Here is a 57671-nt window from a genome sequence, read left to right as displayed (position 1 = left end):
CCCGGCAATGCGTTTGACGCGCTTGAGCAGGTCGTCTTTGTTCGCGGCCATATGCCCCATGAAGTACCCTCCTGTCGATCGTCCGGCATCATAGGCATACCCCCTACCCCTATACAAGCATGGGCAGACGAAGGGATTGTCCTGCCGGCTCCCCTGGTTTCATGAATTTGCCAGCGCGACTGACTTCCTCGCACCGCGGGTTGTCATAGATAACTTGTGCAAGAGGCGTTCAATCGGCTGGAAGTATCGAGCGGCCCGCCTGGCTCGCGGGCCATCGCGCCGCGAGCGCCTCAAAGCGAATGTAACGTGGGAGAATCTCTCCCGACTTGATCCTTTCGGAGGCCACCATGCTTCGTGTGTTCGAACGAAGACTCGATCCTTTCCCACCCGATGAAGTGCCCCCGCCGCCGGTTGGCCTGGTTCGTTTCCTGTGGGCCTGCACCCGGGGCGCCCGCGGCTACATCCTCGTGTTTGCGTTGCTGAGCGCCAGCGTATCGATCTATGAAGCCTGGTTGTTCTCGTTTCTCGGGCAGGTGGTGGACCTGTTGTCGACCTGGCAGGCTGGCGGCGCCGCGCGGGGCCAGGAAAGCCGCGTGCTGTGGGGGATCGGCATCGTGCTGGTCACCAGCATCGGGCTGGTGGCGTTGCGGACGATGGTGCAGCACCAGGTGCTGGCGATCAATCTACCGCTGCGGCTGCGCTGGGACTTCCACCGCCTGATGCTGCGGCAAAGCCTTTCGTTCTTTTCCGATGAATTCTCCGGCCGGGTCACGACCAAGGTCATGCAAACGGCGCTGGCGGTGCGCGAGGTGCTGTTCACCGTCATCGAGATCGCGCCCGGGATAGGCGTGTACTTCATTGCGATCATTGCCCTGGCCGGTGGTTTCGCCTTGAAGCTGATGCTGCCGTTCATTGCCTGGATCGTGTTGTTCGGGCTGGCCATGCTGTATTTCGTACCGCGCCTGGGGCAAGTCGGCCAGGAGCAGGCCCATGCGCGCTCGTCGATGACCGGGCGCATCTCGGACGCCTACACCAACATCACCACCGTGAAACTGTTCTCCCACTCCAAGCGCGAGGCGCATTTCGCGCGGGCGGCGATGGAGGACTTCAAGCAGACCGGCTTTCGCCAGATGCGTCTGGTCAGCCAGTTCGAGATCGTCAACCAGGCCCTGGTGGTAGGGCTGATCCTTGGCGCCGGCGGCTACGCCCTGTGGCTGTGGCACCAGGGTGAAGTCGGTACCGGCGCGGTGGCGGCGATCACGGCCATGGCGCTGCGGATCAACGGCATGTCGCACTGGATCATGTGGCAGATGACCTCGCTGTTCGAAAGCATCGGCACCGTGCAGGACGGCATGGAAACCCTGACCCGGGGCCCGAAGGTCCAGGACGCGCCGGATGCCGGCGTGCTGGTGCCCGCGGGCGGCGCGGTGACGTTCGACAACGTGAGCTTCAACTACAGCGGCGAGCGCCAGGTGCTCGATGGCTTGAGCCTGAGTATCCGCCCGGGCGAAAAGATCGGTCTGGTGGGACGCTCCGGCGCCGGCAAGTCGACGCTGATCAACCTGCTGTTGCGTTTCTACGACGTGGACAGCGGCGAAATCCGCATCGACGGGCAGAACATCGCCAAGGTCACCCAGGACAGCCTGCGCAGTGCCATCGGCATGGTCACCCAGGACACGTCCCTGCTGCACCGTTCCATTCGCGACAACATCGCCTACGGCCGCCCGGACGCCACCGACGCGCAGATCCAGGAAGCCGCGGCGAACGCCCAGGCCGATGGTTTCATCCGCCAGTTGAGCGATCGGCAAGGCCATACTGGCTATGACACCCTGGTGGGCGAGCGCGGCATCAAGCTTTCCGGGGGGCAGCGCCAACGCATCGCCATCGCCCGGGTGATGCTCAAGAATGCCCCGATCCTGTTGCTGGACGAAGCCACCAGCGCTCTGGACTCGGAAGTCGAAGTCGCCATCCAGGAGAGCCTCGACGAAATGATGCAGGGCAAGACCGTCATCGCCATCGCCCATCGGCTCTCGACGATCGCGGCCATGGACCGGCTCATCGTCATGGACGACGGACGCATCATCGAACAAGGCACCCACGCCGAATTGCTCGCCAGGAACGGCACCTATGCCCGGCTGTGGCAACACCAGAGTGGCGGCTTCCTGGGTGAGGACCAGGGGGTGGAGGAAGCGATGGCGTAGGCTTGGGTGTGGACGGATGGAGTGATGACCTGACAAGTTCGCGGCACCTGCAACGCAAAGCGCCGCTCAACGAGCGGCGCCTTGTTGTTCGACAAGTTCGGGAACCCGTATCAAGCGATCAGATCGTTGGCGCTCAAGCTGGTAACACCTACCAGTTGGATTTCGAAATCCGCCCCCAGATCACCGTTGACGTTGCCGTAGAGCACTTGGTCGACGAAGCGCAACTGCCCTGCCCCGGTGAAATCATTCGAATCGATGAAGCTGAACGTATCGATTAATGCGTTCTGGAGATTGGCAACGACGTTCGACAGGTCAAGTTTGTCTCCCTGGAGGCTGCTGAAGTCGAGAATTGTATCGCTGGCGCTGCCCAGCCCCATTTCGTTCAAGGCGCTGAAAACAAATCGATCGCCCCCCGTGCCTCCCGTAAGCGTATCGGTGCCGGTGCCGCCCACCAGAATATCATTGCCGGCACCGCCATCGATCCTGTCGTTGCCACCCCCACCGGCCAGCACGTTATTGCCCGCGTTGCCAGTCATCACGTTATTCATGAAATTACCGCCACCGGAGACGTTGCCTGCGCCGATCAGCGTGAGGTTCTCCAGGTTGGCCCCCAGGCTCCAATCCACCGAGGACAGCACAGTGTCCACTTCGCTGGCCTGGGTGCTGGTTTCACTGATGACGTCCTTGAGGTTGTCGACCACGTAAATGTCATTACCGGCACCACCGATCAGTGTGTCGATACCGCTGCCACCATCCAGTACGTTGTTGCCGGCATTGCCCGTCATCACGTTATTCAGGAAGTTGCCACCGCCGGAGAGGTTGCTGGCGCCAGTCAGCGTGAGGTTCTCCAGGTTGGCACCCAGGCTCCAGCTCACCGATGACAGCACGGTGTCGATTTCGCCGGCTATGCTGCTGGTTTCGCTGATGACGTCCTTGAGGTTGTCGACCACATAGATGTCGTTGCCGGCACCACCGATCAGCGTGTCGATACCGCTGCCACCGTCCAGCACGTTGTTGCCCGCGTTGCCGGTCATCACGTTGTCCAGGAAATTGCCGCCGCCGCTGAGATTGGCTGTGCCGATCAGCGTGAGATTCTCCAGGTTGGCACCCAGGCTCCAGTTCACCGAAGCCAACACGGTGTCGATTTCACTGGCCAGCGCACTGCTTTCGCTGACGACGTCCTTGAGGTTGTCAACCACGTAGATGTCGTTACCGTTGCCGCCGATCAGCGTGTCGATACCGCTGCCACCGTCCAGTACGTTGTTGCCAGCATTTCCGATCATCACGTTGTTCAGGTAGTTGCCACCCCCGCTAAGATGCGCAGTACCGATCAGCGTGAGATTTTCCAGGTTCGCCCCCAAGCTCCAGCTCACCGAAGACTGCACAGTATCGATTTCGCCGGCCAAGGTGCTGGTCTCGCTGACCACGTCCCCAAGATCGTCGACTGCGTAGGTGTCATTGCCCGCGCCGCCAATCATGATGTCCTTGCCGCCAAGGCCATTGAGGATGTTGCCCAGGGCGTTGCCTATCAGAGTGTCGTCATTGACTGAGCCGATCGCATTTTCGATCTTGGCGCCATATGCGATTGCCAGCCCTTCATTGAAGGCCGCCTGGGTGCTCAGGTTCGTGAATGCCTGGCCAATCTTGCTGAACTGTCCTTCATTGAGGTCGATGCGAACGGCAGCAGCCTGGTTGCTCGCATCGATCGTGTCATTGCCACCAGCATCCCAAATGGTCTCGAAGACAGATTGGTCAGCGGCCCAACTGTAGGTGTTATTGCCGGTCTGCCATTGGGTATTGGCGCCATAGAGACTCTGGATCGCGGCGATGTCCAGCAACATCGGGGACGTCGGTTCGAAGGAATAACCGCTGTTGTAGCTCATGACCGTGTAACGAACATCATCGAACTGGGTCGCAAGCACCATGGTGTTGGACGGGCTCTGCGAAAAAGGATGCTTCAGGCCCAGCGCATGACCGATCTCGTGCACAAAGACCAAGTAATCATAGGTGCCATTGACGGGCGCCGGGTCATTTGTCACCGGCCCCAGCCAGACGTCGCCGGCGCTGGGAGCATTATCAGGGAAATAGCCCCAGGCAGCAGTGTCGCTGTCCATGTTCAGAAAACCACCGAATCGCAAATCACCGACTTCGGTGGAGGACTCGCTGACTTGGGTGAACTTGATGTTGGCGACCGAACTCCATTTGAACAGCGCACTGCTAATGCCGGCCTGTTGGGCTGCCGTAAGGACGTAGCCAGCCTCGTACTCGTTATCGCTGCTGTAGTTGAGCGCGAAACGAGAGGTCTCGGTTATGAAGCTATACGTCAGCGGCGTAGTGTATGTACCAGTGCTCCAGGAGTTACCCAGCCAATAGGTACCGAACAGCAAGCTGTCAACTTGCGCATTGCCGGTCAGCGTTGCGGGTGAAGCGAATGAATAACCAATTGGACTAGGCATGTGGAGCTTCCTGTTAGCAACTGCGGCCGTCCCGAAAATGTGACCGCTACAAAAAAAGGATATTTTGCATGAAGACCGTTCAGATTGATATCAAATGGCCACTTATTTAATGTTCCGTACCGTTACTAAGGCCCTACCAGCCACTTATCGGCCCGGCGAATATCCCCCCTAACCTGCCACCCCAACGATGCAAGACGAGCAAATTGGTCACGAAGCGGTATTGGGGCTGATAGAAATCACGCCGTGCGCGGAATTCATCCTTGATACTGCCCAGGACATGATCAACGTCAGCATCAGCAATGTGGGCAGGCTGGCACTTCCAACTGCGCGGTCATAGACCTGCAGCATGTAGAACGACGGGACCAGCATCAGCAGGTTGACGAAGAAACTGAAAAAACCGACGGCAACGAAGCTGCCCTTGCATACGGCAAGAGCGCGCTCCAACTCGGTCCCGGTAAAGGCTGGCATGATTTATTACCTGAGGCTTGATGGCGTTCAAGCCTGAAAACGTAAGGGGGGCGGCGCGAGACCATCTCGACATCCCTGGCTGCACACCTTTAGTGCGTCTGGCAACCGATTCCACCGAGGTGTATCGGCAGACGTACACGCTTCTAAAGAAAAAACTGATTAAAAGCGCCCCTTTAGCCTTCTAACCCTCCCCCGAACTTCGTCAACGCAGCGCGCAAAGCCCGCTGCCCCTCGCCGGTGAGCGAGCTAGCCGCCTCAATTCGCTCGCCGACCGCCAGGAGTTCTTCGCGCAAGGCCTCGCCGGCAGCGGTCAGCGCAACGAGCACCCGCCGTTCATCGTCCTTGTCGCGGGTGCGGGTCACCCTGCCGGACGCCTCCAGGCGCTTGAGCAACGGGGTGATCGTCCCGGTGTCCATGCCCAGCGTGGCTCCCAGCTCGCCCACCGATCGGGGGGCTTGATTGAACAGTTCCAGCATCGCCAGGTACTGCGGGAACGTCAGGCCCAGCGGATCCAGCAATGGCTTGTGGAGCCGCATCATTCGATTGGAAGCGCTGTACAAGGCGAAAGACAGCGGGGAGTCGATACCTGCCTTTAAGTCCTGCAGCTCGCTATTATCTAGCTCGCTAGATAACTGCGATTCAGGATCTTCGGCGACCGCGTCCGCCCCTGTCGGCGCTTGCGATGCTGCCTGTCCGGCGCGCCGGTCGTCATCCAGCAACTCATCACGAGTCGCCCGCAGGATTCGATCGGAGAAGTCCCTGTCGTCGACCGCCCGGGCGAGCACCATCGCCCCCACTATCGAGGCGACGAAACGGATGGCCTGATCCTCCCTGGATCGCCCCGGTCGCCACGCCAGGCCGGACCTCAACGACTCGATCATCCGGGCCACCCCCTGGGTAAACGAACGTCGCAACCCTGGCTCGCGCGCGACGTCGATCGCCAGCGCAGGCACGGGACAGCTGGCTTGCGGGCAATCGCGATGCTGCTCGCCGAGGTACATGGCCAGGAACGCCTCCTTGGGTACTTCACTGCCTGAGAGGGTCTGCCGCAGTTTCAGCGCCGACTGCTCCAGCCCGTATTCCAGGCTGGCGCAAGCCAGGGCTTCCTTGGAATCGAAATGCGCATAGAACGCGCCATGGGTCAGGCCTGATGCCTTCATCACTTCGGCGATGCTCGCCCCACCAATGCCCTTTGCGCGAAACAACCGGGATGCTTCTTCGACAATGCTCTCGTAGCGCTCTGCCGTCTGGCCTGAGGAATACCTCATGGGAGCCTCCATTTATTTGCTTGACGGATTGCATGATGATCATCATGCTTGCCGATAAATATGATAACCATCATACATGACGACACTGCCGCCGGCTGACTTTTTGTCTGCCAGGCCGCCCACGCAACCGCATCACTCAACAGGCTTATAAAGGCATGAAGACTTCCGCAAGCGATTCCGCCCACGCACTTCAACCCTTGACCGGCCGGACCGTGGCGTTGCTGGCCGGACTGGCCGCCATCGGCATGCTTTCCACCAACATCATCCTCCCGGCATTCCCGGTCATTGGCGACGAACTCGGAGTGACCACCCGCGAGCTGGGCTTGACGCTGTCGAGCTTCTTCATCACGTTCGCCCTCGGCCAACTGATCGTCGGGCCGCTGGCCGACCGCTATGGCCGCCAGAAGCTGGTGCTGGGCGGGCTTGGCATCTTCGTCGTCGGCACTGTCGTCGCGGGCCTTGCGCCCAACCTGGAGGTGATGATCGCCGGACGCGTCGTCCAGGCGCTGGGTGTGTGCGCGACGTCGGTGCTGTCCCGGGCGATTGCGCGGGACCTGTTCGAGGGCGAGACCCTGGCCCGCGCCTTGTCGCTGACCATGATCGCCACCGCCGCCGCGCCGGGGTTTTCGCCGCTGGCGGGCAGTGTCCTGACCGACACGCTCGGATGGCGCGCCATCTTCATCCTGGTGGGGCTGGCAGGGGTCGCCCTCGCCCTCTTCTACGTGCGCGGCCTGGGCGAAACCCATCCCGCCGACCGCCGCGCCCCGCATTCGGCCCAGAGCGTGGCGCTCGCCTATCGACGCCTGGCCTTGGACAAGCGATTCATCCTGCCGGCCGTTTCGATGAGCCTGCTGATGAGCGGACTGTTCGCATCGTTCGCCGCGGCCCCGGCCATCCTGATGAAAGGCCTCGGCCTGACGTCGTTGCAGACCGGGCTTTACTTCGCCGCCACGGTGTTCGTGGTGTTCGCCGCGGGCATGGCGGCGCCGCGCCTGGCCCACCGCCACGGCGCCCCGCTCATCGCGCTGCTGGGAATCACCTGTGCCATGGCGGGCGGTGCATTGCTGCTCGTGGGCCCCGCCCAACCCAGCCTGGGTGGCTACGCCCTTTCGATGGTGACCTTCCTCTGGGGCATGGGGCTGGCCAACCCGCTGGGCACGGCCATCGCCATGGGGCCTTTCGGCAAGGAGGCCGGAATGGCTTCCGCGCTGCTGGGTTTTGTTTCCATGGGGGCCGCCGCGCTGACCACCTGGCTGGCCTCGGTCCTGCCTTTCGCGCCAGTCACGGCCTTGGGCGGCATCCAGTTCACGGCCTGCCTGATTGCCCTGGTCCTGTTCGCCCTGAGGGGCAACTTCGCCAGACAACCCCTGCGGGGCTGAAGCCTCGCTTTTTTCTTCCTCGACACCTGGAGATTCAACATGCAAATCAAAGGCAGCGTGGCCCTGGTAACCGGCGCCAATCGTGGCTTGGGCAAGGCGTTCGTGCAGGCCCTTCTCGCGGCGGGCGCCGCCAAGGTCTATGCGGCGGCTCGCGATCCGGCCACCGTCCAAGCCCAACCGAACGTGGTGCCGCTCAAGCTCGACGTCACCCGCCCTGAAGACATCGCCGCAGCGGTCGAGGGTGTGCAGGACCTGACGCTGCTGATCAACAACGCCGGCATCCACGGCGACCGGCCCGGCCCCGGCATCAGCCTGGAGAACCTGCGCCAGGAGTTCGAGACCAATGCCGTTGCGCCGTTGGCCACCAGCCTGGCCTTCGCCCCGGTCCTGGCCGCAAACGGTGGCGGCGCGATCGTCAACATGCATTCGGCCTTGAGCTGGGTCAACCTGCCCAACACGGTCACCTATTCGGCCAGCAAGGCCGCCGCGTGGTCATTGACCAACGGCCTGCGCTTGCAGCTGGCCAGCCAGGGCACCCTGGTGGTCGGCGTGCACGTGGCCTTCGTGGACACGGACATGACACGGGGCCTCGAAGGCGTGCCAAAGGCCTCGCCCCACGATGTGGTCCAACGTGTGCTGGAAGGAGTCGCCAACGATCAGCCGGAGGTGCTGGCCGATGAGACCAGCCACCAACTCAAGCAGAACTTGAGCAACGGCGTCTACCTGCGACCGATTGCGTAGGCGGCGAATGCAAGCAGCCTGGGGCAGCCGAATGCCCCAGGCGGGAGCAAGCTCCCTCGCCACGGCTCCGGGGGTGACCCTGGAGTTTTTGATGAAAGCCGGCCGCCTTCGCGAGCAGGCTCGCTCCCACAGGGGCCAGGGGGGGGCAAAATCACTTGCACACCCCTGGCCCCTGTGGGAGCGAGCCTGCTCGCGAAAGCGGCCTATCTACAACATCAGGGCATCAAGCCTCCCAGCGACGTAACAGCAGGCTGGCATTGACCCCGCCAAAGCCGAACCCATTGGACAGTGCATGGGTGATCGGCATTTTTCGCGACCTCAGGCCGACCAGGTCCAGGCCTTCGGCCGCTTCGTCGGGTTGATGCAGGTTCAACGTGGGTGGTACGACCTGGTCGCGCAGCGCCAGCACGGTAAACACCGCCTCGACCCCGCCTGCCGCCCCCAGCAAATGCCCGGTGGCGGATTTGGTGGAGGTGATCGCCACGCCCGAATCACGCCCGAACACCGAGCGAATCGCCGCCAGTTCGCCGCTGTCGCCCACCTGGGTGGACGTGGCATGGGCATTGATGTGCTGCACATCCGCAGGGCTGACAGCGGCTTGGCGCAGCGCCTGTTCCATGGCGCGCCGCGCGCCGTTGCCGTCTTCCGGGCCGGCGGTCAGGTGGTAGGCATCGGCACTGGTGCCATAGCCGATCAGTTCCGCCAATGGCCTGGCCCCGCGCGCCAAGGCATGCTCCAGGGATTCGATCACCAGCACCCCGGCCCCTTCGGCCATGACAAACCCATCACGATCACGGTCAAAAGGCCGCGAGACTTCCTGCGCACGCTCGGCCGATCCGGTGGACAGCGCCCGGGCCGCCGCGAAGCAGCCCAGGGTCACGCGGTCGATCGCCGCCTCGGTACCGCCGCACAGGGCGATATCCGCCTCCCCGCTGCGGATCAGCCGCGCCGCATCACCGATCGCCTGCACCCCGGCGGCACACGCCGTGATGGGCGCGCCGAGCGGGCCTTTGAAACCATGCTGGATGGACACGTGCCCGGCAGCCATATTGGCCAGGAACGCCGGCGCAGAGAACGGCGACAGGCGACGCGGACCACGGGTGTCCGTGGTGCGGATGGCGTCGGCAATGGCGCCGAAGCCGCCCACGCCCGAGGAGATGATCGTCGCGGTGCGTTCCTGCTCCGCGCTGCTGGTCGGGTGCCAGCCTGCTTGCGCCAACGCTTCGTCGGCGGCCACCAGGGCGAACTCGATGAAGCGATCCATCTTCTTGCGATCCTTGGCCGCAATGACCCGCTCCGGGGCGTAACCGGCGACCGCATCGTCCTCCAGCGACGGCACCTGGCCGCCGACCGCCACCCCCGTGCCTTCGGTGATGTCGTCGGCCAACCGGCGAATACCGGACTGCCCGGCCAACAACCGCCGCCAGACCTCCTCCACCCCGCAACCCAAGGGGCTGACGAGGCCGGTACCGGTGACGACGATTCGCTTCTGACCTGCGTGATTCAACATAAGCACCTCTTCATTTCTCAATCGATGCGCCATTCGCCCACCCGACGCCCGCTGGCCACGGCCTGCGTCATTGCGCCGGGTGGACGGGGCGGATCTTGAACCAGATGGAATACATCGCTGGCAGGAACACCAGCGTCATGATGGTGCCGACTAACGTACCGCCGATCAGCGTGTAGGCCAGCGTTCCCCAGAAAACCGAATGGGTCAGCGGGATAAACGCCAGGATCGCCGCCAGGGCCGTCAACAGGACTGGACGCGCGCGCTGGACCGTGGCCTCGATGACGGCGTGGAACGGGTCCAGCCCTTCCTGTGCGTTATGGTGGATCTGCCCGATCAGGATCAGGGTATTGCGCATCAGGATGCCCGACAGCGCGATCAACCCGACCAACGCGTTGATGCCGAACGGCTGCTGGAAAACCAGCAGGGTCGGCACCACGCCGATCAGCCCCAGCGGCGCAGTGAGAAACACCATGATCATCGCCGAGATCGAACGCACCTGGACGATGATGATCAGCAGTGTCAGGGCAATCATGATCGGCACCAGCGGCACGATCGCCTTGCCGGCCTTGCCCGACTCCTCGATAGCCCCGGCCTGTTCGATCCGGTAGCCGTCGGGAAGCGTGTCGATGATCGGCTGCAATTGCTGGATGATCGCGCTCGACACGTCCGGCGGCTGCAAGCCTTCGGCGATGTCGCCGCGCACGGTAATCGTGGGCGTGCGGTCGCGCCGGCGCAGGATCGGGTCCTCCATGTGCACATCGACCTCGCCGACCTGGGACAGGGGAACCCGCTGCCCTGTAGCGCCTACCAGGGTGAAGCCCTCGATCCTGGCCGGGTCGAGGCGAATCTCCCCCGCCGCGCGGCCGACCACCTGCACCGAACGAATGTCCTCGCGTACCGCCGTGATCGGCACGCCCGCCAGGAGGAATTGCAGCTGCTGGGCAACCGCACTGGACGTCAGGCCCACGGCCTGCAGGCGGTCCTGGTCGAGGTTGAAATGCAGGGCCGGCGCCAGCGGGCCCCAATCCGTGTTGACGGTCCGCATCAATGGGCTCGCCTGCATCACGCCGCGCACCCGGCCGGCGATTTCGCGCAAGGTCGTCGGGTCCGGCCCCATCACTCGATAGGCCACCGGGAATGGCGAATAGGGGCCGAACACCAACTGCGTGACGCGGACCCGCGCCTCCGGGGCCAAGCCATCGGCGACCGCCTCGCGCAGGCGGAACTTGAGGGTTTCCCGGGCCTCCTGATCGGTGGTCAGGACCACGATCTTGGCAAACGACGGGTCGGGGAGTTCCGGCGCCATCGCCAGGTAGAAGCGCGGCGCGCCCTGGCCGATGTAGGCGGTGACGATCTTCGCCTCCTCTTGCTTTTGCAACCAGGCCTCGACCTTGGCCGTGGCGGCGCTGGTCTGCTCGATGGAGGTGCCATACGGCATTTGCACTTCGACCAGCACCTCCGGCCGGTCCGAGGTCGGGAAGAATTGCTTCTTGACCAGGCCCATTGCCACGATCGCCACGATAAACGTCGTGACGACCGTCCCCGCCACCCACCACTTGCGCGCGATGACGCGCGTCAGCAGCCGGCGGAAACGGTTGTAGTGGCGGGTGTCGTAGATGGCCGCGTGACCGCCTTCGACCTGCTTGATCTGCGGCAACATCTTCACCCCCAGGTACGGGGTAAAGGCCACCGCGACCACCCAGGAAGCGATCAGGGCGATGCCGACGATCCAGAACATGTTGCTGGTGTACTCGCCGGCGGTGGATTGTGCGAAGCCGTTGGGCATGAAGCCGATGGCCGTGACCAGCGTACCGGACAACATCGGTGCGGCCGTATGGCTCCAGGCATACGCCGACGCCTTGATCCGGTCGTAGCCCTCTTCCATCTTCACGACCATCATCTCGATGGCGATGATGGCGTCGTCCACCAGCAAGCCGAGGGCGAGGATCAGCGAGCCCAGGGTGATTCGATCGAAGTTCTTGCCAGTGGCCGCCATGACCACGAACACCACGGCCAGCGTCAACGGCACGGCGGCCGCGACCACCACGCCGACGTGCCAGCCCATGCTGATGAAACAGACCACCATCACCACCAACAGGGCGACGAAGAACTTGATCATGAACTCATCGACAGCCGAGCTGATGTTCACCGATTGATCGGTCACCTTGGCCAGTGTCATCCCCAGCGGCATGCCTGCATTGATCCGGGTCGTCTCCGCGTCCAGCGCCTTGCCCAGGTCCAGGCCGTTCCAGCCCTCGCGCATCACCACGCCCAACAGCAGGGCCGGCTCGCCGTTATTGCGCACGAGAAAGGTGGCCGGGTCCTCGTAGCCACGCTCGACAGTGGCCACGTCCGAGAGCTTCAACGTGCGCCCCTGGATCGCCAGCGGCGTCTCGCGGATCTTCTCCAGCTTGTCGAAGGCGCCGTCCACCCGAACGAAGACCTGCGGCCCGCGGGTCTCGATCGAACCGGCAGGCGTGAGCACGTTCTGGCTGTTCAGTGCGGCAAAGATGTCCTGCGGGGAAACGCCCAGGGTGGCGAGCCGGTCATGGGAGAAGGACACAAAGATCCGCTCGGGCTGCTCACCGATGATGTTGACCTTTTTCACCCCGGCCACATGCAACAGGCGCTGGCGCAACGCTTCGGCATCGCGCACCAGCACGCGCTGCGGTTCGCCACGGGCCTTGAGGGCGAACAAGGCGAAGGTCACGTCCGAATATTCATCGTTGACCAGCGGCCCGATGACGCCCGCCGGCAGCCTGGCAGCCTCGTCGTCGAGCTTCTTGCGCGCCTGGTAGAACTCCTCCTGCACTTGCGACGGCGGCGTGCGATCCAGCAGCGAGACCATGGTGAAAGCCAGGCCGGGACGGGTGTAGGTTTCCGTGCGGTCGTACCATTTCAGCTCCTGCAAGCGTTTTTCCAGCGGCTCGGCGACCTGGTCCTGCATCTCCTGGGCCGTGGCGCCCGGCCAGGCTGTGATGACAGTCAGTTGCTTGACCGTGAACGGAGGGTCCTCCGCCCGTCCGAGCTTGAAGAACGCCAGCGTGCCGGCAACGGCGATCAGGACAATCAGGAAGACGGTGATGGCGCGCTCGCGCACGGCGATGGCCGACAGGTTCAGGCTCATGGCTGGCTCCCGGCAACCTTCACCTCAGCCTGTGGGGTCAGCCGGACAGCCTCGCCCTCGTGCAACAGGTGCGCACCCAGCCCGACGATCCGCTCGCCCACCTTGAGATCGCCGGCGACCCGCGCGGTGTCGTCGCTCAAGCCCAGGACCTGGAGGGGCCGCCAGGTGACCTTGGCCGGCTCCCCGTCGATGCGCCACACGCCGGTGCCGTTGCCTGCGTCGTAGAGCGCGGCGATCGGCACTTGCAACGCCTGGCCCTGGGCGGCCCCCGCGGCGATCCGAAGCGTGACGGTCGAACCCAGCGGTGCATTGGCCAGCGTTCCTTCAAGGACATACCGCGCCTCGAAGGTACGGGTGACCCGATCGGCCGAATCCGACAGCAATCTCAGCCGCGCCGTGACGGCGCCGCCGGTGCCGCCATACAGCGTCGCCTGGGCGGTAGACCCGGCGGCGGGCCGCAGGGTCTCGGGCAGTTGCACGACGGCTTCGCGCTGTCCCGCCCGGGCCAGTCGGACCACAGGCTGGCCCGGACTGACGACCTGTCCCGGTTCGGCGAGGGTTTCCATCACCACGCCGTCGGCGTCGGCGAGCAACACGGCGTAGCCCGATGCATTGCGGGCCACATCGGCCTGGGCCTCGGCGGCGCTGAGTTGCGCTTTCGCGGTGTCGGCAGCGGCTTTGATCTGGTCGTAGCCGGAAGCGGAAATCGCCCCGGCGGCGACGAGCTCACGGTAGCGCGCCTCGTCGTCCGCGGTCTGCTTGGCCCGGGCCCGTGCCGCACTGACGGCCTCTTGCTGCGCACGTGCCTGCAAACCCAGGTCGACGGGGTCCAGACGCATCAGCGGCTGGCCTTTCTTGACGGCCTGGCCGGCGTCCACCAGCCGCTCAAGCACCTTGCCCGAGACCCGGAACCCGAGGTCGCTCTGGACACGTGCAGCCACGACACCGGTGAAGGAACGGACGGTATCGGTGGAACCCTGGACTTCAGCGACCCTGACCAGCGGGGCCAATGTGCGCGGATCAGCCGCGGTGGATGAGTCGCCACACGCCGACAACACGAGCGGCATCAGGCAAACGGCAAGGGTGACAGGTCGGAGCCGAAGCATAGGTTCCCTAACTTGAGGAGTAGGACAGGAGCCTCATTCTCAGTCGAGTGACTATTACTGTCAATCGTCACAGGCTCGTCACTCAGCCAGTTCACTCTCACCTCATAAAAACGTCACATTCCTGTGAAAGGCCGCTAGGAAGTCTGATTGACAGCAAGTGACCACAATATAATATGGTCACAAACCAACCCTACACCAGGATCCCCATGCCCCCTCTCCGCCCCATCGCCCTATGGTTCAGCGCCAGCTTGTTGGCAGGTTGCGCGGTCGGCCCGGACTACCAGCGTCCGGATGCCGCGTTTTCCGATCGTTTCCTGGGCCAGGCGGCTGTCGAACGACGCCCCACCACCGCGCCGGCCAGCCTCGCCACCTGGTGGGAGGGCTTCGGTGATCCATTGTTGACCGACTTCGTTTCCAAGGCACTGGAGCAGAACCTCGACCTGGCGCAAGCCGCCGCCCGCGTCACCCAGGCCAGGGCGGGCCTGGGGGCGGCGAATGCGGCCTTGCTGCCTTCGGCGAACGTCAGCGGGCAGGCCGCGCGCGCCTACCAGTCCATCGAGACGCCCCTCGGCCAGGTGCTCGATTCGACACCTGGCTACGATCGATACGGCAACGCCTACGAGATCGACCTCAATGCCGGTTGGGAGCTCGACCTCTTCGGCGGCCTGCGACGCGGACGCGAGGCGGCGCTGGCCGAGTACCAGGCCAGCACAGCGGGCGTCGCCGCCACGCGGTTGTTCGTGGCGGCACAAACGGCCGATATCTACCTCACTGTTCGCGGCTTGCAGGCCCGGCTGGACATCGCCAACCGCCAGGTCGCCACGCAGCGGGACCTGCTGGAGAAGGTCCGGCTGCTCTACAGCAAAGGGCTCGCCGCCAGTTACCAGGTCCACCAGACCGAGGGCTCACTGGCCCAGGTCCAGGCCAGCGTGCCAGTGCTGCAAACCGGCCTGGATGCCGCCATGAACGCGCTGGATGTGATGCTCGGTACCCCGCCTGGCACCCACCGCACGCAACTGGCCGGTGCCGCCAGCCTGCCGCAGGCCCCGCAGATCTCAGCGATGGGCACCCCGGCCGACCTGCTCCGCCGACGGCCTGACCTGATCGTGGCAGAGCGTCGCCTGGCCGCTTCCAACGCGCGCATCGGCGAGGCCGTTGCCGAGTATTACCCCAAGTTCTCCCTCAGTGCATTGCTCGGCAGCGCCACGTCGGTATCGGGCGGCAACTTGTTCACTGGCGGTGCCAACCAGTCGGCGATCGCCCTGGGCCTGCGCTGGCGGCTGTTCGATTTTGGCCGCATCGATGCCCAGATCGATCAAGCCAAGGGTCGTGAAGCCGAAGCCCTGGCCGCTTACCGCCAGTCGGTGCTGCGTGCCAGCGAGGATGTCGAGAACGCCCTCTCCGCTCTGGTGAACCGCGAAGCCCAGGCCACTACCCTCACCGCCGGCGAAGCGTCCCTGGCCCAGGCTCGCCAATCGTCGTTCGTTGCGTACCAGAAAGGCACGGCCAGCCTGATCGACGTGCTGCAAGCGGACCAGACCTTGTTGCAGGCTTCCGATGCCCGGGCGCAGGCGCGAACGGAGTCGGCACGGGCCGCGGTCGCCGCGTTCCGGGCGCTCGGCGGTGGTTGGCAATCCTCCCTGGTGCAACCCGTGGCTGAAGACACCGCAACTATGTCCATCAATGTGACCAACATTAATAATGGTCACAATCCAGTCAGGCAGACGCCCAAATCCTTTGGGATTCGACGTCGAAGTTTCGTCGCGGTTGAATGACTGACCGCCGGGATGCGGTCAGGCGCTGGGCATCAAGGCATCAGGCTGCGCAGGATGAGGTTGGCGGTGAGGGTCGGGGCGTCGTCGACATAGTCGAGGTTGTACTGCAGCAACAAGGGATTGACGAAAGGCCGCAGGGCGAGGTGGATCGCATCCACGGTTTCATCCAGCGGTGTCTTGCGTTCGAACTCGCCGAGTTCGCGCCCTTCCCGGACGATCTGCACCACGAACTCGCGGATCCGCGCGTTATAGACCTGCGAGCTCGGCCAGCGCTCCGAGGCGGAAAACGCCGCGATGTCATAGAGCTTGCGATCATTGAAGAACAAGTTGACCCCAGTGGCGATCACGGTCTTGACCAGGCGCCGGAAACGCTCCGTGGCCGACAGCCCTTCTTCGGCGATGGCTTGCTCCACGGCCGCGACGATTTCTGACAGGCAGCGACCGCAGATGGCTTCGCCGATCGCCTGCTTGGAATCGAAGAACTTATAGATGTAGGCCTTGGAAAAGCCGATGGCCTTGGCCAGGTCGGACACCGTGGTCTTGCCATAGCCGTATTGACTGAAATGCTCGTTGGCCGCCGCGACGATCTGGTCGCGAATTTCGTGATCGGCCGGGCCGCGCGTACTGGGGGAAGATGACTGGTTCATGGGGGCAGCTTACGCATCCCCCGGGCGGTTGACAACGCATGACTACTTTGTAATTCGGTCACAATCTGCGGGCTTCCAGGCGACACTGGCGCACCATGACACGCCGCTCCCTCCACTGCCGACCAGGGGGCAAGGCCTTGATCGGCGCTTTGATCTAACCTTCAGAAACACGCGTCCGGGCCGACAGCCAGGCATGGCACGTCCGATAAAAACAAAGGGTGCATCCAATTTCAATGCCTGAAGCAATGATCATGAGCTCCACCGCAGGCGCCCCAAGGGTCTTCATCCAGGTGCTCTACGGGCTTTGCGTAATGTTCGCGCTGCTGACAGGGCCTGCCGCACACGGTGAGCCCGCGCCCATCGAACTGCACATCCTCGACGCGCCACCGCTGACGTTCGTCGACGATCCCCGGGGCTACGGGATCGTCGGCGATGTCGCCGTGGCGGCGATGAACAGGGCCGGCTACCCGGTGAAGATCCACGTGCTCCCCTGGGCCAGGGCCCAGAAACACGTGAGCGAGGAACACGACCACCTGATCACGCCGCTGTCGCGCATCCCGGGCCGGGAAACCCGCTTTACCTGGATTGCGGCGATCATGCCCATGGAACGAGCGTTCTTCAGCCTCGAACAACGGGTGGGCAGCTTCGCTCAGGCGCGGGGGACCTTCCACAAGATCGGCGTCGGCCTGGGCAGCGCGCAAGAGGAGATCCTGCGCACCGAAGGCTTCAGGGATGACCAGATCTACCCCGTGGCCATCGGCGAAAACCCCGCACAACTGCTGCTGATGGGGCGCATCGATGCCTGGTTCAATGGCGTGCCCGAGAGCCGCTACATCTGGCCCAGGGTGTCCAAGCGCAAACTGCTGATGAGCCTGGTCGGCAGCAAGGCCGATCTGTACCTGGCCTGCTCGAAGCAATGCGATCCGAAGATGGTCGAAGACCTGCGCGACGCCGTTGAAAGCCTGCGCGCGGAAGGCGCATTCAAGCGGATCCATGACACCTATCTACCGAAGTAGACGCCTGTGGAAGACACTGCCTGCCATCATCCAAATTGATAGCAGCCTAACGAAAGGCCCGAATTAGAGGCGTCGTTGATGGCTTATATCATTCCGAATGATAGTTACCTTTATTTCATTCGATTCGTTCCGTTGACGCACGCCACGCATCATCCGCCCATTCTCAATACATTGGCGGATGCTATCCATGGACCATTCACTTCAACAGCCCCTCTCGAAATTGCGTTTCCCCCTTGCCTTGCTGGCGGTGCTGGTGATGAGCGCTTGCGGCAAGACCCCCGACACGGCGGCCTCCATGCCTCCGGCCAAAGTCAGTGTGGCCAAGGTCCTGGAGCAACCGGTCAACGAATGGGACGAGTTCACCGGGCGTCTCGAAGCGCCGGAAACCGTCGAGATCCGTCCTCGGGTCTCGGGACAGATCGACGAAGTCGCCTTCACCGAAGGCGCGCTGGTCAAGAAAGGCGATTTGCTGTTCCAGATCGACCCACGCCCCTTCCAGGCTGAAGTGCGTCGCCTCGAAGCGCAACTGGCCCAGGCCCGCGCCACGGCGACCCGCAGCGAGAACGAAGCCCAGCGCGGTGAACGCCTGCGCCAGAGCAATGCCATTTCCGCCGAGCTGGCGGACTCGCGTACCACCGCCGCCCAGGAGGCCCGCGCCGCCGTTGCAGCCATCCAGGCGCAACTGGACCTGGCCAAGCTGAACCTGAGCTTCACCCGCGTCACCTCGCCCATCAGCGGACGCGTCAGCCGCGCGCAAATCACCGCCGGCAACCTGGTGACCGCCGACGTCACGCCACTCACCAGCGTGGTGTCCACCGACAAGGTCTACGCTTACTTCGACGCCGACGAACGGGTCTTCCTCAAGTACACCCAACTCGCCCGCCAGGGCCAGCGCGGCCAAGCCACGCCGGTCTACATGGGCCTGTCCAACGAGGACGGCAACCCGCACCTGGGCCAGATGAACTTCGTCGACAACCAGGTCAACCCGCAGACCGGCACCATTCGCGGTCGCGCCGTGTTCGACAACAAGGACGGCGACTACACCCCCGGGCTGTATGCCCGTCTCAAGCTGGTGGGCAGCGGCACCTACTCCGCCGTGCTGATCAACGACGAAGCCGTCGGCACCGACCTGGGCAAGAAATTCGTACTGGTGATGGACGCGGACAACAAGCCGGCCTACCGCGCCGTCGAACTGGGGCCGAAGATCGAAGGCCTGCGCATCGTGCGCAGTGGCCTGAACAAGAACGACACCATCATCGTCAAGGGGCTGCAACGGGCACGTCCGGGTTCGCCGGTCACGCCTGAAACGGTACCGATGGCCAGCGAGGAAACCCTCGCGGCCCTGGCACAACAACGTAAAGCGCTCGAAGCCAGCAACCTGCCTCAAGTCGCGCCTTCCAAGGCAGCGTCTGGAGCGGCAGGCAAACTGGCCGCGACGACCCCACGCGGTTAAGGGACTGAATCCAGATGAAATTTTCCCAGTTCTTCATTTCGCGGCCGATCTTCGCAGCGGTGCTTTCGCTGCTGATCCTGATCGCCGGCGCCATCTCGCTGTTCCAATTGCCGATCAGCGAATACCCGGAAGTCGTGCCGCCGACCGTCGTGGTCCGCGCCAACTTCCCCGGCGCCAACCCCAAGGTCATCGGCGAAACCGTGGCCGCGCCCCTGGAACAAGCCATCACCGGCGTCGAGAACATGTTGTACATGTCCTCGCAATCCACCGCTGACGGCAAGATCACCCTGACCATCACCTTTGCCCTGGGCACCGACCTGGACAACGCCCAGGTGCAGGTGCAGAACCGCGTCACCCGCACCGAGCCCAAGCTGCCGGAAGAAGTGACCCGGATCGGCATCACGGTGGACAAGGCCTCGCCCGACCTGACCATGGTCGTGCACTTGACCTCGCCAGACAAACGCTACGACATGCTCTACCTGTCCAACTACGCCCTGCTCAACATCAAGGATGAGCTGGCGCGCCTGGGCGGCGTGGGTGATGTGCAGCTGTTCGGCATGGGCGATTACTCCTTGCGGGTGTGGCTGGATCCGAACAAGACCGCCTCGCGCAACCTGACCGCCACCGACGTGGTCACCGCGATTCGTGAACAGAACCGCCAGGTGGCCGCGGGTGCCCTGGGTGCGCCACCGGCGCCGAATGCCCAGGCGTTCCAGCTGTCGATCAACACCCAGGGTCGCCTGGTGAGCGAGGAAGAGTTCGAGAACATCATCATTCGCTCCGGCGCCAATGGCGAGATCACGCGCCTGAAGGACATCGCCCGGGTCGAACTGGGCTCCAGCCAGTACGCCCTGCGATCGCTGCTGGACAACCAGCCGGCGGTGGCGATCCCGATCTTCCAGCGCCCTGGCTCCAACGCGATCCAGATCTCCAACGACGTGCGCAACAAGATGGAGGAACTGAAGAAAGGCTTCCCGGCCGGCATGGACTACAGCATCGTCTATGACCCGACGATCTTCGTCCGTGGCTCCATCGAAGCGGTGGTCCACACCCTGTTCGAAGCCCTGATCCTGGTGGTCCTGGTGGTGATCCTGTTCCTGCAGACCTGGCGCGCCTCGATCATCCCGTTGGTGGCTGTGCCGGTGTCGCTGATCGGTACGTTCGCCGTGATGCACCTGTTCGGGTTCTCGCTGAACGCCCTCTCGCTGTTCGGCCTGGTATTGGCCATCGGCATCGTGGTGGACGACGCCATCGTGGTGGTGGAGAACGTCGAGCGGAACATCGAGCTGGGGCTGACTCCCGTGGAGGCGACCAAGCGCGCCATGGGCGAAGTGACCGGCCCGATCATCGCCACCGCCCTGGTGCTGTGCGCGGTGTTCGTACCCGCGGCGTTCATCAGCGGCCTGACCGGGCAGTTCTACAAGCAGTTCGCCCTGACCATCGCCATTTCGACAGTGATCTCGGCGCTCAACTCGCTGACCTTGTCGCCAGCCCTGGCCGCCGTATTGCTCAAGAGCCATGACGCGCCCAAGGACCGCTTCTCCAAGTTCCTGGACAAGCTCTTCGGTGGCTGGTTGTTCCGTCCGTTCAACCGCTTCTTCGAGCGTGCCAGCCATGGCTACGTGGGCACGGTCGCCCGCGTGATCCGCAGCAGCGGCATCGCCCTGCTGCTCTATGCGGGCCTGATGGTGCTGACCTTCTTCGGTTTCTCCAACACGCCGACCGGCTTCGTACCCGGCCAGGACAAGCAGTACCTGGTGGCCTTCGCCCAATTGCCGGATGCCGCCAGCCTGGACCGCACCGAAGACGTGATCAAGCGCATGTCCGACCTGGCCCTCAAGCAGCCAGGCGTGGAAAGCGCGGTGGCCTTCCCCGGCCTGTCGATCAACGGGTTCACCAACAGCCCGAACGCCGGCATCGTGTTCGTGACCCTCAAGCCCTTCGACGAGCGCAAGGACCCGAGCCAATCGGCCGGCGCCATCGCCGGCGCCTTGAACGGCCAGTTCGCCGGGATCCAGGAAGCCTACATGGCGATCTTCCCGCCGCCGCCGGTACAGGGGCTGGGGACGATCGGTGGTTTCCGCCTGCAAATCGAGGACCGGGGCAACCTGGGCTACGACGAGCTGTACAAAGAAACCATGAACATCATCACCAAGAGCCGCAGCGTGCCGGAACTGGCCGGCCTGTTCACCAGCTACACGGTGAACGTGCCTCAGGTCGATGCCGCCATCGACCGTGAGAAAGCCAAGACCCACGGCGTGGCCGTCAGCGACATCTTCGACACCCTGCAGATCTACCTGGGCTCGCTGTATGCCAACGACTTCAACCGCTTCGGCCGCACTTACCAGGTCAACGTCCAGGCCGAGCAACAGTTCCGCCTCGAGGCCGACCAGATCGGCCAGCTCAAGGTGCGCAACAACCGTGGCGAGATGATCCCGCTGGCGACCTTCATCAAGGTCAGCGACACCTCGGGCCCTGACCGCGTGATGCACTACAACGGCTTCATCACCGCTGAAATCAACGGTGCCGCCGCCCCGGGCTACAGCTCCGGCCAGGCCGAGAAAGCCATCGAGAAGCTGCTCAAGGACGAATTGCCCAACGGCATGACCTACGAGTGGACCGACCTGACGTACCAGCAGATCCTCTCGGGCAACACCGCGCTGTTCGTGTTCCCGCTCTGCGTACTGCTGGCGTTCCTGGTGCTCGCGGCGCAATACGAAAGCTGGAGCCTGCCACTGGCGGTGATCCTGATCGTACCGATGACGCTGCTGTCGGCCATCACCGGGGTGATCATCTCCGGCGGCGACAACAACATCTTTACCCAGATCGGCTTGATCGTACTGGTGGGGCTTGCCTGCAAGAACGCGATCCTGATCGTCGAGTTCGCCAAGGACAAACAGCTCGAAGGCATGAACCCGCTGGCGGCGGTCCTGGAAGCATGCCGCTTGCGTCTGCGGCCGATCCTGATGACCTCCTTCGCCTTCGTCATGGGCGTGGTGCCCCTGGTGTTCTCCAGCGGCGCCGGTGCGGAAATGCGCCACGCCATGGGTGTCGCGGTGTTCTCGGGGATGCTCGGCGTGACCTTCTTCGGCCTGCTGCTGACCCCGGTGTTCTATGTATTGATCCGTAACTTCGTCGAGCGCAGCGAGGCCCGCAAGGCCGCCCGGGCCTTGAAACTGGAGGCGCAACAATGAGTTTGAAAGCGTTCATGCCGAGCTTGCTGGCCCTGGCGCTCAGCGCCTGCGCCGTGGGCCCGGACTATCAGGCACCACAGACCGAGGCGGCGAACATCACCACCGCCACCGACGGTGCCGCCGGCCAGAAGAACTTCGACCGCGCCCGTTTCGAAGGCGTCTGGTGGCAGCAGTTCGAAGACCCGACGCTCAATGCGTTGGTGGCTCGCTCCCTGGACGGCAACCGCGAGTTGCGCGTGGCCTTCGCCCGTCTGCGGGCCGCCCGGGCGATTCGTGACGACGCCAGCAACGACGTGATGCCGACCATCACCAGCCGCGCCAGCAGCAACCTGGGCAAAGGCCAGATTCCCGGGCAGACCACCGACCGGGTCAACACCGAGCGCTACGACCTGGGCCTGGACATGGCCTGGGAACTGGACCTGTTCGGCCGCATCCAGCGCAACCTGGAAGCCACCGACGCCGACCAGCAGGCGGCCGAGGCCGATCTCTACCAGTTGCAGGTGACGATGATCGCCGAACTGGTGGACGCCTACGGTCAACTGCGCGGTGCGCAACTGCGGGAAAAAATCGCCCTGGCGAACCTGAAGAACCAGCAGGACTCACGCAAGATCACCGAGAGCCTGCGTGATGCCGGGGTCGGCGACCAACTCGACGTCGTGCGTGCCGATGCGCGCCTGGCCTCGGTGGAAGCCAGCGTGCCGCAACTGCAGGCGGAACAGGTGCGCCAGCGCAACCGCATCGCCACCCTGCTCGGCGAACGCCCGGACAAGCTGAGCGTGGACCTCAGTCCCAAGCAGTTGCCGGCGATTGCCAAGGCCCTGCCGATCGGTAATCCGGGCGAACTGCTGCAACGGCGCCCGGACATCCTCAGCGCCGAACGCCAGCTGGCCGCCGCCACGGCGCGCATCGGCGTGGCCAAGGCCGACCTGTTCCCACGGGTCAGCCTGAGCGGCTTCCTCGGCTTTACCGCCGGGCGTGGCTCGCAAATCGGCTCCTCGGCCGCCAACGCCTGGGCACTGGGCCCGAGCATCACCTGGGCGGCGTTCGACCTGGGCAGCGTGCGGGCCCGCCTGCGCGGTGCCAACGCCGAGGCGGACGGCGCCCTGGCGACCTACGAGCAACGCGTGCTGCTGGCCCTGGAAGAATCGGAAAACGCCTTCAGCGACTACGGCAAGCGCCAGCAACGCCTGATCTCGCTGATCCGCCAGAGCGAATCGAGCCGCGCCGCCGCCGACCTGGCCGAAATTCGCTACCGCGAAGGCACCGTGGACTTCCTCGTGCTGCTCGATGCCCAACGTGAACGCCTGGCCGCCGAAGACACCCAGGCCCAGGCCGAAGTCGACCTGTACCGCGGCATCGTCGCGATCTACAAGGCCCTGGGCGGTGGCTGGCAGCCGGAGACCGTCGCCAGCAACTGAGCCCTTCTGCAACCGAGCTCCTTTGGTTGGCCGCAACCAACCAATTGCCTTGCCCCGCCCCTCATTCGGACGCGGGGCTTTTTTTGTCTATCGCTCTCAGACCGGTGTGGAAGCGCCTGCTGGAAGCCTTTTTGTGGGAGCGAGCCTGCTCGCGATAGCGCTGTGTCAGTCCACACCGATGTCACTGATCCGATGCCATCGCGAGCAGGCTCGCTCCCACAGGTTGGTGGATATCGTGTGGAACATCCCACAGGCCCACCGCAACCGTTACAAGGTTTGACTCAAAGCCTCGGCTGACCGAAGCTTGCGACATTTCACGCTTCTGGTAATGGATTCCCTGCATGCCCTCGCCTCGCCGCCGCTACCTGCTCCTCAGCCTTTGTGCCCTATTAGTGATCGGCCTTGGCTCGGTATGGCTGCGCAGCACCACGCCGCAGATCCCGGAAGCGGTCAAGCGCGGCTACAGCGAGGCCCTGGAACAGGCGCGCAATGGGCAGCCGGGCGCGGCGCGGATGCTCTACCAGCAACTGGGCCGCCCTGATCTTTCGCCCAAGCGCCGGGCCTGGCTGCACGCCGAGTTGCCCAACTACCCCAGCCCCCAGGCCCTGAAACTGGCGGATGCGGACCTGCACAGCGAATCGCCGCTGGTGCGTCGGGCGGCCATCGGCAGCATCGTCGGGCTGGTGCCGACCGGCCAGCGCGCCCTGCTGCTCGGCCCCCTGCTCGATGACAACGACCAGGAAGTACGCTTCGCCGCCGTGAACGCCTTGCTCGGCTTGTCGCCCGATGACCTGGGCTTGTATTTCGGCGCCATGCAACTGGCGATCGACACCTGGGAACAGGTGCTCGAAGACGGCCCGCCCAGCACCGAATCCCATTACCAGCTCGCCCGCCTGCACCTGCACAACGCCGAGCTGAAAAAGGCCCAGCAAGCCCTGGAACAGGCGTTGCGCCTGCAACCGGACAACCTGCCGGCGCTGGTCATGCAGATCGAGGTACTGGACAAACAAGGCCAGGGCGAAGCGGCGCGGCAGCTGCTGGCGCGGCAGTTGCAAACCCAGCCAAACTCGGCTTACCTGCAACATGCCCTGGGTATGTGGTTGCTGCAACATGGACAAAGCGAGTACGCGGTGCTCGGCCTGTCGAAAGCCGTCGAGCTGGAGCCGGACAACAGCACCTACCGCTACGACCTGGCGACCACCTTGCACGCCGAGCAGGAGCTAGAAGCCGCGCAGAAACAGCTCCAGGAGATCGTCCAGCGCCACCCCGCCAACCGCAAGGCGCGGGTGTTGCTGATCAACTACTGGAAGGAGAGCGGCCAACTGCAGAACGTGCAGATCCTGTTGGCGAAGCTTGAACAGCTCAACCCGGACGACCCGGCCTTGCAGCAAGGGCTCTAGGCGTGGCGCCAATATCGCGGTCGAGGCACCTCGGAGTTGTGCAGCAGTGCTCGTTTTGTCAAAGGAAGCGGAACCGCCATCACCCCCCAAGGTCAAGTATTCAGGCAGATCATTTTTCAGGCGCACACAGGCCTGCTGCCACATCCCTAGTCATGAGAGGGCATTTTTTGTCTACATCCAACGAGTTGATCAGTGCCAAAGCCGCCACCGGTATCGAAGGGCTGGACGACATCCTTTCCGGTGGCTTGTCCCGCAGTCACGTGTTCCTGCTGGAGGGGGAACCGGGAACCGGCAAGACCACGGTCGCGTTGCAATTCCTGCTGGCCGGCGCCAAGGCCGGCGAGCGTTCGCTGTACATCACGCTGTCGGAAACCGAGCGTGAATTGCGCCAGGGCGCGGCGTCCCACGGCTGGACGATCGATGAGAACGTACACATCTTCGAGCTGACGCCCCCTGAAAGCCTGCTCAATGCCGAGCACCAGCAAAGCCTGCTGTACTCGTCGGACCTCGAACTGGGGGAAGCGACCCGGCAGATCTTCGAAGTGGTCGAGCGGGTCAAGCCAAGCCGCGTGGTGCTCGACAGCCTGTCGGAAATCCGCCTGCTGGCCCAGAGTTCCCTGCGTTATCGCCGCCAGATCCTGGCGATCAAGCATTATTTCGTGCGCTACGACGCCACGGTGTTGTTGCTGGATGACCTGACCACCGAATCCCTGGACAAGACCGTGCACAGCGTGGCCCACGGGGTAATTCGCCTGGAGGAACTGACGCCTACCTATGGCGCCGAACGCCGGCGCATCCGCATCGTGAAATATCGCGGACAGAAGTACCGCGGCGGTTTCCACGACTTCACCATCATGGGCGACGGCATCCATGTCTTTCCGCGCCTGGTGGCTGCCGAGCACCGCGGCGCTTACCAGCGCCTGCAATTGTCCAGTGGCATCGCCGAAATGGATGCGCTGCTGGGGGGCGGCATCGAGACCGGTTCCAGCACGTTGATCCTGGGCCCTGCCGGTACGGGCAAGTCAATGATCTCGATGATCTTCGCCGCCGCCGCCGTGCAGCGGGGGGAAAAAGCCGCGCTGTTCATCTTCGACGAAGAACTCGGCCTGCTGTTCGAGCGCATGAGACACCTGGGTATCGACCTCAAGGCCCTTCAGGACACCGGCAACTTGCTGATCGAGCAGGTCGACGCCGCCGAACTCTCCCCCGGCGAGTTTTCCCACCGGGTGCGCCGTTGTGTCGATGCCGGCGACATCAAGACCGTGGTGATCGACAGCATCAACGGCTACCAGGCCGCGATGCCGGAAGAAAACGCCCTGGTGCTGCACATGCATGAGCTGCTGCTCTACCTCAACCGCAAGGGCGCCGCCACCTTCATGACCGTGGCCCAACACGGCCTGGTCGGTGACATGCAGGCGCCCGTGGACATCACTTACCTGGCCGACACGGTGATCCTGTTGCGTTACTTCGAAGCCCTGGGCAAGGTCCGCCGGGCCATTTCCATCATCAAGAAACGCACCGGCACCCACGAATCGACCATTCGCGAATACCGCATCAGCGGCAAGGGCATGACCATCGGCGAACCGCTGGAGGCGTTCCAGGGCGTATTGCGTGGCGTGCCGACCTACATGGGAGCGGGTAAACCGTTGCTCAAGGAAGATCTACAGTGACGTCAGTGGAGCCCCTGTCGGAGCGGGCATTGATCCTCGCTCCGCTGGGACGGGACAGCCAGATCGCCCTGATGATCCTCAACGAAGCCGGCTTTGCCGGCCTCATCTGTCGTCACCTGGGCCATCTCTGCGAGGAACTGGAGCATGGCGCCGGCTTGTTGGTGATTTCATCGGAAGCCCTGGTGGGGCCGGACCTGGAAGCGTTGTTCCTGCACATCGAGCAGCAACCGGCCTGGTCCGACCTGCCCATTGTCCTGCTGACCCACCATGGGGGGCCCGAACAGAACCCGGCGGCGCGCATCGGGGCGCAACTGGGCAACGTGACGTTCCTCGAACGGCCCTTCCACCCGGTGACCCTGGTCAGCCTGGTGACCACCGCCTTGCGCGGCCGCCGAAGGCAATATGAAGCGCGCGACCGCCTGATCGACCTCAGCAACAGCGAACTGCGGCTGCAGACCACCCTCGAGACCCTCGAACAGCAAGTCGAAGAGCGCACCGCGCAACTGCGCCACAACGAAGAAGCCTTGCGCCAGTCACAGAAGATGGAGGCGGTCGGCCAACTAACGGGCGGCATCGCCCACGACTTCAACAACATGTTGACCGGCATCATCGGCAGCCTCGAACTGCTGCGCCGCCGCCTGGCCCGGGGCCGGACCGAGGACCTGGACAGCCTGATCGACCTGGGGGTGACGTCGGCCAACCGCGCTGCCGGCCTGACCCACCGCCTGCTGGCCTTCTCCCGGCGCCAATCGCTGGACTCCAAGGCCGTGCAGATGAACACCCTGGTGCTGTCCATGGGCGAGCTGCTGCAACGCAGTCTCAACGAGAGTATCCGCCTGGACATGCAACTGGACGACCGGCTCTGGGTCGCCGAAGCCGACCCCAACCAGCTGGAAAGCGCCCTGCTCAACCTGGTGCTCAACGCCCGGGACGCGATGCCGGACGGCGGCAGCCTGGTGGTGCGCACCTCCAACCAGCACCTGGACGCCACGTTCACCGATGCCTACAGCAACCTCGAACCCGGCGATTATGTGGTGTTGAGCGTGCAGGACACCGGCTGCGGCATGCCCGAGGCGGTGATGAACCGTGCCTTCGACCCGTTCTTCACCACCAAGCCGATTGGCCAGGGCACCGGGCTCGGGCTGTCGATGATCTATGGGTTCAGCAAGCAGTCGCGCGGCCACGTGGCCATCGACAGCAAGGTCGGCGAAGGCACCACGGTGACCCTGTACCTGCCCCGCTTCGTCGGCGAAGAGGTCCACGAGCCCCAGGTCGCGCCCCAGCATCCACCGTACGCGCAGGATGGCGAAACCGTGTTGATCGTCGAGGACGATGCCGCGGTGCGGGTGCTGGTCAGTACCGTGTTGAGTGAACTGGGCTATGCCTTCGTCGAAGCGGCCGATGCCGACCAGGCGTTGCCGATCCTGCAGTCAGGCCAGCGCATCGACCTGTTGATCAGCGACGTCGGCCTGCCCGGCATGAATGGCCGGCAACTGGCGGAAATCGGCCGGCAGATCCGCCCGGACCTGCGGGTGCTGTTCATCACCGGTTATGCCGAACACGCGGCGGTACGGGGCGGTTTCCTCGACCCCGGCATGCAGATGATCACCAAGCCGTTCACCTTCGACCTGTTGACGGCCAAGGTGCAGGAGATGATCGGGGGTTGAGGCAGCCGCTGCTATTTGGCTGACGAAAGCGTCGTGGCGAGGACGTCGAACTCGCCACGAGGGCCGGTCCAGCTCGACCAGCCCGAGGCCAACCGTTCTTGGGTTTTCAGGACAACATCGACTGCATGATGCCCTGCAGTACAGACAGCTTGAACGGTTTTTCCAGGATCGGCGCCTTGTGGGTGATGGGGCTGTCGGTGTCGCGCACTTCCTGGGCGTAGCCGCTGATGAAAATGACCTTCAGGTCCGGACGCAGCCTGACCGCCGGTTCGGCGATCTGCACCCCGGAAATCCCGCCCGGCAGGCGGAAATCGGTGATCATCATGTCCAGGTGCGGCTTGCTCGCCAGGATCTCGAACGCCCGCTCACCGTTTTCGGCCTCCAGCACCCGATAGCCTTCGCCCGACAGGTGGGCCGACAGCACCATCAGGATCGACGGGTCGTCTTCAACGATCAGTACAACATCTTGCGCATCTTCACTCATGGGAAGCCTTTGTTCGATCAATAGCTGCTGATACGACCCTGGGGTCACTCAGAGGTTGCGTTTGTCCGACAACTTTCTGAAAGGGCAGGCAAACACGAAACAACGCCCCTTCGTTGATGCGGCTATCGACGGTAATGGTACCCCCATGGGCTGTCACGATCTGCTCGGAGATGAACAGACCCAGCCCCAGGCCGGCCGTGACGGCCTTGGAGGAGACTCGCTCGAATTGCTGGAAGATGCGCTTCTGGTTTTCCTCGCTGATGCCGATACCATGGTCCTGGACCTCGACGCAGGCATGTTCCGGCGTCTGGTACACACGCACTTCGATCGGGCCCTTGCCGCCGTAGCGCAGCGCATTGGTCAGCAGGTTCGACACCACCTGTTCGATACGAAACTCATCCCAGACCCCTTCCACCGCCGGGTCGGCCGTGCAGATCAGCGAGCACTCGGCGATGGCGATCTGGGGTTGAAAGTTGCGCACCAGGTTTTCCACCAGCGCCGCCAGGTTCATGCGCGTGGGCCGGATCGACAGCTTGCCGGTACGGATCCGCGACACATCCAGCATGTCCTCGATCAAGCGGATCAGGCTCTTGATCTGGCGCTCATCGCGCTCGACCATGGCCCGCACCTTGTCCATGCTGAAGGCCGCGGCATTGTCCCGGGCCAGGTGCATCTTGCGCAGTTGGGTCTCCAGAATCAGGCCATTGAGCGGCGTGCGGACCTCGTGGGCAACGATGGACATGAAATCGTCACGCATGCGCACCGCCTGCTCCAGCTCGCCGCGGGCGGTTTGCAACTGTTGCAGCAACGCCTCCTGCTCCCGGCGGCTCTGTTCGAGGGCGATCACCTGCTCCTTCATTGCCTTGCGCTGGCGATAGAGCTCGACGAACACGCTGACCTTGCTTTTGACGGCATGGGTGTCCAGCGGCTTGTGCAGGAAGTCGACGGCGCCATTCTCATAGCCGGTGAACGCGTAGTTGCGCTCGCGACCGGCGGCACTGACGAAGATGATCGGGATGCTGCGGGTCTTCTCCGTGCCGCGCATCAGTTCGGCCAGTTCGAAACCGTTCATGTCGGGCATTTGCACGTCGATGATGGCCAGGGCGAAGTCATGTTGCAGCAGCAAGGACAATGCGCCATCCGCCGAAAGGGCCTTGAAGACCTCGCGGTCGTCCCCCTTGATCAACGCTTCCAGGGCCAACAGATTCTCCGGCAGATCATCGACGATCAGCAGTTTGGCTTGAATATCTCTTGGCATGTGGTTCATTCCAGCCCGGCCAGCAACTGGCCGATGGCTTGCAAAGTAAGGATGTGATCGGGCTCGTGCAGGGCCAGGGCCGCTTCGGGCATGGTCGCCACCTGGGCTTCGCGGGGGTCTTGCACCACCGTGAAGCCGCCCCGCTCGCGGACTTTCGCCAGGCCCTTGGCACCGTCGCTGTTGGCACCGGTCAAAACCACCGCCAGCAGGTGCCGGCCGTAGACATCGGCGGCGGACTCGAACAGCACGTCAATGGACGGTCGCGAATGGTGCACCGGCGCCTCCAGGCTCAACGACAGGCTGCGATCGGCCTCCACCGACAAGTGATAGCCGGGCGTGGCGACGTAGAGGGTGCCGGGCACGATGTCCTGCTTGTCCCGGGCCTCTTCGACCGGCACCGCGAGGCGGTGGCCAAACACCTGGGCCAACTGGCTGTCACGCTCATCGGGCAAATGCAGCACCACGAGAATGGGCAAGCGGAAGCCCTTGCGCAGGTGACCGAACACCTTGAGCAATGCTTCGACGCCACCGGCCGACGCGCCAACGACAATGGCCTCGATGGGAAACTTGGGTCTGTCCATCGTCTCGTTCATAACTTGCGATAGATCCGTTCCTGTTTGACCAACGGCTCGAATGCGTTGCCATAGGTCGAGAAATCCAGCGTTTCCTTACTGCCCAGGACCAGGAAACCACGGTGGCAAAGGGACTCGTGAAACAATCCGAATGCGCGATCTTGCAACTTTTTATTGAAATATATCAATACGTTACGACAAGAAATTAATTGAGTTTCTGAAAAAACGCTGTCGGTTGCCAGGCTGTGGTCGGCGAAGGTCACGTTCTGGCACAGGGTCTTGTCGAACATCGCGTAATCGTAGGCCGCCGTGTAGTAATCGGCAAACGACCGGCGTCCCCCGGCGCGCTGGTAATTCTGGGTATAGCCGCGCACGTTTTCCAAGGAAAAGATCCCTTGCTTGGCTTTTTCCAGCGAACGCGGGTTGATGTCGGTGGCATAGATGAGCGTACGGTCCAGCAGGCCTTCCTCGCGCAGCAGGATCGCCATGGAATAGACCTCCTCCCCCGTGCTGCACCCGGCGATCCAGATCTTGATCGAGGGATAGGTCCTGAGCAGCGGCACCACTTCCTCGCGGATCGCCAGGAAATGCGTGGGGTCGCGAAACATCTCGCTGACGGGAATGGTCAGCAGTTGCAGCAACTGCATGAACGCCCCGGGGTCGTGCAGCACGCGCTCCTGCAACGCCGAAATGGTCTTGCATTCGAACTGGCTGAGCGCATGGTGGACCCGGCGCTTGATGGAAGCGCCGGAATAATCGCGAAAATCGTAGCTGTACTTGAAGTAGATCGCGTCGATCAACAACCGCAGTTCAATGTCGGAGTCTCGTTCCACTAAATTCTTTCCATATTCGGCAACCACACGCGAATCAGCGAGAACAGACGATCCAGATCGATCGGCTTGGCCAGGTAATCGTTGGACCCCGCCGCCAGGCAGCGCTCCTGATCGTCCTTCATGGCCTTGGCCGTCACGGCAATGATCGGCAACTTGCGCCAGCGTGGGTCCTTGCGGATCAGCGCGGTGGCTTCGAATCCGTCCATTTCCGGCATCATCACGTCCATCAACACCAGGTCGATGTCGTCGACCTCATTCAGTCGCTCGATCGCCTCAAGACCGTTGCGGCCAATGACCACGATCGCTCCCTTGGCCTCCAGGGCGCTGGTCAGGGCGAAGATGTTGCGCACATCGTCGTCCACCAGCAACACCTTGCGGCCCTCGAAGACCTTGTCACGGCTGCGGGCGGTCTGGAGCATCCGCTGCCTCTCATGGGACAACCGCGATTCGACTTTGTGCAGAAAAAGTGTGACCTCATCCAGCAGGCGCTCCGGCGAACGAGCGCCCTTGATGATGATGGAGCGCGAATACTTGCGCAGCTCGGCTTCTTCGTCGCGGGTCAGGTTGCGGCCGGTGTAGACGATCACCGGCGGGAACGAACAGATGTCCTCGGTGGACATGCGCTTGAGCAGATCGTTGCCGAGCATGTCCGGCAGCTTGAGGTCGATGATCATGCAGTCGTAGACGTTGCTGCGCAGCAGGTCGAGGGCTTGCTGGGCCAGGCCGACGGCGGTGATCTCGATGTCATCGTCGCCGATCAGGCGGGTAATGCTGTCGCGTTGCAGGTCGTCGTCTTCCACCAGCAGGACCCGCTTGACCTTTTGCGTCAGCTTGGCTTCCAGGCGGGCGAACACGTCCTTGAGCTCTTCGCGGGTGGTCGGCTTGACCGCGTAGCCGATGGCGCCCATGTGCATCGCCGCTTCGACGCGGTCTTCGACGGAAATCACATGCACCGGGATGTGCCGGGTGGCGGCCTGTTCCTTGAGGCGCTGCAACACCGTCAGGCCGGAATGGTCCGGCAGGCGCATGTCCAGGAGGATCGCGTCGGGGCTGAGCTGCGATGCCAGGTCGAAGCCTTCGTCGGCACCATGGGCCACCAGGCACTGGTAGCCGAGCTCGTGGGCCAGGTCGAAGAGGATCCGGGCGAACTTGGGCTCGTCCTCGATCACCAGGATGCAACGGCTGTCGAAGGGCGCCTTGTCCCGATCGTCGGCGAACTGGGCGATGGGCGCTTCCACGTCGGCAATCAGCGTGGCCGGCACGGGCTTGGGGGTGACGGGCGTCGGTGCCGTGGCCGTTGGGGTGAACGTGCGCGGCTGGACCGGCTGCTCCCCAGGCTCGACATACCGCTGCGGCAGGACCAGGGTGAACACGCTGCCCTGCCCCGGTTCGCTGGAAACGGAAATCGAGCCCCCCAACATGGCCGCCAGGTCCCGGGAAATCGACAGGCCCAGGCCGGTGCCGCCATAACGCCGGTTGGTGGTGCCGTCCGCTTGGCGGAAGGCCTCGAAGATGATCTGCTGCTGGTCCGCCGCGATGCCGATGCCCGAATCGCGGACGATGAAGGCAATGCCAGCCCCCGGTTGACCGGCCACGGAAAGCGACACCATGCCCTGTTCGGTGAACTTCACCGCGTTGGACAACAGGTTCTTGATCACCTGCTCCAGGCGCTGGCGGTCGGTGTACAGCATCGGCGGTGCGTCCGGCAGCACCTGCACCTCGAACGCCAGGCCCTTGTCCGCCGCCAGCGGCTTGAACATCTCCCGCAACCCTTCGACCAGGCGCGGCACGCTGGTATTTTCCGGGCGCACTTCGAGTTTGCCGGCCTCGACCTTGGAGATGTCGAGAATGTCGTTGATCAGGTTCAGCAGGTCGTTGCCGGCGGAGTAGATCGACTCGGCGAACTTGACCTGTTCTTCCGTCAGGTTGTGCTGCGGGTTCTCCGCCAGCAGCTTGGACAGGATCAACGAGCTGTTGAGCGGCGTGCGCAGCTCGTGGGACATATTGGCGAGGAACTCGGACTTGTACTTGCTCGACCGCTGCAACTCTTCGGCGCGCTCGCGCAACTGGACCTGGGCCTTGTTCAGTTCGTTGTTCTTCTGGTCCATGGCGTCGCGCTGCTCGGCCAATTGCTCGTTGGTCTGCTCCAGCTCCTGTTGCTGGGCCTCCAGGTGCGCCTGGGACTCCTTGAGGATGCGCGATTGCTCCTCCAGTTCTTCGTTGGCGGTCTTTAGTTCTTCCTGCTGGACTTGCAGCTCTTCGTTCAACTGCTGGGTTTCGGCCAGCACTTCCTGCAAGCGCTGGCGATAGCGCGCCGCCTCGATGGAAGTGCCGATATTGCCGGCCACCCGTTCCAGCAACTCGACGTCACGTTCGTGGAGCGGGCGCAGGAAGCCCAATTCGATGATGCCATTGATCCGCCCGTCGTCGCTGGTGGGCACCACCAGCACGCTGTTGGGCAACCCCTCGCCCAGGCCGGAGCTGACCTTCAGGTACTCGTCGGGAACATCGTCGAGGCGGATCAGGCGCCCTTGCTGGACCGCCTGGCCGGCGATGCCCTCACCGGCGATGATGACCTGGCGCTGCTCCTCTTCTTCGCGAGACATGCCGTAGGTGGCGACGCGCCTGAGCAAGCCGCTTTCCTCGCGGACGTAGATCGCCGCCACGGCCGTGTCCAGGTACTGGGCAAAGAATTGCAGGATGTTGCGCCCCAGCAGGTTGAGCGTCAGTTGCCCCAGCACCTGCTCGGCCAACTGGGTCTGGCCATTGCGCAGCCAGGCGAGTTTTTCCAGGTGCAAGGCACTTTCCTGCTGCACTTTCAGGCTGGTGCTGTAGCTGTTGGACAGCCCCAACAAGTCCCGGCGGCCGATGTAGGCCAGCAAGCCACTGACCGCGGCGACGAACAACAGGTACAGGGCAATGCTCCAGACGGTGGTGGTGCGCACCCGTTCATTGCGTTCGGCGCGCAGCTGCTGTTCGGTCTCGACGATGTCCTCGAAGGTCTTGCGGATTTCATCCGTCAAGCGCTTGCCGCGCCCGGCCTTGACCGCTCCCCGGTAGTCGCCGCTGCTGCGTTGCAAGTCGATCATGCTCTGGGCGTAACCGGACCACTCCGCCTGGAGCGCCTGGACCCGGTGCAGGCGGTCGGTCTGGATGGGGTTGTCGGCTGTCAATTCCAGCAGTGTCTCCAGCGCGGCGGAGATCTGCGGCTTGGCCACTTCGTAAGGGTCGAGGAAATGCTCGTCGCCGCTGAGCAGGAAACCGCGCATGCCGGTTTCCAGGTCCACGCTCAGCTTGATCGCCTCGTTGGCATTGTTGATCACCCGGTCAGTGTGTCCGACCCACTGGATCACCGACAGCAAATAGGTGATCAGCACCACGAAGAACACTGCGCTGAGAGCGCCGATGCCCAGCGGCAGGCTGATATTGCGGCTCAGGAGCTTGCGAAAACTCTGCTCGTCGACCGAAGACGAAAGGGTCATGGAATAGGCCTTGGTGGACAGTTGAAAAGCGTGGAGTTTGCCCGAAAAATACCGGCTGGATCCACATTTTCCGACAAGTCAAAGGCGCAATTCCCACAAGCATTCTGCCTTGCAGCGAGGAAGCGACTATCCTTGTCAGCTCTTGTACTATAGATCCTTTCTTGTACAAGTCCGGGAACTTGTGCCACCTCGCCACTTACTCATGCATGAGGCGAATCCAATTGACGCCCCTCCCGCCCCCCTTTTCGAGAATGCCGAATATGTCCACCCCCGTTTCCGCCGCTGCACCCACCATTCTGGTCGTCGAGGACGATGACATCGTGCGGATGCTGATCGTCGACGTGCTGGAAGAGCTGGAATACCAGGTGCTGGAGGCGGATGGCTGCGATCAGGCGCTGGAATTCCTGCACAACGACCAGCAGCCCATCGCCCTGATGATGACGGATGTCGGCCTGCCGGTGATGGACGGCCGGGAACTGGCCAAGCAGGCCCGGCTGGTGCGCCCGGGGCTGGCGATCCTGTTTGCCAGTGGCTACGCCGAGAGCATCGACGTGCCCGAAGGCATGGCCGTCATCGGCAAGCCGTTTTCCATCGATCAGTTGCGCGACAAAGTCCAGGGCATTCTTTCTTGAGCCCGGGCGCATTCTTGGTCACTATCGGCGCCCCGCGCGCCGACGGCGCCTGAGTTCGATCCAAGGAAGCGCCCGCCCATGCGACACCCCACCGCCACCCAGGTCCTGGTCATCGGCTATGTCTGGCCCGAGCCGCGCTCATCGGCGGCCAGCGGGCACGTCATGCAGATCCTAGAGACCTTCCTCGACCAAGGCTGGGACATCACCTTCAGCAGCCCCGCCGGCTTCGGCGAGCAGCGTGCCGACCTGGCCGCCCTGGGCATCCGCGAAGTGCCGATCGAACTCAATAGCGCCAGTTTCGACACGTTCATCAGCGAACTGGCGCCGGATATCGTCCTGTTCGACCAGTTCATGATGGAGGAGCAATTCGGCTGGCGGGTCGAAAAGCACTGCCCCAACGCCCTGCGGGTATTGGAGACGTCCGACCTGCAAAGCCTGCGCCACGCTCGCCAGCAGCGCCTGAAGGATCGCCTGAAGGCCGACGACGCGTCCCAGGACTTCGGCGACCTGTTCGCCCCGGCCCTGCGCGAAGAGTTCGAGCGGATGGCCGACACCGACCTGGCCAGGCGGGAAATCGCCGCCTTGTACCGCTGCGACCTCAACCTGATGATCTCCGAGGTGGAGATCCAGTTGCTGGTGGAGCACTTCAAGCTGCCTCGCGACCTGCTGCACTGGTGCCCGCTGATGCTCGACCTGCCTGGCGCAGCGCCCGTGCCGTTCGAAGAGCGGGCGCATTTCCTCAGCATTGGCAACTTCCGCCATGCGCCGAACTGGGATGCGGTGCTCTGGATGAAAAACGCCGTCTGGCCGTTGATCCGTCAACAACTGCCCACCGCGCAACTGCACCTGTATGGCGCCTACACGCCGCCCAAGGCCGCCGCCCTGCACAATCCGGCGCAGGGCTTCCACATCATGAACTGGGCCGAAGACGCCTTGCAGGTGATGTCCGCCGCCCGCATCTGCCTGGCCCCCCTGCGCTTCGGCGCGGGGATCAAGGGCAAATTGATCGACGCCATGCTCTGCGGCACGCCGAACGTGACCACGCCCATCGGTGCCGAGGCCATGCAGGGCGAATGCCCCTGGCCCGGCGCGATCGCCCACAGCGCCGAAGCCATCGCCAGTGCCGCGGTGCAGTTGTACAGCGACCAGGCACGCTGGACACAGGCCCGCGATGCCGGTTTTGCCCTGTTGCAGGCGCGCTATCGCAAGCAGGTACACGGCCCGGCCCTGATCGACAGCATCGAGACCTGCCGCGCGCAACTGGCGCAACGACGCCGGGACAATTTCACCGGCAGCATGTTGCGTCATCACCAGCACAAGAGCACCCAGTACATGGCCCAGTGGATCGAGGAAAAAAATCGCAATCGCTGAGGCGCAATCCTGGTTCCGGGCTGGCACCCATCCGGCGAAGGGGGCATTATCCAGCGGCGATAACAACAAAAGCGCCAGGCCCATGACCCGAACAGCGAGAGTCACCGACCCTTCCTATGAGTTGATGGATGACCATAACGGGCTGTCCATCATCTACCGCCAGCACGGTTTCCCGTGTCCGCTGGTGCGCTGGCATTTCCACAAGGAATACGAGCTGCACCTGATCGTCGCCAGTTCCGGCAAGGTGTTCATCGGCGACTACATCGGCAACTTCTATCCGCAGTCGCTGTTTCTCACCGGCCCCAACCTGCCCCACAACTGGATCAGCCAGGTGGCCGAGGACGAAGTGGTGCCCAAGCGCGACATGCTGGTGAACTTCACCGACGAGCTGTTCGAAAGCGGCCATCAGGTCTTCGCCGAACTCAAGACCGTCGCCCCCTTGCTGGAACGGGCCCAGTACGGCATCGAGTTTCGCTGCAAGCGCACCATCCGCCAGGCCATGATCCTGATGCAGCGCATCGCCGATGCCCAGGGCATGAGCCGCCTGGGGCACTTCTTCATCCTGATGGAGCTGCTGGCCAGTACCGACGACTACCAGTTGCTTTCCGGCGCCACGGCGTCGCAGCCGGCGGACGAACACAGCATCGACCGCACCAACCGCGCGGTCGACTACATCTTCGCCCATTACGCCCGTGAGCTGTCCCTGGAAGAAGTCGCCGAGCACCTGGGCATGAAACCGACGTATTTCAGCCGTGTGTTCAAGCAGGCCACCGGCCGCTGCTTCATCGAATTCGTCAATCGCCTGCGCATCAGCAAATCCTGCGAATTGCTGGCCGACGGTGACAAGCCGGTGACGGACGTGTGTTTCGAATCGGGTTTCAACAACATTTCCAACTTCAACCGGCGCTTCCAGCAACTCAAGGGCATGACCCCGTCCCACTACCGGCGCCTGGCGGTGCAGCGGTTGACCGAGCAGAACCAGGGCTGAGCCCTTCTCGGGCGCCACCCAATCTTGTGGCGAGGGGATTTATCCCCGTCGGGCTGCGCAGCAGCCCCTTATGCATTTGCAATCGCAGTACGTCTGACTGACACAGGGGCCGCTGCGCGCCCCAGCGGGGATAAATCCCCTCGCCACAGACAAATTTCCCCGCGCGCCGTCTCCTCTAGTGCAAAAAAGTATCAGCACAAGTGCGACGGATGATTTGTCAGGCCGTCCCTGGCGGGCTGTAATCAGCGCACATTCTTCCCTTCATCCGGAAGACACAACAACAATAACTGTCCTTCTGCAGCCCCTGGCGCGGAAAAGGAGTGCGCGATGAAACCTTCGGTTAAAGCTCTGCTTGTCTCCACCTGCATGACCCTCAGCAGCGTCAGTTTCGGCGCACAGACCCTCACCATTGCCACCGTCAACAACAGCGACATGATCCGCATGCAAAAGCTGTCGAAGACCTTCGAGGCCGAGCACCCGGATATCCAGTTGAATTGGGTGGTGCTCGAAGAAAACGTCCTGCGCCAGCGCCTGACCACCGACATCGCCACCCAGGGTGGCCAGTTCGACGTGTTGACCATCGGCATGTACGAAGCCGCACTCTGGGGCGCCAAGGGCTGGCTGGAGCCGATGAAGGACCTGCCGGCGTCCTACGACCTGGACGACGTCTTCCCTTCCGTGCGTGACGGCTTGTCCGTCAAGGGCTCGTTGTACGCCCTGCCGTTCTACGCCGAAAGCTCGATCACCTACTACCGCACCGACCTGTTCAAGGATGCCGGGCTGACCATGCCCGAACACCCGACCTGGACCCAGATCGGTGAATTTGCCGAGAAGCTCACCGACAAGTCCAAGGAACAATACGGCCTGTGCCTGCGGGGCAAGGCCGGTTGGGGCGAAAACATGGCCCTGATCACCACCCTGGCCAACGGCTTCGGCGCGCGCTGGTTCGACGAGAAGTGGCAGCCTGAATTCAATGGCCCGGAATGGAAAGACGCGCTGAACTTCTACGTCGACAACATGAAGAAATCCGGCCCGCCGGGCGCCTCCAGCAACGGTTTCAACGAAAACCTGGCGCTGTTCAACAGCGGCAAGTGCGCGATCTGGGTCGACGCCAGCGTCGCCGGCTCGTTCGTGACCGACAAGACCCAGAGCAAGGTCGCCGACCACGTTGGCTTCACCTTCGCCCCCCATGAAAAAACCGACAAGGGCACGTCGTGGATGTACTCCTGGTCGCTGGCGATCCCGACCAGTTCCAAGGCCAAGGACGCGGCCAAGGTCTTCACCAGCTGGGCGACGTCCAAGGAATACGGGCAACTGGTCGCCAAGACCGACGGCATCGCCAACGTGCCGCCCGGCACCCGCGCCTCGACCTACAGCGACGAATACATGAAGGCGGCACCGTTTGCCAAGGTGACGCTGGAATCGCTGAAAGTCGCCGACCCGAAAGCGCCGACCCTCAAGCCCGTGCCTTACATCGGCATCCAGTTGGTGACCATTCCCGAGTTCCAGGCGATCGGCACCCAGGTCGGCAAGTTCTTCTCCGGCGCCCTGACCGGCCAGCAAAGCGTGGACCAGGCGCTGACCGCCGCGCAGTCGACCACTGAGCGCGAGATGAAGCGCGCCGGGTATCCCAAGTAACCGGGCTACCTGCTCTTGCTTCCTGTGGGAGCGAGCTTGCTCGCGATGAAGGCCTTGCCGCCACCATCGCGGGCGACTGACACGACGCGATCGTGAGCAAGCTCACTCCCACAGTGGATCTTCATAGGCCCGCAAAAAATCGGTTCAATGCCATGAATAGCTCAACAACAACTGCCAAAGCGCCCATCGGGGTTTCCCCACCCGCGCGCAAGATCCGCCTGGCCAACCCCGGCTGGTTCCTGGTCAGCCCATCGGTGGCCCTGTTGCTGCTGTGGATGATCGTGCCGCTGGGCATGACCGTCTACTTCTCGATGATCCGCTACAACCTGCTCTACCCGGGCGAAAACGAGTTCGTCGGGCTGGAGAACTTCACTTACTTCCTGACCGACTCGGGCTTCATGCCCGGTGCCACCAATACCCTGTTGCTGGTGGGCAGCGTGCTGCTGATCAGTATCGTGCTCGGGGTGTTGATCAGCGCGCTGCTGGAGGCCAGTGAGTTCTTCGGTCGCGGCATCGTGCGGGTGCTGTTGATCTCGCCGTTCTTCATCATGCCCACCGTCGGTGCGCTGATCTGGAAGAACCTGATTTTCCACCCGGTGTCGGGGATTCTCGCGGCGGTGTGGAAGCTGTTCGGCGCGCAACCGGTGGACTGGCTGGCCCACTACCCGTTGCTGTCGATCATCATCATCGTGAGCTGGCAGTGGCTGCCCTTCGCGATCCTGATCCTGATGACCGCCATGCAGTCCCTCGACCAGGAGCAGAAAGAAGCCGCGCGCCTGGACGGTGCCGGCCCGATCGCGATTTTCTGGCACCTGACCTTGCCGCACCTGGCGCGTCCGATCGCCGTGGTGCTGATGATCGAGACGATCTTCCTGCTGTCGGTGTTCGCCGAGATCTTCACCACCACCAACGGTGGCCCGGGCTACGCCTCCACCAACCTCGCCTACCTGATCTACAACCAGGCGCTGGTGCAGTTCGACGTCGGCATGGCGTCGGCCGGTGGCCTGATCGCCGTGGTCATCGCCAATATCGCCGCCATCATCCTGGTGCGGATGATCGGCAAAAATCTCACCGACAAGCATTGAGGCCGCCGCCATGACCCTTCAACAATCGCGCCGCCTGCAAAGCCTGCTGCTGGGCACCCTGGCCTGGGCCATCGCCATCGTGATTTTCTTCCCGATCTTCTGGATGGTGCTGACCAGCTTCAAGACCGAAATCGACGCGTTCGCCACGCCGCCGCAGTTCATCTTCGCGCCGACCCTGGAGAACTACCTGCACATCAACGAGCGCAGCAACTATTTCAGCTTCGCCTGGAACTCGGTGGTGATTTCCTTCAGCGCCACCGCCCTGTGCCTGCTGATCGCGGTGCCGGCGGCCTACTCCATGGCGTTCTACGAAACCCAGCGCACCAAAGGCACGCTGCTGTGGATGCTCTCCACCAAGATGCTGCCACCGGTGGGCGTGCTGATGCCGATCTACCTGCTAGCCAAGAGCTTCGGCCTGCTGGACACGCGCATCGCGCTGATTGTCATCTACACGCTGATCAACCTGCCGATCGTGGTCTGGATGATCTACACCTACTTCAAGGACATTCCCCGCGACATCCTCGAAGCCGCGCGCCTGGACGGTGCCACGCTGTGGCAGGAAATGGTCCGCGTGCTGCTGCCGATCGCCAAGGGCGGCCTGGCGTCCACCGTGCTGCTGTCGCTGATCCTGTGCTGGAACGAGGCCTTCTGGTCGCTGAACCTGACCTCGTCCAAGGCCGCGCCCCTGACGGCACTGATCGCCTCTTACTCGAGCCCCGAAGGTCTGTTCTGGGCCAAATTGTCCGCCGTCTCGACCCTGGCCTGCGCGCCGATCCTGATTTTCGGCTGGATCAGCCAGAAACAACTGGTGCGCGGCTTGTCTTTCGGCGCCGTGAAATAACGCGCCCTATCCCTTATCAGAAGCGGAGGCCCATCCTCATGGCCAACCTGAAAATCAAGAATCTGCAAAAAGGTTTCGAAGGCTTTTCCATCATCAAGGGCATTGACCTCGAAGTGAACGACCGCGAGTTCGTGGTGTTCGTCGGCCCCTCGGGCTGCGGCAAGTCGACCCTGCTGCGGCTGATCGCCGGCCTGGAGGAAGTCAGCGACGGCACCATCGAACTGGATGGCCGCGACATTACCGAGGTGAGCCCGGCCAAGCGCGACCTGGCGATGGTCTTCCAGACCTATGCCCTGTACCCGCACATGAGCGTGCGCAAGAACATGTCCTTCGCCCTGGACCTGGCCGGCGTGCCCAAGGCCGAGGTCGAGAAAAAGGTCAACGAGGCCGCGCGCATCCTCGAACTGGGGCCGATGCTCGAACGCAAGCCCAAGCAACTCTCCGGCGGCCAGCGCCAGCGCGTGGCGATTGGCCGGGCCATCGTGCGCAACCCGAAGATCTTCCTGTTCGACGAACCGTTGTCCAACCTCGACGCCGCCTTGCGGGTGCAAATGCGCCTGGAGCTGGCGCGGCTGCACAAGGAACTGCAAGCGACCATGATCTACGTGACCCACGACCAGGTCGAGGCCATGACCCTGGCCGACAAGGTGGTGGTGCTCAACGGCGGACGCATCGAACAGGTCGGCTCGCCGCTGGAGTTGTATCACCAGCCCGCCAACCTGTTTGTCGCCGGATTCCTCGGCACCCCCAAGATGGGCTTTCTCAAGGGCAAGGTCAGCGGCCTCGATAGCCACGGCTGTGACGTGCAATTGGACGCCGGCACCCGTATCCACCTGCCGCTCAACGGCGCCCACCTGGCCGTCGGTGCAGAGGTCACCCTGGGGATTCGTCCGGAGCACTTGAACCTGGCCCAGCCCGGCGAATGCACGCTGGTGGTCACCGCCGACGTCAGCGAGCGCCTGGGCAGCGACACGTTCTGCCACGTCGTCACCGCCTCCGGCGAAGCCCTGACCATGCGGGTTCGCGGCGACCTGGCGAGCCGCTTTGGCGAGCAATTGAACCTGCACCTGGACGCTGAACACTGCCACCTATTCGATGCCAACGGCGTGGCGGTCCCCCGTGCGCTGCGCGCCGCCGCCTGATTGCCGAGAACCGTGATGAAACTCAACCGACAGAACCTGCACAACCTCAACCCCGGGGTCGCCGTGCCCGCTTACCCTTTGGGCGAAATCCGCCAGGGCATCGCCCACATCGGGGTCGGAGGCTTCCACCGCGCCCACCAGGCGTATTACACCGACGCGCTGATGAACACCGGCGCCGACCTGGACTGGGCCATCTGCGGCGTCGGCCTGCGGGCCGAGGATCGCCGCGCCCGGGACGACCTGGCCGGCCAGGACTACCTGTTCACCCTGTATGAATTGGGTGACACCGACGACACCGAAGTCCGGGTGATCGGCGCCATCGATGCCATGCTGCTGGCGGAGGACGGCGCCCAGGCGCTGATCGACAAACTCGCCGACCCGCAAATCCGCATCGTCTCGCTGACCATCACCGAAGGCGGCTACTGCATCGACGACAGCAATGGCGAGTTCATGGCCCATTTGCCGCAGATCCAGCACGACCTGGCGCATCCCGACGCGCCGAAGACCGTGTTCGGTTTTCTCTGCGCCGCCCTCGCCCGGCGCCGTGCCGCCGGCACCCCGGCGTTCACCTTGATGTCCTGCGATAACCTGCCCCACAACGGCGCCGTGACCCGCAAGGCGTTGCTGGCCTTCGCCGCGCTGCGGGACCCCGAACTGGGCCAGTGGATCGACCGCAATGTCAGCTTCCCCAATGCCATGGTCGACCGCATCACGCCCATGACCAGCGTCGCCCATCGTCTGCAACTGCACGACGAGCATGGCATCGACGACGCCTGGCCGGTGGTCTGCGAACCGTTCGTGCAGTGGGTGCTGGAGGACAAGTTCGTCAACGGCCGCCCGGCCTGGGAAAAGGTCGGCGTGCAGTTCACCGATGACGTCACCCCCTACGAAGAAATGAAGATCAAGCTGCTCAACGGCAGCCACCTGGCGCTGACCTACCTGGGGTTCCTCAAGGGCTATCGCTTTGTCCACGAGACCATGAACGACCCCCTGTTCGTGCGCTACATGCGCGCCTATATGGACTTGGATGTCACGCCGCAACTGGCGCCGGTACCTGGCATCGACCTGGCCGACTACAAGGACACCCTGGTGGAACGCTTTTCCAACCAGGCGATTGCCGACCAGTTGGAACGGGTGTGCTCGGACGGTTCGTCGAAATTTCCGAAGTTCACCGTACCGACGATCAATCGCCTGATCGCCGACGGTGGCGAGATGCGGCGCGCGGCACTGGTGGTGGCGGCCTGGGCCGTGTACCTCAAGGGCGTCGACGAAAACGGCCTGGCCTACACGATTCCAGACCCGCGGGCGGCGTTCTGCCAGGCCCTGGTGGCCGACGATGCCCTGATCACCCAGCGATTGCTGGAGGTGGAAGAAATCTTTGGCACCGCCATCCCCCGCTCGCCGGCATTCGTGGCAGCATTCGAATGGTGCTGCAACAGCTTGCGCGAGCAGGGGGTGACGAAAACCCTGGAGCGGATACTGGCTGACGCAAGCTAGACCACAAGAAGGTGGCAGCGGCGAAGAGGTGGTAGCGAGAACTGTTGTGGCGAGGGAGCTTGCTCCCGCTGGTCTGCGTAGCGGCGCCATCTTGTGCGTGCTGCGCACGCAGGCGGGAACAAGCTCCCTCGCCACGAAACCTGTTTGTCGCCCCCCTGCGTTGCCTTCACCTACCCTCTCCACGTGTTCCGTATGACGCTTCGAGGATTTCCATGGCAAACCCACAATTGTTCCTGGGCATCGACTGCGGCACCCAAGGCACCAAGGCGCTGGTTCTGGACGCCAGCAGCGGCCAGGTCCTGGGCCTTGGCGCGGCGGCTCATTCCATGATCAGCGGTCCCAACGGCTGTCGCGAACAAGACACGGCGCAATGGCTCGAAGCCTTCGCCCAGGCGACCCGGCAGGCGCTGGCCAGTGCCGGGGTCGATGGCCAGGCCATCCTGGGCATCGGCGTGTCCGGCCAGCAGCACGGGCTGGTGCTGCTCGACGAGCAAGACCAGGTGCTGCGCCCGGCCAAGCTGTGGTGCGACACCGAGACCACTGCGGAAAACGACCGGCTGCTGGCCCATCTCGGCGGCGAAAGCGGCTCCCTGGAGCGCCTCGGCGTGGTCATCGCCCCTGGCTACACCGTGTCGAAGCTGCTCTGGACCCGGGAACAGCATCCGCAGGTGTTCGACCGCATCGCCCGCATCCTGCTGCCCCACGATTTCCTCAACCACTGGCTCACCGGCCGCCATTGCACCGAATATGGCGACGCCTCGGGCACCGGCTATTTCAACGTCCGCACCCGCCAATGGGATGAGCCATTGCTGCAACACATCGACCCCAGCGGCCGCTTGCGAGCGGCGCTGCCGGAACTGATCGAGGCCCACCAACCGGTCGGGCGGATTCTGCCGGCGATCGCTGCGCACCTGGGCCTCAACCCTGGCGCCATGGTGTCCAGCGGTGGCGGCGACAACATGATGGGCGCCATCGGCACCGGCAACATCCAGCCCGGCGTCATCACCATGAGCCTCGGCTCCTCCGGCACGGTCTACGCCTATGCCGCCGAACCGGCGGTGAGCCCGCAACCATCGGTGGCGACCTTCTGTTCCTCCAGTGGCGGTTGGCTGCCGTTGATCTGCACCATGAACCTGACCAATGCCACCGGGGCCATCCGTGAACTCCTGGCGCTGGACATCGACGTCTTCAACACGTTGGTGGCCCAGGCGCCGATCGGCGCCGAAGGCGTGTGCATGCTGCCATTTTTCAACGGTGAGCGGGTCCCGGCCCTGCCCCATGCCACCGGCAGCCTGCTGGGCCTGACCACCACCAACCTGAGCCGGGCCAACCTGTGCCGCGCCGTGGTCGAAGGGACCACCTTCGGTTTGCGTTATGGCCTGGACCTGCTACGGGCCAACGGGCTCGAAGCCCAGAGCATCCGCCTGATCGGCGGCGGTTCGAAAAGCCCGGTATGGCGGCAGATCGTTGCCGATATCATGGACACCACGGTCATCTGCACCGAGCAGAGCGAAGCCGCCGCCCTCGGCGCGGCCATCCAGGCGGCGTGGTGTCAATCAGGCGCGAAGCAAAGCCTGGCCGAGCTGTGCGAGCGCTGCGTCAAGCTCGACCCGGCCAGCGAAACCCGGCCTGTCGCCACGCATGTCGCGGCATCGCAGCAGGCCTATGAACGTTACCGACAACACGTCGCAACCCTTTGAGAGCGGGCAACTATGTATCTGGTGTGTGGTGAAGCACTGTTTGATTTTTTCAGTGAGACCGAGGCGCAAACCCCCGCCTCGCAGGTGAACTTCAAGGCGATCGCCGGCGGCTCGCCGTTCAACGTGGCCGTGGGGCTGCGTCGCCTGGGCATCGATTCCGCGCTGTTTACCGGCCTGTCCACCGACTACCTTGGTCGACGCCTGCAACAGGTACTGCGCAATGAAGGCGTCAGCGACCACTACCTGCGGGACGTCGATGCGCCAACGACCCTGGCGATGGTCGCCCTGGGTGCCAATGGTTCGCCCCATTACAGTTTCCGAGGTGAGGGCTGTGCCGACCGCCAGTTGCCGCTGGACTCACTGCCGACGCTGGGGCCCGAGGTACGCGGCCTGCACGTGGGGTCGTTTTCCCTGGTGGTCCAGCCCGTGGGCGATACGCTCCTGGCCCTGGTGCGGCGCGAAAGCGGTCGTCGCCTGATCAGCCTGGACCCTAACGTGCGGCTCAACCCGCAGCCGGACATCGAACTGTGGCGTTCACGGATCGCGACGTTGGTGGAATACGCCGACCTGATCAAGGTCAGCGACGAAGACCTGGGCCTGCTCTATCCCGGGCAAGATCCCCAGGTGATCATCGAAGGCTGGCTACGGCACCGCTGCCAACTGGTCTTCCTGACCCGTGGCGGTCAAGGCGCTACGGTGTTCAGCCGCCAGCACGGTTCATGGTCCATGCCCGCCTGCCCGGTGAAGATGGCGGACACCGTCGGGGCGGGCGACACGTTCCAGGCGGCGCTGATTGCCTGGCTGACGGAACAGCAGCTGGATTCGATCGATGGCCTGCAACGCCTGACCCGGGAACAGGTCAGCGCCATGCTCGCATTCGCCATGCGGGCTGCGGCCCTGACGTGCGGCAAGACCGGGCCGGACCTGCCCTATCGGCACCAGTTGAATTGAAAAGAGTTGAGTGCTTCAACCCCGAAAAAAACTGGACGCCGGGTTCGGGCATTGACCGGACCCAGGCGTCAGGCTTACCGGGAAAAGGCCGCCGTTAGCGCCCGGTCATTCGGTGTTGCTGATGAACATGGCTGCCCACGTGGTGGCCGTGATCAAGCTCGGTTCGCAATTCGGCAATCAGGTCGTTGATCGCCCGGCAACCGGTGAGCTTCTTGGCGTCGATATCGGATTTGACCAATGCCACCCGATCGGTCTCGTGATCGTCGTAGATCTTGACCGTCATCGTCAGGTCGGGTGACAAGCTGCATTGGGAGCGCTTGGGCAGCAAGCTGCTTTCAATGATGTTTCGCATTTCGAGGGCAGATAAAAACATGGCGACTCTCTCCTGTTGAGGCGGCCAACTTATGTATACGACGGCGGTATTTTCGTCCGTTTCTTCCCTGCGGACTGGGACTACGAATGCCGAGCCGTTCGTTCGTTTTTTTGCGTTTCAATTCACGGAGTCCATCCAGCGGACTCCTGAATCATCCCGCAAAAAATATGCCTGTAATGTCGATGTCAGAGATTGATAACAATCAATGACTTAGCGGCATTGCCTGGCGCACCGTTCGTGCAGAATGCAAGGAGACGGTGTTTTCTTCATGCAAACTGCAATTGCATTCATCCTGTCGAAGCCAGAGTAGCTCTAATTGCCCCGGCACAAGTGGGCATCCGTCGCTTTGTTCAAAAAAAATGTGACGTAGCGTAAAAATTCAAACGGTATCTACCGCCGCGCGTTCCGCCACATGCCCCAAACTGTCGAAATTGATGTTGGCACCCGAATTGATCGCCACGAAGGTCTGGCCCTGAACGCCGGTGCGGGCCACGTATTGCTTGATGCCTGCCACGGCCAGGGCACCTGACGGCTCGGTGATGGCACGGGTATCGTCGTAGATGTCCTTGATTGCCGCACACACTGGGTCATTGCCGACGGTGATCACCTCATCGACGCAGAAACGGCAGACCTCGAAGCCGTGGGCGCCCATCTGCGCCACTGCCACGCCGTCGGCGAACGAGCCTACTTCAGCCAACGTAACCCGTTCGCCGGCCACCAGGGCCGCTTCAAGGCATGCCGAGTGCGTCGACTCGACACCGATGATCCGCACCTCCGGTCGCAGGTACTTGACGTAGGCAGCGATCCCCGCGATCAGCCCGCCGCCGCCCACCGGGACGAAGATCGCATCCAGCCGGCCGGGGTGCTGGCGCAGGATTTCCATGGCGACGGTGCCCTGGCCGGCAATCACCTGGGGGTCATCGAACGGTGAGACGAACTCCCGCCCCGTCCGTCGGGCCAGTTCCAGCGCGTGAGCCAGGGCGAACGGAAAGCTCTCGCCGTGCAACAACGCTTCGGCACCCCGGTTGCGCACGCCGAGCACCTTCAACGCCGGCGTCGTGAGCGGCATGACGATACTGGCCGAAATTCCCAGCTTGCGGGCCGCCAACGCCACGCCCTGGGCATGATTGCCCGCCGATGCGGTGATGACGCCCCGGGCACGCTGCTCCGGGGTCAGTTGCACCAGCTTGTTGTAGGCCCCGCGGATCTTGAAGGAGAACGTCGGTTGCAAGTCTTCGCGCTTGAGCAGGATCTGGTTTCCCAGGGCCTCGGACAACGCAGGGGCCGCTTGCAGCGGCGTACACACCGCCAGCTCGTACACCGGCGCGGCGAGGATGTTCTTGACGTAGTGCTCCAGCAGGGATTGCTCGGCGGGGGTGGCGGTCATGGCGGTCTCCTGGTTTGGACAGAACCCGGGAGACAGAAAGAAAAAACCCGCCTCCAGGGCGGGTTGGGTGCAGCCGTCAGCTAACCCGCCAAATAGGAATGGCGGTAATAATAATGCTTGGCTGGCTGCGCAATAAGGTAGAAGTCATGGCTGGAAACTAGCCGGGCGCGGGTGGCAAGTCAATCTTTAAGTCCGACTTTATACAGCGCACCGCTGTCCTCATCCGTCAGCACATACAAGTAGCCGTCCGGCCCCTGGCGCACGTCGCGAACTCGCTCGCCGAGTTCACCCAGCAGGCGTTCCTCGTGAACCACCTTGTCGCCCTCGAATTCCAGGCGGATCAGTTCCTTGGACGCCAGCGCGCCAATGAACACGTTACGCTGCCAGGCCTTGAAACGGTCGTTGTCATAGAACGCCATGCCGCTGAGCCCCGGTGACACCTGCCAGACATGCTGCGGGCCCACGGTGCCTTCGACGGTCTTGCCCTGGGCTTCGGGAATCGGGGCGCCCGAGTAGTTGATGCCATGGGTCGCCAGCGGCCAACCGTAGTTCTGGCCACGCTCGATGACATTCAGCTCATCGCCACCCTTGGGCCCATGCTCGTTCTCCCAGAGCGTACCGTTCCATGGGTTCAGGGCTGCGCCTTGGGGGTTGCGCATGCCGTAGGACCAGATCTCGGGGCGGACATTCTTCTGCCCGACGAACGGATTGTCATCCGGCACCTTGCCGTCCGGATAGATCCGCACGATCTTGCCTTGCAACTTGTCCAGGTCCTGGGCGGTAGGCCGGTCATTGTTTTCCCCCAAGGTAATGAACAGATAGCCGTCCCGGTCGAATACCAGCCGCGATCCAAAATGATTGCCCGTCGACAGCTTGGGTTGCTGGCGGAAGATCACGTTGAAATTTTCCAGCCGCTGGTGGTCTTCGGACAACTGTCCCCGCCCCACCGCCGTACCCGCCTTGCCATCGGCCCCGGCCTCGGCATAGGAGAGGTAGACGGTGCGGTCCTGGCGGAAGTCCGGCGAAAGCACGACGTCGAGCAGGCCGCCCTGCCCCTGGGCCCACACCTGCGGTACGCCACTCAATGGCGCGGATAACCGGCCATCGGGGCTTACCATCCGCAGATTGCCGATTCGCTCCGTAACCAGCATGCCCTGCTGGCCCGGCAAGAATGCGACGGACCAAGGATGCTCCAGCCCCTTGGCCACGGTGGTCACCTCCAGGGTGCCCTCCTCGCTCTTGAATTGTTGGGTTTGCGCGGCTGAAACCGGCGTGACGAGCGTGAGAACCGCGCTGGCGCAAAAGGCCGCCAGGAGTGTTTTAGGCAACATGCACACGTCCTTCTGTAGTGGAAAAGTCAGCCAGGCGCGATGCCTAGCGATGGCTGTCGGATGTCCCTCTGGGAGGTGTCGGGGATTCGATCGTGGGCCGTGGCGACCTTGTGGGCTGGCCGGAGCGTGGGTAGCCGTTGCCGATCCCGCCATTGTCCAGGGTGGGCGGCCGTGGAACCGGCACCGTGGGATTGTTTTGCAGCGCCGGCACATTCAGCCGGGTGCCCTGCTGGCTGTTGGGGTTGGCTCGCCGCGTCGGGCTGTTGTAGGGATTATTGTTGCCCGGCAGGTTCTGGGCCATGAACCGCACAGGGCCTGGTTGCGGCGCCGCAGCCTGGACCAACGGAACCATGAGTAGCGCCATGCAGACGAGCGTCAGTCGGTTCATTTCAAGCACCTCCTGGAGTCAGGCATATCGAAAGCACGCTACGCCGCAGGTTCGCCGTTGTTAAGCGAAATATCCCCGCGAAGATGTAACCAGGCATCTCCAAGACGGCGCTTGTGGCGGCCAGGGGGGGCGCGCCAGCCAGCGCCCGGTGGAAACTTTTCCAAAGACCCGACGGTCACCAGAGAGACATTCACCGACAAGGACAATCACCATCATGGCCAGGGCAATCTGGAAAGGCGCAATCAGTTTCGGACTGGTCCACATCCCCGTCGCATTGGTGTCGGCGACCTCGTCCCAGGGCGTCGATTTCGATTGGCTGGACAAGCGCAGCATGGACCCGGTGGGCTATAAGCGGGTCAACAAGGTCACGGGCAAGGAAGTGACCAAGGAAGACATCGTCAAGGGCGTCCAGTACCAGAAAGGCCAGTATGTCCTGCTCGACGAAGAAGAAATCCGCTCCGCGCACCCCAAGTCCACCCAGACCATCGACATCTTTTCCTTCGTCGACAGCGAGAAGATCCCACTGCAAAACATCGACACCCCGTATTTCCTGGCACCGGACAAGCGCGGCGGCAAAGTCTATGCGCTGTTGCGCGAAACCCTGGTCAAAACCAACAAGGTGGCCCTGGCCCACGTGGTGTTGCACACGCGGCAACATCTGGCGGCGCTGATGCCGCTGGAGTCGGCATTGGTGCTGGTGATGCTGCGCTGGCCGGCGGAGGTCCGCGGCCTGGACATCCTCGAACTCGGCGACGAGGTCACCAAGCCCCACCTGGTCAAGGGTGAACTGGACATGGCCAAGCGCCTGGTAGAGGACATGAGCGCCGACTGGACACCGGAAGACTATCGCGACAGCTTCCAGGACAAGATCATGGAACTGGTGGAGAAAAAGGCCAACGAGGGCCGGCTCGAAGCGGTGGAAACAGACCCTGGCGAAGAACAGCGCAAGACTGCCGACGTCATCGACCTGACCGAACTGCTCAAGCGCAGCTTGGGCGGCAAGGGCAAGGCGCCGGACAAACCGGCGAAAACCCCCGCGAAACCCGCGAAGACCAGCAAGTCCGCCCCCGCGAAAAAAGCCACCAAGGCCTCCCGGGGCTAACCCCCGGCCGCCAGCTATACAAGGGAATCTGTCATGGCCAAGGCCGAGCGCGAATCTGCCCGTGCGTCCGATGCCAATCGGGACGAAAAGACCCACCGCAACCGCCCTCATCCAGGGCACAAGGATCCACTGCCCGAACGGCTGTTGCCGCAATTGGCGACCGCGGTGGAACAGCCACCCACGGGTGAATGGCGCTATGAAGTCAAATTCGACGGCTATCGGTTGATGGCCCGTATCGAGAACGGCGACATCCGCCTGCTCAGCGGCAACCATGAAGACTGGACCGCGCGGCTCAAATTGCACGCCGACGCCCTGGCCGAGCTGAACCTGGGGGACAGTTGGCTGGACGGTGACTTGATCCTGCTGGACGACAACGGCCAGTCGGACCTCGCTGCCCTGCGCGACGCGCTCGAAATCGGCCGTACCGTGGACATGGTGTACGTGCTGTTCGACGCGCCATTTCTCAATGGCGAGGACCTGCGGCAAACGCCCGTGGAGGAACGGCGCGCAGCGTTGAAACAGGTGTTGCGCGGCCATGCCGGCAAGCGCCTGCGGTTCTCCGAGGCCTTTTCCGCCAGCAAGGACGAAATACTCGAAAGCGCCAGCGCCCTGTCCCTGGACCGGGTGGTCGGCAAGCGCGTGGGCAGCCCTTATGTGTCGCGGCGCAGCAGCGATTGGGTGAACCTGAAATGTCGGTTGCGCCAAGCTTTTGTGATCGTCGGCTTCACCCGCCCGCAAAATCCAAGCAGCGGCTTCGGCGCGCTGCTGCTTGCAGTCAATGAAGGCAGCGGCCTGGTGTATGCCGGGCGAGTGAGCACCGGATTCACGCAAGCGCAGAAAGAAACGCTGCAGGCGACATTGTCCGCCCGTGAGCGCCAAGCCTCGCCATTGGCCCAGCCGGTCAACCGCGTCCAGGCGCGTGGCGTGCAGTGGGTCGAGCCCGAGCGGGTGTGCGAAGTCGAATTCACCGAATGGACCAGCAGTGGCCTGGTGCACCGCCCGACCTTCATCGAATGGCTGGCCGACATGCCGGCGGGCAAGATCGTCCGCGAGCACCCATTGCCGATCAAGAACCAGACGCCGGCCCTACGACGAGGCCGCAAGCCAGGCGCAGTGGAAGTGGCCGGCGTAAGCATCACCCACCCGGACCGGGTGATCGACAGCCTCAGTGGCGTGCAGAAAGCCGAGCTGGCCCAATACTACGCCGACATCGCCCCGTGGATCCTGCCGCACCTGAAACTACGGCCCGTGGCGTTGCTGCGGGCACCGGACGGAATTGGCGAAGAGCAGTTCTTCCAGAAGCACGCCGATCGCCTGGAGATTCCCCACATCAAGCAACTGGATCCATCGCTGGACCCGGGCCACGCTGCCCTGATGGAAATCGACAGCGTCCAGTCGCTGGTCAGCGCGGCACAGATGGGTACGGTGGAGTTGCACACCTGGACCGCCACCCATGAGCGGATCGAAACGCCGGACCTGTTTGTGCTGGACCTGGACCCCGATCCATCACTGCCCTGGAACGCCATGCTCGAAGCCACTCGCATGACTTTGTCAGTGCTCGATGAGCTGGGCTTGCAAGGGTTCCTGAAGACCAGCGGTGGCAAGGGCATGCACGTCATCGTGCCGCTGGCGCGCAGTGAAGGCTGGGACGCCACCAAGGCCTTCGCCAAGGCCATCTCCCAGTTCCTGGCGCGCGAGATGCCGCAAAAGATCACCGCCACCATGGGCCCGAAAAACCGCGTCGGCAAAGTCTTCGTCGATTACCTGCGCAATGCCCGCGGCGCCAGCACGGTGAGCGCCTACTCGGTACGGGCGCGACCGGGGCTGCCGGTTTCGGTGCCGATCGCCCGGGCCGAGCTGGACAGCCTGCGCAATGCCCAGCAGTGGGACATCAACACCGCACTGGAACGGGCCCGGGGCCTGGGAGCCGATCCATGGGAAGGCTACGCCCATCGCCAACGGATCAGTGCCAGGATGTGGGAGCAACTGGGGGCGCCAAAACCCATGGAATGATCGCAGGGCCCTGGCGAGATTTCAGATCCAGACGAAGATCGCCAGCAGCCCGCCGAAGAACGCCCACTTCTGCAAGTAATACAGCTTGCGATTGCGCTTCTTCAGCGCCTTGCCTTGCAGCCGGATCTTGTACAACCTGGAAAACGCCCGGTTCAAGCCGCCGGTCTTGTCCCCGGCGTCGTTGGGGGCGCCGGCGGCGGCCATCACGGTGCGGCTGAACCAGCGGTTGAAAGCCGTGGCCCAGCGAAATTTCATCGGCCGCTCCACGTCGCAGAACAAAATGATGCGGTTATGGGGCGTGGTGTTCTCGGCGTAATGAATGAATGTCTCGTCGAACACCACCGCCTCGCCGTCACGCCAATGGTACGGCTCGCCGTCGACATTGATGTAGCAACCGGCCTCGTTCGGCGTCTCCAGGCCCAGGTGGTAGCGATACGACCCGGCATACGGGTCACGGTGGCGAACCAGCTTCGATCCCGGCGGCAATTCGGCGAACATCGCCGCCTTGATCGAGCCGATGCCTTGCACCAGTTCGGTGGTGCGCGGGCACAACTTCATGGCCGAAGGGTGACTGTCGCCATACCACTTCAGGTAGAAGCGCTTCCAACCCGTCTTGAAGAACGAGTTAAAGCCAACGTCATCGTACTGATTGGAACGCTTGATCTCCCCGGCCTGCAAGAGGTTCAGCCCTTCGGCACGGATCTCCTGCCAATGGACTTGCAGCGGGCTCAGGTCCGGAAAATCCGCGGGGTTGAGGTACGGCCGGTTGGGGAATTTCGAACACAGGTACAGCAAGCAGTTGATGGGCGCGAGAAACGATGAGTGGTCGCTCAACTGCCGTCCGATCTTATGCCGTACGCGCCCCCGCAGGTGCACGTAGCCGATGGACAGGAGGTAGATCGCAGCGAGAATGAGTTTCACAAAAATCCGTCACACAACAAGAGTGAACAGGCAGCTTTCCCCGCCCAGCCTGGCGGTATGGGAGGAAGCATCGGGTGAGATGGCATTTTAGCCAGAGTTTGTAACCAAAGTTATCCTTCAGTTGTGAAAAACTGTGCATGGAAATGACCGCTTCTCGCCCGAACGCCCCGTGCCTGCTATTCAACGGACGAGACCGATTCGGCCGGAGGAACCCAGTACGCGTCCCTGACTTCATCCAGCGCCTGCCAGGGTTGGCCGTTGAGTCTCGCACTCCTGCAAGTCTGGGCGTGGACAAAAGCAGTGTCTCGATCGGCTTCCGCCTGCGTCGCGCCGCAGCCTTTACAGGTTACTGTCTGATTTTGCAGAGACCAGTTCTGGTGCCAGAAAATGAGTTTTTCGAGAGGAGTCATGGATTGCTACCTGTACAAAACCTCTACAAAAATATAATTCACGTACAGGTCTTGTAAAGTTTCCGCGCCACCTTCCCTGTCTGCGCAGGCACGTTGTGCCCCTCGCCGATCCGCCGCTCCAGACATGCACCTTCGAATCAAGACGGTAGAAAAAATGAATTAGCGGCCTGATCGCTCGGTCAAGAATTATGAACACACGATTCTGACGAGGTAACCGTAATGACTATCCAGGCAGAGACACTCGTGCAACTGACCGAAGCCCTCCAGGAGCGAGGCTTGAATCTGGTGTCGGATGTTCACTTCATTCGCGCGCCCTATCGCCGCAACCACCGCTGGATCTGCTCCGTAGAGTAAACACGCCGGCGGCTCGGGGCAGGCGCTCAGCACCGGCCCCCTGTTCCGCCACGCCGGGGGCGCTGGAATGCACCGCCCTGCGTCGTTTGGGTGGCCGCCATCGCCATCGTGCAACTGTTGTCATACTTATGCGACAATGTGCTCAACGTCTGGCATGAACCCCGCCTTTATTGCCCAACAGCCTGGACACAGCGTCCGGATGCTGCGCTCCACTTATGCCCGTTGGCTTGATTCCAGTGGTGACTGGGGAGAAACGGAAAAGCTCCTGAATTGCCCCAGGAATGGCCCAAGCTTCATAAGCGCGGCTCGCAACCCCTTGATAGGTAAAGTAATTGATCTCCACAGCTAACATCACGATGCAGTTTGGCGCCAAGCCGCTGTTCGAAAACGTCTCTGTCAAATTCGGCGCGGGCAACCGCTACGGCCTGATCGGCGCCAACGGTTGCGGCAAGTCGACCTTCATGAAGATCCTCGGCGGCGACCTCGAGCCGTCCGGTGGCCAGGTCATGCTCGAACCGAATGTACGCCTGGGTAAACTGCGCCAGGACCAGTTCGCCTACGAACAATTCACCGTGATCGATACCGTGATCATGGGTCACGAAGAGCTGTGGAAGGTCAAGGCCGAGCGCGATCGCATCTATTCGTTGCCGGAAATGACCGAAGAAGACGGCATGGCCGTGGCCGAGCTGGAAACCGAGTTCGCCGAAATGGACGGCTACACCGCCGAATCCCGTGCCGGCGAGCTGTTGCTGGGCCTGGGTATTCCACTGGAACAACACTTCGGCCCGATGACCGAGGTCGCGCCGGGCTGGAAGCTGCGGGTGTTGCTCGCCCAGGCACTGTTCTCCGATCCGGAAGTGCTGTTGCTCGACGAACCGACCAACCACCTGGACATCAACACCATTCGCTGGCTGGAAAACATCCTCACGGCGCGTAACAGCACCATGATCATCATTTCCCACGACCGGCACTTCCTGAACAGCGTCTGTACCCACATGGCCGACCTGGACTACGGCGAGCTGCGCCTGTTCCCAGGCAACTACGATGAATACATGATCGCGGCGACCCAATCCCGCGAGCAGTTACTGTCGGACAACGCCAAGAAGAAAGCCCAGATCGCCGAGCTGCAGACCTTCGTCAGCCGCTTCTCGGCCAACGCCTCGAAAGCCAAGCAGGCCACCTCCCGCGCCAAGCAGATCGACAAGATCCAGCTCGCCGAGGTCAAGCCATCGAGCCGCGTGAGCCCGTTCATCCGCTTCGAACAGACCAAGAAGCTGCACCGCCAGGCCGTGACCATCGAGCGCATGTCCAAGGGCTTCGACGGCAAGACCCTGTTCAAGAACTTCAGCTTCACCGTCGAAGCCGGCGAACGCGTGGCGATCATCGGCCCCAACGGCATCGGCAAGACCACCCTGCTGCGCACCCTGATGGGCGAGTTGGCACCGGACGCCGGTTCCGTGAAATGGACCGAAAGCGCGGAGCTGGGCTACTACGCCCAGGACCATGCCCATGATTTCGCCGAGGATGTCAGCCTGTTCGACTGGATGGGCCAATGGACCCAGGGCGAGCAGATGATCCGGGGCACCCTGGGCCGCATGCTGTTCTCCAACGACGAGATCCTCAAGTCGGTCAAGGTCATCTCCGGTGGCGAGCAGGGCCGCATGCTGTTCGGCAAGCTGATCCTGCAAAAACCCAACGTACTGGTGATGGACGAACCGACCAACCACCTGGACATGGAATCCATCGAAGCCTTGAACCTGGCACTGGAAAACTACCCGGGCACGCTGATCTTCGTCAGCCACGACCGGGAATTCGTCTCGTCCCTGGCCACCCGCATCATCGAGCTGAGCGCGGACGGCGTGGTCGACTTCAGCGGCACTTATGACGACTACCTGCGCAGCCAGGGTGTGATGTTCTAAGGGCAGTTGCAAGCTACAAGCCGCAAGCTGCAAGTAAAAAGCCTCGTCCGTCGTGACGGGGCTTTTTTGCATTTCAGGGAACACGCCGTTAGGGCCACTGATGCTGTGCGAGCCTGCTCGCGATGGCGTTAGCACATCCAACATCAATACAAGCTGCCCCACCGCTATCGCGAGCAGGCTCGCTCCCACATTGGATCTCGGTGCCCACACACCTGCGGCCCAGCACAAATCCCCTGTGGGAGCGGGCCTGCCCGCGAAGGCGTCGGCACATCCAACATCAATACAAGCTGCCCTACCGCTTTCGCGAGCAGGCTCGCTTGTGTCTTAAGACAGGATAAAGTCAAAGGTGAGAGGGGTGGACAGCAAGCTGACGGGTCGCGGTGCCCTAAGCACGTGTGGGAGCCAAGCTGCTGTCCACTCTTCCCGCTTTGGCTCAAAGCTCGAACAGTTGACTGAGTTTCCGCCCTCGAACAACAAGCATGAGCCAGGCCAAAGCGCCTCTC

41 protein-coding genes and 2 pseudogenes (1 of these 43 running past the window's edge) are annotated in these 57671 nt (G+C 63.0%); 25 read left to right on the top strand and 18 right to left on the bottom strand.

Translation table 11 applies throughout. From position 1 onward, the window contains the following. Positions 1 to 60, bottom strand: the start of a protein-coding gene (locus tag Q6A48_RS11485) for a metal/formaldehyde-sensitive transcriptional repressor (protein WP_304554232.1). It extends 216 nt beyond the left edge of the window; only the first 60 of its 276 coding nucleotides appear in the window; its start codon is at positions 58 to 60; its stop codon lies beyond the left edge, outside the window. Between the two features lie 287 nt (positions 61 to 347). Here Q6A48_RS11485 and Q6A48_RS11480 point away from each other — a divergent pair, with 287 nt between their 5' ends. After that, a complete protein-coding gene (locus Q6A48_RS11480; RefSeq protein WP_304554231.1) occupies positions 348 to 2201 on the top strand; it encodes an ABC transporter ATP-binding protein in 1854 nt (617 codons plus the stop codon). A 110-nt stretch (positions 2202 to 2311) separates the two neighbouring features. Here the strand turns inward: Q6A48_RS11480 and Q6A48_RS11475 are convergent, their stop codons facing one another. From Q6A48_RS11475 to Q6A48_RS11465, 3 genes and pseudogenes are all read right to left on the bottom strand, one after another. Beyond that, positions 2312 to 4657, bottom strand: a complete 2346-nt coding sequence (locus Q6A48_RS11475; protein WP_304554230.1) for a M10 family metallopeptidase — start codon at positions 4655 to 4657, stop codon at positions 2312 to 2314. A 249-nt stretch (positions 4658 to 4906) separates the two neighbouring features. Next, positions 4907 to 5125 (bottom strand): annotated as a pseudogene (locus Q6A48_RS11470) (hypothetical protein); the annotation flags it as partial. 173 nt (positions 5126 to 5298) lie between these two features. Continuing rightward, the gene (locus Q6A48_RS11465) at positions 5299 to 6393 is read right to left on the bottom strand and encodes a transcriptional regulator, SarA/Rot family (RefSeq protein WP_304554229.1); all 1095 of its coding nucleotides are present in this window, start codon (positions 6391 to 6393) and stop codon (positions 5299 to 5301) included. A gap of 155 nt (positions 6394 to 6548) precedes the next feature. On the opposite strand from Q6A48_RS11465, the gene Q6A48_RS11460 reads away from it, so the two are divergent. Together Q6A48_RS11460 and Q6A48_RS11455 are read left to right on the top strand one after the other, a co-directional pair. Continuing rightward, complete coding sequence (locus Q6A48_RS11460; protein ID WP_304554228.1) at positions 6549 to 7772, top strand: multidrug effflux MFS transporter; 1224 nt, start codon at positions 6549 to 6551, stop codon at positions 7770 to 7772. 39 nt (positions 7773 to 7811) lie between these two features. Beyond that, positions 7812 to 8513, top strand: coding sequence for an SDR family oxidoreductase (locus Q6A48_RS11455; RefSeq protein WP_304554227.1), 702 nt, complete (start codon positions 7812 to 7814; stop codon positions 8511 to 8513). Positions 8514 to 8736: 223 nt separating this feature from the next. On the opposite strand, the gene fabF is transcribed toward Q6A48_RS11455, so the two are convergent. The 3 genes from fabF to Q6A48_RS11440 all read right to left on the bottom strand — a co-directional run bounded on the left by fabF (position 8737) and on the right by Q6A48_RS11440 (position 14256). Next, positions 8737 to 10023, bottom strand: coding sequence for a beta-ketoacyl-ACP synthase II (fabF, locus tag Q6A48_RS11450; RefSeq protein ID WP_304554226.1), 1287 nt, complete (start codon positions 10021 to 10023; stop codon positions 8737 to 8739). 67 nt (positions 10024 to 10090) lie between these two features. Next, positions 10091 to 13150, bottom strand: a complete 3060-nt coding sequence (locus Q6A48_RS11445) for an efflux RND transporter permease subunit (protein ID WP_304554225.1) — start codon at positions 13148 to 13150, stop codon at positions 10091 to 10093. Next, positions 13147 to 14256, bottom strand: a complete 1110-nt coding sequence (locus Q6A48_RS11440; protein ID WP_304554224.1) for an efflux RND transporter periplasmic adaptor subunit — start codon at positions 14254 to 14256, stop codon at positions 13147 to 13149. The genes Q6A48_RS11445 and Q6A48_RS11440 overlap by 4 nt, the downstream gene beginning before the upstream one ends. A gap of 206 nt (positions 14257 to 14462) precedes the next feature. Here Q6A48_RS11440 and Q6A48_RS11435 point away from each other — a divergent pair. Further along, positions 14463 to 15914, top strand: a pseudogene (locus Q6A48_RS11435) (efflux transporter outer membrane subunit); the annotation flags it as partial. Between the two features lie 149 nt (positions 15915 to 16063). Here Q6A48_RS11435 and Q6A48_RS11430 read toward each other — a convergent pair. Further along, positions 16064 to 16678: a TetR/AcrR family transcriptional regulator gene (locus Q6A48_RS11430; protein WP_304554223.1), complete on the bottom strand. Its 615-nt coding sequence runs from the start codon at positions 16676 to 16678 to the stop codon at positions 16064 to 16066. Positions 16679 to 16929: 251 nt separating this feature from the next. On the opposite strand from Q6A48_RS11430, the gene Q6A48_RS11425 reads away from it, so the two are divergent. The 7 genes from Q6A48_RS11425 (at position 16930) to Q6A48_RS11395 (ending at position 28496) form a co-directional block, all read left to right on the top strand. Further along, positions 16930 to 17694 carry a substrate-binding periplasmic protein gene (locus tag Q6A48_RS11425; protein ID WP_369811687.1) on the top strand — a complete coding sequence of 255 codons (765 nt, stop codon included), beginning with the start codon at positions 16930 to 16932 and terminating at the stop codon, positions 17692 to 17694. A 187-nt stretch (positions 17695 to 17881) separates the two neighbouring features. Continuing rightward, entirely contained in the window at positions 17882 to 19147 is a 1266-nt protein-coding gene (gene mexE / locus Q6A48_RS11420; RefSeq protein WP_304554222.1) for a multidrug efflux RND transporter periplasmic adaptor subunit MexE, read from the top strand. 14 nt (positions 19148 to 19161) lie between these two features. Further along, entirely contained in the window at positions 19162 to 22341 is a 3180-nt protein-coding gene (locus Q6A48_RS11415) for an efflux RND transporter permease subunit (RefSeq protein WP_304554221.1), read from the top strand. Next, positions 22338 to 23759 (top strand): efflux transporter outer membrane subunit, encoded by a 1422-nt coding sequence (locus tag Q6A48_RS11410; RefSeq protein WP_304554220.1) that lies wholly within the window; start codon positions 22338 to 22340, stop codon positions 23757 to 23759. The genes Q6A48_RS11415 and Q6A48_RS11410 overlap by 4 nt, the downstream gene beginning before the upstream one ends. 341 nt (positions 23760 to 24100) lie before the next feature. Beyond that, the gene (locus Q6A48_RS11405; protein ID WP_304554219.1) at positions 24101 to 25159 is read left to right on the top strand and encodes a tetratricopeptide repeat protein; all 1059 of its coding nucleotides are present in this window, start codon (positions 24101 to 24103) and stop codon (positions 25157 to 25159) included. A gap of 167 nt (positions 25160 to 25326) precedes the next feature. Continuing rightward, positions 25327 to 26829 (top strand): ATPase domain-containing protein, encoded by a 1503-nt coding sequence (locus tag Q6A48_RS11400; RefSeq protein WP_304554218.1) that lies wholly within the window; start codon positions 25327 to 25329, stop codon positions 26827 to 26829. Then, a complete protein-coding gene (locus tag Q6A48_RS11395) occupies positions 26826 to 28496 on the top strand; it encodes an ATP-binding protein (RefSeq protein WP_304554217.1) in 1671 nt (556 codons plus the stop codon). The genes Q6A48_RS11400 and Q6A48_RS11395 overlap by 4 nt, the downstream gene beginning before the upstream one ends. A gap of 106 nt (positions 28497 to 28602) precedes the next feature. Here Q6A48_RS11395 and Q6A48_RS11390 read toward each other — a convergent pair whose 3' ends face one another. Genes Q6A48_RS11390 through Q6A48_RS11370 form a run of 5 tightly spaced genes read right to left on the bottom strand, consistent with a single transcriptional unit; the run spans position 28603 to position 35125 of the window. Continuing rightward, complete coding sequence (locus tag Q6A48_RS11390) at positions 28603 to 28980, bottom strand: response regulator (RefSeq protein ID WP_304554216.1); 378 nt, start codon at positions 28978 to 28980, stop codon at positions 28603 to 28605. Further along, complete coding sequence (locus Q6A48_RS11385; RefSeq protein ID WP_304554215.1) at positions 28973 to 30238, bottom strand: hybrid sensor histidine kinase/response regulator; 1266 nt, start codon at positions 30236 to 30238, stop codon at positions 28973 to 28975. The genes Q6A48_RS11390 and Q6A48_RS11385 overlap by 8 nt, the downstream gene beginning before the upstream one ends. Before the next feature lie 5 nt (positions 30239 to 30243). Beyond that, entirely contained in the window at positions 30244 to 30831 is a 588-nt protein-coding gene (locus Q6A48_RS11380; RefSeq protein WP_304554214.1) for a chemotaxis protein CheB, read from the bottom strand. Continuing rightward, complete coding sequence (locus Q6A48_RS11375) at positions 30828 to 31643, bottom strand: CheR family methyltransferase (protein ID WP_304554213.1); 816 nt, start codon at positions 31641 to 31643, stop codon at positions 30828 to 30830. Before Q6A48_RS11375 ends, Q6A48_RS11380 begins: the two co-directional genes overlap by 4 nt. Continuing rightward, complete coding sequence (locus tag Q6A48_RS11370; RefSeq protein WP_304554212.1) at positions 31643 to 35125, bottom strand: response regulator; 3483 nt, start codon at positions 35123 to 35125, stop codon at positions 31643 to 31645. Before Q6A48_RS11370 ends, Q6A48_RS11375 begins: the two co-directional genes overlap by 1 nt. 260 nt (positions 35126 to 35385) lie before the next feature. Between Q6A48_RS11370 and Q6A48_RS11365 the strand changes: the two genes are divergently transcribed. From Q6A48_RS11365 to Q6A48_RS11320, 10 genes are all read left to right on the top strand, one after another. Then, the gene (locus Q6A48_RS11365) at positions 35386 to 35757 is read left to right on the top strand and encodes a response regulator (protein ID WP_304554211.1); all 372 of its coding nucleotides are present in this window, start codon (positions 35386 to 35388) and stop codon (positions 35755 to 35757) included. A 78-nt stretch (positions 35758 to 35835) separates the two neighbouring features. Then, positions 35836 to 37128 carry a glycosyltransferase gene (locus Q6A48_RS11360; protein WP_304554209.1) on the top strand — a complete coding sequence of 431 codons (1293 nt, stop codon included), beginning with the start codon at positions 35836 to 35838 and terminating at the stop codon, positions 37126 to 37128. Between the two features lie 82 nt (positions 37129 to 37210). After that, the gene (locus Q6A48_RS11355) at positions 37211 to 38116 is read left to right on the top strand and encodes an AraC family transcriptional regulator (RefSeq protein WP_304554208.1); all 906 of its coding nucleotides are present in this window, start codon (positions 37211 to 37213) and stop codon (positions 38114 to 38116) included. A gap of 327 nt (positions 38117 to 38443) precedes the next feature. After that, a complete protein-coding gene (locus tag Q6A48_RS11350; protein ID WP_304554207.1) occupies positions 38444 to 39754 on the top strand; it encodes an ABC transporter substrate-binding protein in 1311 nt (436 codons plus the stop codon). 152 nt (positions 39755 to 39906) lie between these two features. Continuing rightward, on the top strand, positions 39907 to 40839 hold the full coding sequence (locus tag Q6A48_RS11345; protein ID WP_304554206.1) for a carbohydrate ABC transporter permease: 933 nt from the start codon (positions 39907 to 39909) through the stop codon (positions 40837 to 40839). A 10-nt stretch (positions 40840 to 40849) separates the two neighbouring features. After that, entirely contained in the window at positions 40850 to 41680 is an 831-nt protein-coding gene (locus Q6A48_RS11340; protein WP_304554205.1) for a carbohydrate ABC transporter permease, read from the top strand. Positions 41681 to 41718: 38 nt separating this feature from the next. Then, positions 41719 to 42822 (top strand): ABC transporter ATP-binding protein, encoded by a 1104-nt coding sequence (locus Q6A48_RS11335; RefSeq protein WP_304554204.1) that lies wholly within the window; start codon positions 41719 to 41721, stop codon positions 42820 to 42822. A 15-nt stretch (positions 42823 to 42837) separates the two neighbouring features. Next, positions 42838 to 44319: a mannitol dehydrogenase family protein gene (locus tag Q6A48_RS11330; RefSeq protein WP_304554203.1), complete on the top strand. Its 1482-nt coding sequence runs from the start codon at positions 42838 to 42840 to the stop codon at positions 44317 to 44319. A gap of 212 nt (positions 44320 to 44531) precedes the next feature. Then, positions 44532 to 46019 carry a xylulokinase gene (gene xylB, locus Q6A48_RS11325; RefSeq protein ID WP_304554202.1) on the top strand — a complete coding sequence of 496 codons (1488 nt, stop codon included), beginning with the start codon at positions 44532 to 44534 and terminating at the stop codon, positions 46017 to 46019. A gap of 12 nt (positions 46020 to 46031) precedes the next feature. Next, positions 46032 to 46970: a carbohydrate kinase family protein gene (locus Q6A48_RS11320; protein ID WP_304554201.1), complete on the top strand. Its 939-nt coding sequence runs from the start codon at positions 46032 to 46034 to the stop codon at positions 46968 to 46970. A gap of 94 nt (positions 46971 to 47064) precedes the next feature. On the opposite strand, the gene Q6A48_RS11315 is transcribed toward Q6A48_RS11320, so the two are convergent. The 4 genes from Q6A48_RS11315 to Q6A48_RS11300 form a co-directional block, all read right to left on the bottom strand. Then, the gene (locus tag Q6A48_RS11315) at positions 47065 to 47343 is read right to left on the bottom strand and encodes a DUF1652 domain-containing protein (protein WP_304554200.1); all 279 of its coding nucleotides are present in this window, start codon (positions 47341 to 47343) and stop codon (positions 47065 to 47067) included. 379 nt (positions 47344 to 47722) lie between these two features. Continuing rightward, on the bottom strand, positions 47723 to 48730 hold the full coding sequence (ilvA, locus tag Q6A48_RS11310) for a threonine ammonia-lyase, biosynthetic (protein ID WP_304554198.1): 1008 nt from the start codon (positions 48728 to 48730) through the stop codon (positions 47723 to 47725). Between the two features lie 179 nt (positions 48731 to 48909). After that, positions 48910 to 50061, bottom strand: a complete 1152-nt coding sequence (locus Q6A48_RS11305; RefSeq protein WP_304554197.1) for a PQQ-dependent sugar dehydrogenase — start codon at positions 50059 to 50061, stop codon at positions 48910 to 48912. Positions 50062 to 50104: 43 nt separating this feature from the next. After that, positions 50105 to 50449, bottom strand: coding sequence for a hypothetical protein (locus tag Q6A48_RS11300; protein WP_304554196.1), 345 nt, complete (start codon positions 50447 to 50449; stop codon positions 50105 to 50107). Between the two features lie 214 nt (positions 50450 to 50663). Here Q6A48_RS11300 and ku point away from each other — a divergent pair, with 214 nt between their 5' ends. Together ku and ligD are read left to right on the top strand one after the other, a co-directional pair. Continuing rightward, positions 50664 to 51551: a non-homologous end joining protein Ku gene (gene ku, locus Q6A48_RS11295; RefSeq protein ID WP_304554195.1), complete on the top strand. Its 888-nt coding sequence runs from the start codon at positions 50664 to 50666 to the stop codon at positions 51549 to 51551. A gap of 33 nt (positions 51552 to 51584) precedes the next feature. Next, positions 51585 to 53564 (top strand): DNA ligase D, encoded by a 1980-nt coding sequence (gene ligD, locus Q6A48_RS11290; protein ID WP_304554194.1) that lies wholly within the window; start codon positions 51585 to 51587, stop codon positions 53562 to 53564. 21 nt (positions 53565 to 53585) lie between these two features. On the opposite strand, the gene lpxO is transcribed toward ligD, so the two are convergent. Beyond that, complete coding sequence (gene lpxO, locus Q6A48_RS11285; protein WP_304554193.1) at positions 53586 to 54485, bottom strand: lipid A hydroxylase LpxO; 900 nt, start codon at positions 54483 to 54485, stop codon at positions 53586 to 53588. Between the two features lie 629 nt (positions 54486 to 55114). Between lpxO and Q6A48_RS11280 the strand changes: the two genes are divergently transcribed. Next, a complete protein-coding gene (locus Q6A48_RS11280) occupies positions 55115 to 55249 on the top strand; it encodes a hypothetical protein (RefSeq protein WP_304554192.1) in 135 nt (44 codons plus the stop codon). Positions 55250 to 55581: 332 nt separating this feature from the next. Continuing rightward, positions 55582 to 57168, top strand: coding sequence for an ABC-F family ATPase (locus Q6A48_RS11270; RefSeq protein ID WP_304554191.1), 1587 nt, complete (start codon positions 55582 to 55584; stop codon positions 57166 to 57168). Positions 57169 to 57671: the final 503 nt, after the last annotated feature.

The sequence above is a fragment of the Pseudomonas citrullilanati genome (genome assembly GCF_030580855.1).
In the GTDB taxonomy this organism is placed as follows: Bacteria; Pseudomonadota; Gammaproteobacteria; order Pseudomonadales; family Pseudomonadaceae; genus Aquipseudomonas; species Aquipseudomonas citrulli.
This window is presented reverse-complemented; position numbering and strand designations above follow the sequence as displayed.

Excerpts from the sequence above, each read along its gene's own strand:
- Q6A48_RS11480 (WP_304554231.1), top strand. The coding sequence starts at position 348 with ATGCTTCGTGTGTTCGAACGAAGACTCGATCCTTTCCCACCCGATGAA.
- Q6A48_RS11475 (WP_304554230.1), bottom strand. The coding sequence starts at position 4,657 with ATGCCTAGTCCAATTGGTTATTCATTCGCTTCACCCGCAACGCTGACC.
- Q6A48_RS11465 (WP_304554229.1), bottom strand. The coding sequence starts at position 6,393 with ATGAGGTATTCCTCAGGCCAGACGGCAGAGCGCTACGAGAGCATTGTC.
- Q6A48_RS11460 (WP_304554228.1), top strand. The coding sequence starts at position 6,549 with ATGAAGACTTCCGCAAGCGATTCCGCCCACGCACTTCAACCCTTGACC.
- Q6A48_RS11455 (WP_304554227.1), top strand. The coding sequence starts at position 7,812 with ATGCAAATCAAAGGCAGCGTGGCCCTGGTAACCGGCGCCAATCGTGGC.
- fabF (WP_304554226.1), bottom strand. The coding sequence starts at position 10,023 with ATGTTGAATCACGCAGGTCAGAAGCGAATCGTCGTCACCGGTACCGGC.
- Q6A48_RS11445 (WP_304554225.1), bottom strand. The coding sequence starts at position 13,150 with ATGAGCCTGAACCTGTCGGCCATCGCCGTGCGCGAGCGCGCCATCACC.
- Q6A48_RS11440 (WP_304554224.1), bottom strand. The coding sequence starts at position 14,256 with ATGCTTCGGCTCCGACCTGTCACCCTTGCCGTTTGCCTGATGCCGCTC.
- Q6A48_RS11430 (WP_304554223.1), bottom strand. The coding sequence starts at position 16,678 with ATGAACCAGTCATCTTCCCCCAGTACGCGCGGCCCGGCCGATCACGAA.
- Q6A48_RS11425 (WP_369811687.1), top strand. The coding sequence starts at position 16,930 with ATGAGCTCCACCGCAGGCGCCCCAAGGGTCTTCATCCAGGTGCTCTAC.
- mexE (WP_304554222.1), top strand. The coding sequence starts at position 17,882 with ATGGACCATTCACTTCAACAGCCCCTCTCGAAATTGCGTTTCCCCCTT.
- Q6A48_RS11415 (WP_304554221.1), top strand. The coding sequence starts at position 19,162 with ATGAAATTTTCCCAGTTCTTCATTTCGCGGCCGATCTTCGCAGCGGTG.
- Q6A48_RS11410 (WP_304554220.1), top strand. The coding sequence starts at position 22,338 with ATGAGTTTGAAAGCGTTCATGCCGAGCTTGCTGGCCCTGGCGCTCAGC.
- Q6A48_RS11405 (WP_304554219.1), top strand. The coding sequence starts at position 24,101 with ATGCCCTCGCCTCGCCGCCGCTACCTGCTCCTCAGCCTTTGTGCCCTA.
- Q6A48_RS11390 (WP_304554216.1), bottom strand. The coding sequence starts at position 28,980 with ATGAGTGAAGATGCGCAAGATGTTGTACTGATCGTTGAAGACGACCCG.
- Q6A48_RS11385 (WP_304554215.1), bottom strand. The coding sequence starts at position 30,238 with ATGCCAAGAGATATTCAAGCCAAACTGCTGATCGTCGATGATCTGCCG.
- Q6A48_RS11380 (WP_304554214.1), bottom strand. The coding sequence starts at position 30,831 with ATGAACGAGACGATGGACAGACCCAAGTTTCCCATCGAGGCCATTGTC.
- Q6A48_RS11370 (WP_304554212.1), bottom strand. The coding sequence starts at position 35,125 with ATGACCCTTTCGTCTTCGGTCGACGAGCAGAGTTTTCGCAAGCTCCTG.
- Q6A48_RS11365 (WP_304554211.1), top strand. The coding sequence starts at position 35,386 with ATGTCCACCCCCGTTTCCGCCGCTGCACCCACCATTCTGGTCGTCGAG.
- Q6A48_RS11360 (WP_304554209.1), top strand. The coding sequence starts at position 35,836 with ATGCGACACCCCACCGCCACCCAGGTCCTGGTCATCGGCTATGTCTGG.
- Q6A48_RS11355 (WP_304554208.1), top strand. The coding sequence starts at position 37,211 with ATGACCCGAACAGCGAGAGTCACCGACCCTTCCTATGAGTTGATGGAT.
- Q6A48_RS11350 (WP_304554207.1), top strand. The coding sequence starts at position 38,444 with ATGAAACCTTCGGTTAAAGCTCTGCTTGTCTCCACCTGCATGACCCTC.
- Q6A48_RS11345 (WP_304554206.1), top strand. The coding sequence starts at position 39,907 with ATGAATAGCTCAACAACAACTGCCAAAGCGCCCATCGGGGTTTCCCCA.
- Q6A48_RS11340 (WP_304554205.1), top strand. The coding sequence starts at position 40,850 with ATGACCCTTCAACAATCGCGCCGCCTGCAAAGCCTGCTGCTGGGCACC.
- Q6A48_RS11335 (WP_304554204.1), top strand. The coding sequence starts at position 41,719 with ATGGCCAACCTGAAAATCAAGAATCTGCAAAAAGGTTTCGAAGGCTTT.
- Q6A48_RS11330 (WP_304554203.1), top strand. The coding sequence starts at position 42,838 with ATGAAACTCAACCGACAGAACCTGCACAACCTCAACCCCGGGGTCGCC.
- xylB (WP_304554202.1), top strand. The coding sequence starts at position 44,532 with ATGGCAAACCCACAATTGTTCCTGGGCATCGACTGCGGCACCCAAGGC.
- Q6A48_RS11320 (WP_304554201.1), top strand. The coding sequence starts at position 46,032 with ATGTATCTGGTGTGTGGTGAAGCACTGTTTGATTTTTTCAGTGAGACC.
- Q6A48_RS11315 (WP_304554200.1), bottom strand. The coding sequence starts at position 47,343 with ATGTTTTTATCTGCCCTCGAAATGCGAAACATCATTGAAAGCAGCTTG.
- ilvA (WP_304554198.1), bottom strand. The coding sequence starts at position 48,730 with ATGACCGCCACCCCCGCCGAGCAATCCCTGCTGGAGCACTACGTCAAG.
- Q6A48_RS11305 (WP_304554197.1), bottom strand. The coding sequence starts at position 50,061 with ATGTTGCCTAAAACACTCCTGGCGGCCTTTTGCGCCAGCGCGGTTCTC.
- Q6A48_RS11300 (WP_304554196.1), bottom strand. The coding sequence starts at position 50,449 with ATGAACCGACTGACGCTCGTCTGCATGGCGCTACTCATGGTTCCGTTG.
- ku (WP_304554195.1), top strand. The coding sequence starts at position 50,664 with ATGGCCAGGGCAATCTGGAAAGGCGCAATCAGTTTCGGACTGGTCCAC.
- ligD (WP_304554194.1), top strand. The coding sequence starts at position 51,585 with ATGGCCAAGGCCGAGCGCGAATCTGCCCGTGCGTCCGATGCCAATCGG.
- Q6A48_RS11280 (WP_304554192.1), top strand. The coding sequence starts at position 55,115 with ATGACTATCCAGGCAGAGACACTCGTGCAACTGACCGAAGCCCTCCAG.